At 39.9% G+C, this 57,671-nt stretch carries 51 protein-coding genes, 1 pseudogene and 1 other annotated feature (2 of these 53 running past the window's edge); of the genes and pseudogenes, 44 read left to right on the forward strand and 8 right to left on the reverse strand.

From position 1 onward, the window contains the following. The 3 genes in view from AC1F25_RS03130 to AC1F25_RS03140 are tightly spaced (at most 17 nt apart) and all read left to right on the forward strand, a layout consistent with a single transcriptional unit that may run on beyond the window. Positions 1-720 carry the 3' portion of a DeoR/GlpR family DNA-binding transcription regulator gene (locus AC1F25_RS03130; protein ID WP_119364950.1) on the forward strand. The gene continues 33 nt to the left of window position 1, outside the view, so 720 of the gene's 753 nt are visible here — the last part of the coding sequence; its start codon lies beyond the left edge, outside the window; its stop codon occupies positions 718-720. Then, complete coding sequence (pfkB, locus tag AC1F25_RS03135) at positions 717-1,631, forward strand: 1-phosphofructokinase (protein ID WP_002292062.1); 915 nt, start codon at positions 717-719, stop codon at positions 1,629-1,631. The genes AC1F25_RS03130 and pfkB overlap by 4 nt, the downstream gene beginning before the upstream one ends. Positions 1,632-1,648: 17 nt before the next feature. After that, positions 1,649-3,580, forward strand: a complete 1,932-nt coding sequence (locus tag AC1F25_RS03140) for a PTS fructose transporter subunit IIABC (RefSeq protein WP_002306502.1) — start codon at positions 1,649-1,651, stop codon at positions 3,578-3,580. A 105-nt stretch (positions 3,581-3,685) separates the two neighbouring features. Here AC1F25_RS03140 and AC1F25_RS03145 read toward each other — a convergent pair whose 3' ends face one another. After that, on the reverse strand, positions 3,686-5,245 hold the full coding sequence (locus AC1F25_RS03145; RefSeq protein ID WP_479994243.1) for a ClC family H(+)/Cl(-) exchange transporter: 1,560 nt from the start codon (positions 5,243-5,245) through the stop codon (positions 3,686-3,688). 154 nt (positions 5,246-5,399) lie between these two features. On the opposite strand from AC1F25_RS03145, the gene pcrA reads away from it, so the two are divergent. From pcrA to AC1F25_RS03190, 9 genes are all read left to right on the forward strand, one after another. Continuing rightward, a complete protein-coding gene (pcrA, locus tag AC1F25_RS03150) occupies positions 5,400-7,634 on the forward strand; it encodes a DNA helicase PcrA (protein WP_002334742.1) in 2,235 nt (744 codons plus the stop codon). A gap of 16 nt (positions 7,635-7,650) precedes the next feature. Continuing rightward, complete coding sequence (gene ligA, locus AC1F25_RS03155) at positions 7,651-9,687, forward strand: NAD-dependent DNA ligase LigA (RefSeq protein WP_002309019.1); 2,037 nt, start codon at positions 7,651-7,653, stop codon at positions 9,685-9,687. A gap of 105 nt (positions 9,688-9,792) precedes the next feature. Beyond that, positions 9,793-10,098 carry an Asp-tRNA(Asn)/Glu-tRNA(Gln) amidotransferase subunit GatC gene (gene gatC, locus AC1F25_RS03160; protein ID WP_002288477.1) on the forward strand — a complete coding sequence of 102 codons (306 nt, stop codon included), beginning with the start codon at positions 9,793-9,795 and terminating at the stop codon, positions 10,096-10,098. Further along, complete coding sequence (gene gatA / locus AC1F25_RS03165) at positions 10,098-11,570, forward strand: Asp-tRNA(Asn)/Glu-tRNA(Gln) amidotransferase subunit GatA (RefSeq protein WP_119364953.1); 1,473 nt, start codon at positions 10,098-10,100, stop codon at positions 11,568-11,570. The genes gatC and gatA overlap by 1 nt, the downstream gene beginning before the upstream one ends. Beyond that, on the forward strand, positions 11,567-12,997 hold the full coding sequence (gene gatB, locus AC1F25_RS03170) for an Asp-tRNA(Asn)/Glu-tRNA(Gln) amidotransferase subunit GatB (protein WP_002309021.1): 1,431 nt from the start codon (positions 11,567-11,569) through the stop codon (positions 12,995-12,997). Before gatA ends, gatB begins: the two co-directional genes overlap by 4 nt. Positions 12,998-13,006: 9 nt before the next feature. Then, on the forward strand, positions 13,007-14,062 hold the full coding sequence (locus tag AC1F25_RS03175; protein WP_002292050.1) for a diacylglycerol kinase: 1,056 nt from the start codon (positions 13,007-13,009) through the stop codon (positions 14,060-14,062). Positions 14,063-14,172: 110 nt separating this feature from the next. Beyond that, a complete protein-coding gene (gene rlmD, locus AC1F25_RS03180) occupies positions 14,173-15,546 on the forward strand; it encodes a 23S rRNA (uracil(1939)-C(5))-methyltransferase RlmD (RefSeq protein WP_002309023.1) in 1,374 nt (457 codons plus the stop codon). A gap of 2 nt (positions 15,547-15,548) precedes the next feature. Next, entirely contained in the window at positions 15,549-15,677 is a 129-nt protein-coding gene (locus AC1F25_RS03185) for a hypothetical protein (RefSeq protein ID WP_002292046.1), read from the forward strand. A gap of 216 nt (positions 15,678-15,893) precedes the next feature. Beyond that, positions 15,894-16,055, forward strand: a complete 162-nt coding sequence (locus tag AC1F25_RS03190; RefSeq protein ID WP_002306511.1) for a hypothetical protein — start codon at positions 15,894-15,896, stop codon at positions 16,053-16,055. On the opposite strand, the gene AC1F25_RS03195 is transcribed toward AC1F25_RS03190, so the two are convergent. Continuing rightward, positions 16,043-17,827, reverse strand: a complete 1,785-nt coding sequence (locus tag AC1F25_RS03195; RefSeq protein WP_479994244.1) for an ABC transporter ATP-binding protein — start codon at positions 17,825-17,827, stop codon at positions 16,043-16,045. The genes AC1F25_RS03190 and AC1F25_RS03195 overlap by 13 nt on opposite strands. 14 nt (positions 17,828-17,841) lie before the next feature. Continuing rightward, positions 17,842-19,563: an ABC transporter ATP-binding protein gene (locus AC1F25_RS03200; protein WP_479994245.1), complete on the reverse strand. Its 1,722-nt coding sequence runs from the start codon at positions 19,561-19,563 to the stop codon at positions 17,842-17,844. Between the two features lie 98 nt (positions 19,564-19,661). Here AC1F25_RS03200 and AC1F25_RS03205 point away from each other — a divergent pair, with 98 nt between their 5' ends. Further along, positions 19,662-20,423 carry a MerR family transcriptional regulator gene (locus tag AC1F25_RS03205; protein ID WP_002309028.1) on the forward strand — a complete coding sequence of 254 codons (762 nt, stop codon included), beginning with the start codon at positions 19,662-19,664 and terminating at the stop codon, positions 20,421-20,423. Positions 20,424-20,507: 84 nt separating this feature from the next. Here AC1F25_RS03205 and AC1F25_RS03210 read toward each other — a convergent pair whose 3' ends face one another. Further along, positions 20,508-21,467, reverse strand: coding sequence for an IS30 family transposase (locus AC1F25_RS03210; protein ID WP_002336308.1), 960 nt, complete (start codon positions 21,465-21,467; stop codon positions 20,508-20,510). Between the two features lie 145 nt (positions 21,468-21,612). After that, positions 21,613-21,844: a binding site (T-box leader), on the forward strand. Positions 21,845-21,936: 92 nt separating this feature from the next. Here AC1F25_RS03210 and AC1F25_RS03215 point away from each other — a divergent pair. Beyond that, the gene (locus tag AC1F25_RS03215; RefSeq protein ID WP_119364956.1) at positions 21,937-23,073 is read left to right on the forward strand and encodes a 5-methyltetrahydropteroyltriglutamate--homocysteine S-methyltransferase; all 1,137 of its coding nucleotides are present in this window, start codon (positions 21,937-21,939) and stop codon (positions 23,071-23,073) included. A gap of 77 nt (positions 23,074-23,150) precedes the next feature. Next, the gene (locus AC1F25_RS03220; RefSeq protein ID WP_002334737.1) at positions 23,151-24,161 is read left to right on the forward strand and encodes an alpha/beta hydrolase; all 1,011 of its coding nucleotides are present in this window, start codon (positions 23,151-23,153) and stop codon (positions 24,159-24,161) included. Positions 24,162-24,227: 66 nt separating this feature from the next. Here the strand turns inward: AC1F25_RS03220 and AC1F25_RS03225 are convergent, their stop codons facing one another. Beyond that, positions 24,228-25,262 carry a LacI family DNA-binding transcriptional regulator gene (locus AC1F25_RS03225; RefSeq protein ID WP_002314861.1) on the reverse strand — a complete coding sequence of 345 codons (1,035 nt, stop codon included), beginning with the start codon at positions 25,260-25,262 and terminating at the stop codon, positions 24,228-24,230. 113 nt (positions 25,263-25,375) lie between these two features. On the opposite strand from AC1F25_RS03225, the gene AC1F25_RS03230 reads away from it, so the two are divergent. From AC1F25_RS03230 to pheA, 10 genes are all read left to right on the forward strand, one after another. Then, a complete protein-coding gene (locus AC1F25_RS03230) occupies positions 25,376-27,601 on the forward strand; it encodes an alpha-galactosidase (RefSeq protein WP_002292032.1) in 2,226 nt (741 codons plus the stop codon). A gap of 17 nt (positions 27,602-27,618) precedes the next feature. Next, entirely contained in the window at positions 27,619-29,502 is a 1,884-nt protein-coding gene (locus AC1F25_RS03235) for a glycoside hydrolase family 2 TIM barrel-domain containing protein (RefSeq protein ID WP_479994246.1), read from the forward strand. Continuing rightward, positions 29,483-30,457, forward strand: coding sequence for a beta-galactosidase small subunit (locus AC1F25_RS03240; RefSeq protein WP_002306525.1), 975 nt, complete (start codon positions 29,483-29,485; stop codon positions 30,455-30,457). The genes AC1F25_RS03235 and AC1F25_RS03240 overlap by 20 nt, the downstream gene beginning before the upstream one ends. Before the next feature lie 658 nt (positions 30,458-31,115). Continuing rightward, positions 31,116-32,138 (forward strand): 3-deoxy-7-phosphoheptulonate synthase, encoded by a 1,023-nt coding sequence (gene aroF / locus AC1F25_RS03245; protein ID WP_002292027.1) that lies wholly within the window; start codon positions 31,116-31,118, stop codon positions 32,136-32,138. A 32-nt stretch (positions 32,139-32,170) separates the two neighbouring features. Beyond that, on the forward strand, positions 32,171-33,235 hold the full coding sequence (gene aroB, locus AC1F25_RS03250) for a 3-dehydroquinate synthase (protein WP_025477235.1): 1,065 nt from the start codon (positions 32,171-32,173) through the stop codon (positions 33,233-33,235). Position 33,236: 1 nt separating this feature from the next. Then, a complete protein-coding gene (gene aroC, locus AC1F25_RS03255; RefSeq protein WP_119364962.1) occupies positions 33,237-34,403 on the forward strand; it encodes a chorismate synthase in 1,167 nt (388 codons plus the stop codon). 16 nt (positions 34,404-34,419) lie between these two features. Continuing rightward, positions 34,420-35,511: a prephenate dehydrogenase gene (locus tag AC1F25_RS03260; RefSeq protein WP_002292024.1), complete on the forward strand. Its 1,092-nt coding sequence runs from the start codon at positions 34,420-34,422 to the stop codon at positions 35,509-35,511. 12 nt (positions 35,512-35,523) lie between these two features. Continuing rightward, on the forward strand, positions 35,524-36,819 hold the full coding sequence (gene aroA, locus AC1F25_RS03265; protein ID WP_479994247.1) for a 3-phosphoshikimate 1-carboxyvinyltransferase: 1,296 nt from the start codon (positions 35,524-35,526) through the stop codon (positions 36,817-36,819). Further along, a complete protein-coding gene (locus tag AC1F25_RS03270) occupies positions 36,812-37,321 on the forward strand; it encodes a shikimate kinase (protein WP_002292022.1) in 510 nt (169 codons plus the stop codon). The genes aroA and AC1F25_RS03270 overlap by 8 nt, the downstream gene beginning before the upstream one ends. Next, positions 37,318-38,142 carry a prephenate dehydratase gene (pheA, locus tag AC1F25_RS03275; protein WP_325829868.1) on the forward strand — a complete coding sequence of 275 codons (825 nt, stop codon included), beginning with the start codon at positions 37,318-37,320 and terminating at the stop codon, positions 38,140-38,142. Before AC1F25_RS03270 ends, pheA begins: the two co-directional genes overlap by 4 nt. 69 nt (positions 38,143-38,211) lie before the next feature. On the opposite strand, the gene AC1F25_RS03280 is transcribed toward pheA, so the two are convergent. The 3 genes and pseudogenes from AC1F25_RS03280 to AC1F25_RS03290 all read right to left on the reverse strand — a co-directional run. Next, a complete protein-coding gene (locus tag AC1F25_RS03280) occupies positions 38,212-39,939 on the reverse strand; it encodes a cache domain-containing sensor histidine kinase (protein ID WP_479994248.1) in 1,728 nt (575 codons plus the stop codon). Next, positions 39,936-40,865, reverse strand: a complete 930-nt coding sequence (locus AC1F25_RS03285) for a helix-turn-helix domain-containing protein (protein WP_479994339.1) — start codon at positions 40,863-40,865, stop codon at positions 39,936-39,938. Before AC1F25_RS03285 ends, AC1F25_RS03280 begins: the two co-directional genes overlap by 4 nt. Before the next feature lie 318 nt (positions 40,866-41,183). Continuing rightward, positions 41,184-41,444: pseudogene (locus AC1F25_RS03290) on the reverse strand (response regulator); the annotation flags it as partial. Between the two features lie 76 nt (positions 41,445-41,520). On the opposite strand from AC1F25_RS03290, the gene AC1F25_RS03295 reads away from it, so the two are divergent. The 19 genes from AC1F25_RS03295 to polA form a co-directional block, all read left to right on the forward strand. Next, positions 41,521-42,204: a DUF1538 domain-containing protein gene (locus AC1F25_RS03295; protein ID WP_479994249.1), complete on the forward strand. Its 684-nt coding sequence runs from the start codon at positions 41,521-41,523 to the stop codon at positions 42,202-42,204. Next, positions 42,201-42,974: a DUF1538 domain-containing protein gene (locus AC1F25_RS03300; RefSeq protein WP_002306549.1), complete on the forward strand. Its 774-nt coding sequence runs from the start codon at positions 42,201-42,203 to the stop codon at positions 42,972-42,974. Before AC1F25_RS03295 ends, AC1F25_RS03300 begins: the two co-directional genes overlap by 4 nt. After that, positions 42,971-43,369, forward strand: coding sequence for a P-II family nitrogen regulator (locus AC1F25_RS03305; RefSeq protein WP_479994250.1), 399 nt, complete (start codon positions 42,971-42,973; stop codon positions 43,367-43,369). Before AC1F25_RS03300 ends, AC1F25_RS03305 begins: the two co-directional genes overlap by 4 nt. A gap of 183 nt (positions 43,370-43,552) precedes the next feature. Further along, positions 43,553-44,224: an LCP family protein gene (locus AC1F25_RS03310; protein ID WP_002292003.1), complete on the forward strand. Its 672-nt coding sequence runs from the start codon at positions 43,553-43,555 to the stop codon at positions 44,222-44,224. A gap of 61 nt (positions 44,225-44,285) precedes the next feature. Next, positions 44,286-44,723 carry a hypothetical protein gene (locus AC1F25_RS03315; protein ID WP_002292001.1) on the forward strand — a complete coding sequence of 146 codons (438 nt, stop codon included), beginning with the start codon at positions 44,286-44,288 and terminating at the stop codon, positions 44,721-44,723. An 11-nt stretch (positions 44,724-44,734) separates the two neighbouring features. Continuing rightward, a complete protein-coding gene (locus AC1F25_RS03320; protein ID WP_002309053.1) occupies positions 44,735-45,403 on the forward strand; it encodes a 2,3-bisphosphoglycerate-dependent phosphoglycerate mutase in 669 nt (222 codons plus the stop codon). Positions 45,404-45,463: 60 nt separating this feature from the next. Further along, positions 45,464-46,087 carry an HAD-IA family hydrolase gene (locus tag AC1F25_RS03325; protein WP_479994340.1) on the forward strand — a complete coding sequence of 208 codons (624 nt, stop codon included), beginning with the start codon at positions 45,464-45,466 and terminating at the stop codon, positions 46,085-46,087. Positions 46,088-46,142: 55 nt separating this feature from the next. Beyond that, the gene (locus AC1F25_RS03330) at positions 46,143-46,529 is read left to right on the forward strand and encodes a DUF1149 family protein (protein ID WP_002291995.1); all 387 of its coding nucleotides are present in this window, start codon (positions 46,143-46,145) and stop codon (positions 46,527-46,529) included. 211 nt (positions 46,530-46,740) lie between these two features. Continuing rightward, positions 46,741-48,132, forward strand: coding sequence for an L-cystine transporter (locus tag AC1F25_RS03335; protein WP_002291993.1), 1,392 nt, complete (start codon positions 46,741-46,743; stop codon positions 48,130-48,132). A gap of 270 nt (positions 48,133-48,402) precedes the next feature. Next, the gene (locus AC1F25_RS03340) at positions 48,403-48,771 is read left to right on the forward strand and encodes a VOC family protein (RefSeq protein WP_002291991.1); all 369 of its coding nucleotides are present in this window, start codon (positions 48,403-48,405) and stop codon (positions 48,769-48,771) included. A 177-nt stretch (positions 48,772-48,948) separates the two neighbouring features. Next, the gene (trhO, locus tag AC1F25_RS03345; RefSeq protein WP_002291988.1) at positions 48,949-49,890 is read left to right on the forward strand and encodes an oxygen-dependent tRNA uridine(34) hydroxylase TrhO; all 942 of its coding nucleotides are present in this window, start codon (positions 48,949-48,951) and stop codon (positions 49,888-49,890) included. 68 nt (positions 49,891-49,958) lie between these two features. After that, entirely contained in the window at positions 49,959-50,690 is a 732-nt protein-coding gene (locus tag AC1F25_RS03350; protein WP_002291986.1) for a metallophosphoesterase family protein, read from the forward strand. A gap of 143 nt (positions 50,691-50,833) precedes the next feature. Further along, positions 50,834-53,014, forward strand: coding sequence for a Tex family protein (locus AC1F25_RS03355; RefSeq protein WP_479994251.1), 2,181 nt, complete (start codon positions 50,834-50,836; stop codon positions 53,012-53,014). A gap of 19 nt (positions 53,015-53,033) precedes the next feature. Then, positions 53,034-53,504 (forward strand): SprT family protein, encoded by a 471-nt coding sequence (locus AC1F25_RS03360; RefSeq protein WP_002306555.1) that lies wholly within the window; start codon positions 53,034-53,036, stop codon positions 53,502-53,504. A 27-nt stretch (positions 53,505-53,531) separates the two neighbouring features. After that, a complete protein-coding gene (locus AC1F25_RS03365; RefSeq protein ID WP_479994252.1) occupies positions 53,532-54,293 on the forward strand; it encodes a YdcF family protein in 762 nt (253 codons plus the stop codon). 130 nt (positions 54,294-54,423) lie between these two features. Further along, positions 54,424-55,758, forward strand: coding sequence for a UDP-N-acetylmuramate--L-alanine ligase (murC, locus tag AC1F25_RS03370; protein ID WP_002313703.1), 1,335 nt, complete (start codon positions 54,424-54,426; stop codon positions 55,756-55,758). 428 nt (positions 55,759-56,186) lie between these two features. Then, positions 56,187-56,672 (forward strand): MaoC/PaaZ C-terminal domain-containing protein, encoded by a 486-nt coding sequence (locus AC1F25_RS03375; RefSeq protein ID WP_002291977.1) that lies wholly within the window; start codon positions 56,187-56,189, stop codon positions 56,670-56,672. Then, complete coding sequence (locus AC1F25_RS03380) at positions 56,665-57,348, forward strand: Bax inhibitor-1/YccA family protein (protein ID WP_002306560.1); 684 nt, start codon at positions 56,665-56,667, stop codon at positions 57,346-57,348. Before AC1F25_RS03375 ends, AC1F25_RS03380 begins: the two co-directional genes overlap by 8 nt. A 125-nt stretch (positions 57,349-57,473) precedes the next feature. Continuing rightward, positions 57,474-57,671, forward strand: partial view of a DNA polymerase I gene (gene polA / locus AC1F25_RS03385; RefSeq protein ID WP_479994253.1) — the beginning only. The gene runs 2,448 nt beyond the window's last position; 198 of the gene's 2,646 nt are visible here — the first part of the coding sequence; the start codon lies at positions 57,474-57,476; its stop codon lies off the right edge, out of view.

The raw sequence follows: 57,671 nt of genomic DNA on the forward strand, positions 1-57,671 counted from the left end.
GACTTGCTTGAACAGCAGAAAATCGTGAAATCACAAGATCTTGTAAATCTTTTGAATGCTTCAGAATCAACGATAAGGCGTGATTTGCAAGAGTTGGAGAATGGTGGGTTTCTAGAAAGAGTCCATGGCGGCGCTAAGAAAGAGCAATTATTGAATTTTGAGCAGAATATGAGTGAAAAATCACTCAAAAACGTTCATGAAAAACAGCAGATCGCCAAATTGGCAGCTGAAACCATTAATGACGAAGATGTCATCTATTTAGACGCTGGCTCGACTACTTTAGAAATGATTCCTTTTTTACAAGGAAAACAAATCACAGTGGTGACAAATTCCGTTCAACATGCGGCAAATTTAGTCGATTTGGAGCTTGCTACGATCATTTTAGGTGGAACGATCAAGCTGTCAACCAATGCTGTTTTAGGATCTAATGCGATAGAACAACTAAAACATTTTCATTTCAATAAAGCGTTTATGGGAATGAACGGTGCACACATCGAACAAGGATTCATGACTCCGGATCCAGAAGAAGCAGCAGTTAAACGTTTAGCCATGAAAAATTCAGAAGAGACCTTTGTATTGATTGATCATACTAAATTCAGCCAGTTGTCTTTCACCTCTGTTGCACCTTTGGAAGCAGCCACGATCATAACCGAGCGTTGTCCATTAGAATTCATCAATGAATTCCGTGAAAAGACAACAATTAAGGAGGCAATACAATGATTTACACAGTAACACTTAATCCATCAATTGATTATATTGTACGCGTAGATGGGTTAAAACTAGGTGATTTGAACCGGATGAAAGAAGACTTCAAATTGCCTGGAGGAAAAGGGATCAATGTTTCCCGCATTTTGAAACGGATCGATTCTCAATCTACAGCACTAGGGTTTTTAGGAGGATTCACTGGCGAATTTATTTCGAAGTGGCTTGAAAAAGAACAAATCAAATCTTTGTTCACACACGTGCAAGAAGATACAAGAATCAATATCAAACTAAAATCAGATACTGAAACTGAAATTAACGGTTTAGGTCCAGCTATTTCAGATGAAGAAATCAATGAATTGAAGCAAGCGCTAGGGAAAGTAGAACAAGGAGATATCGTCGTATTGTCAGGAAGCGCGCCAGCCAGCCTACGAAAAGGATTTTATCAAGAACTGATTGATATCATTCGAGAAAAAGGTGCAGATTTCGTAATCGATACAACAGGTGATGATCTAAAGAATGCACTTGTTAAGAAACCGTTGTTGATCAAACCAAACAATCACGAATTAGCTGAGCTTTACAATACAACCTTCCAATCTGTAGAAGAAATCATTCCGTATGGGAAAAAATTACTAGCTGAAGGGGCACAGAATGTGCTGATCTCAATGGCTGGAGATGGCGCTTTGCTCTTTACAGAACAAGGAACTTATAAAACGAATGTATTGGTTCGCCCGTTGAAAAATTCAGTAGGTGCAGGGGATTCAATGATCGCCGGTTTTATTGGTGCTTACAGTCGGACAAAAGATCCGATCGAAGCCTTTAAATGGGGAGTTGCTTGTGGAAGCGCAACGGCTTTTTCTGATGACTTGGCAGATCGCGAACTGATTGATGAGTTATTGCCAGAAGTTGAAATCACAAAAATTGATTAGTTTCAAGGAGGATAATCATGAATATCAAGGATTTAATGGTCAAAGAAGCAATGATCATGGATTTGCAAGCGACTGATAAAAAAGGCGCGATCGATGAAATGGTCCAAAAAATGTTTGATGCCGGCCGGATTTCCGATATCGACACATATAAAGAAGGAATTCTAGCTCGTGAAGCACAAACCTCTACAGGTCTTGGTGACGGAATCGCCATGCCTCACGCGAAAAATAGTGCAGTCAAAGAAGCAACAGTTTTATTTGCAAAAAGCCAAAAAGGAGTAGATTATGAAGCATTAGACGGACAGCCAACTTATCTGTTTTTCATGATCGCAGCTCCAGAGGGCGCGAACGACACACACTTGCAAGCATTAGCAGCACTATCTCGATTGCTGATTGATGCAGATTTTGTAGCGAAATTAAAAGAAGCAAGTACACCAGAAGAAGTCCAAGACTTGTTCCAAACAGCTGAAGAGCAAAAAGAAGCAGAAGAAAAAGCAGAACAAGAAACACAAGCTGCAGAAGCTTCTGCTCATCCAGAAAGAAAATTCGTTGTTGCCGTTACAGCTTGCCCAACAGGAATCGCTCATACTTACATGGCAGAAGATGCTTTGAAGAAAAAAGCGAAAGAAATGGGAGTGGAGATCAAAGTCGAAACGAACGGTTCAGAAGGAATCAAAAACCGATTGACTGCTGAAGACATCGCTCGTGCAGAAGGCGTGATCGTTGCAGCAGACAAAAAAGTAGAGATGAACCGTTTTGACGGAAAAGAATTGATCAATCGTCCAGTCAGTGATGGTATCCGTAAACCAGAAGAGTTGATCAATCTAGCCCTTAGTGGTACTGCACCAGTATTCCATGGTGACGGAAAAGAAAATAGTTCAGAAGAAGGAAACGCGGATGGTACTGTCGGACAAAGAATCTATAAAGATTTGATGAATGGCGTATCACACATGTTACCATTCGTTATTGGTGGAGGAATCGCTATTGCTCTTTCTTTCATGATTGACCAATTTATTGGCGTGCCGCATGACCAGTTATCGAATCTGGGGAACTACAATCAAGCTGCTAGCTGGTTCAACCAAATCGGACAAGCTGCATTTGGGTTCATGTTACCGGTATTAGCTGGATTTATTGCTTCAAGTATCGGCGACCGCCCTGGTTTGATTGTTGGATTTGCTGCTGGTGCATTAGCTAATACAGGTGGCGCAGGATTCTTAGGCGCACTGATTGGTGGATTCTTGGCTGGTTATGTCATCGTATTTTTACGTAAATTATTCAAGAACTTACCAAAATCATTGGATGGAATCAAAACGATCCTCTTTTATCCAGTGTTTGGCTTACTGATTACTGGTTTCCTGATGTTGCTAGTCAATGTCCCTATGAAAGCAATCAATGATGCATTGAACGGTTTCTTGACAAGTATGAGTGGTTCGAATGCTGCTTTACTTGGTGCATTATTAGCTGGAATGATGGCGGCAGATTTAGGCGGTCCAATCAACAAAGCCGCTTATGTATTTGGTACAGCAACTTTAGCTACGACTGTTGCCACTGGCGGAAGTGTTGTGATGGCTTCTGTTATGGCTGGAGGAATGGTCCCTCCATTGGCGATTTTCGTTGCTACACGTTTATTCAAAAATAAATTCAGCAAAACAGATCAAGATGCTGGTTTGACGAACATCGTGATGGGACTTTCGTTTGTCACGGAAGGATCGATTCCATTTGCAGCAGCTGACCCGATTCGTGCCATTCCAAGTTTTATTATTGGTTCTGCTTTAACTGGCGGATTAGTCGGTGCTTTCGGAATCAAATTACTGGCTCCTCATGGCGGAATTTTTGTTGTATTCTTACTGAGTCACCCAATCATGTATTTGGTGTTTATTGCTATCGGAGCAGTCGTCTCTGGTGTGATTTATGGTTTATTGAGAAAAGCTCCTGCAGTAGCAGAAGCATAGAAATAAAAAGAAGAGACTGGGGAAATCCAGCCTCTTCTTTTTTTGTAGAGTCAAAGTAGTATAGATGAATAGTTGTTGTGCCATAAAATAGTTCTTCCCGGTTCGTTAAAATGATTGCTTCAAATTTGTAATCGAAGATTTAGCCTCGATTTCTTGCTTGATTCTTGGTAAGTTTGCTTCATCAGTCAAGATTACCAAAATATCTCCTACATTCATGATCGTATCACCGTGAGTCAAGATTTCCTGATTTCCTCTGCGTATAGAGATTAGCAGCATATTTTTAGGCCAATTGAAGTCCCGTACCATTAATCCGTCTAAAGAACTCTCTGCCGTTACTGGAAAATCAAAAGTTGTCCTTGCGCCTTTAAGAGCGGCGGTCTGATTGTTTCCAAGTAAACGTTCCAACAATGATTCGTAGATCGGATTCCCTCCGAGAAGATCATCGACGATATAAGCAACAAGAGCAGCCAACCCTAAAGGCATCAGATGATTGAGAGAGCCAACCATTTCTGTCACTAAAATAATTGCTGTCAGCGGTGCTTTCCCAATTGCTGTGAAATAACCAGCCATGGCAATCACGACGAAATCCTTGATGTAGATTGGATCCATCCCGAAATCAACCATGATGTTTCCATAAAAGCTACCGATTAAAGCCCCCAATGTCAATATCGGAAGGAAAATCCCTCCTGGAAGACCACCACCATAAGAAATCATGGAAAAAACGAATCGAAGAACAAAAAAACCGATAATCATAATGATTGGCAATGAAGCATGTCCAAAAGCTAAAACGATTTGATTGCCTCCGCCTAGCGTACTAGGCCATAAATAACCAATCGGCAAAATCAGCAAGAAAGGAACGAATCCATGAAAATAAGCTGGTAAAGGCAATCGGTTGTAAAATTTTGGCAATGCTAGCAGGACCTTTTGATAAATAAAACCTAAGACGCCTAGAAGTACGCCTAATACCACCAAAGAACCATAATATTTCAACGGCAAAGAAGGAAGATCCCCTAGATATAAAACTGGTCTTAAGCCAAAAAAATAAAGAGAGACAAAGTTAGCTGTGATGGCCGAAGCAAAAGATGTCAGCCAAACAAGAGGAGAGAAGGAGTGATGGATTTCTTCTAAAACAAAGAGTAATCCTGCGATAGGAGCATTGAATGCTGCTGCAAGTCCGCTACTTGCTCCGCTAGAAATCAAAATCTTTTCTTCTGAAGATGGACTCCGAAACAATTGTCCAGCTCCTTGTCCGATAGCTGCACCAAGCTGTATAGAAGGGCCTTCTCGACCTAGAAAAAGTCCTGCGCCAACTGAAAGTACACCACCAATGAACTTTTTCCATAAAACAGAGAACCAGTTCATTGATAATTCCCCTCGAAGCTGTCCTTCTACTTGTGGAATCCCGCTTCCTTTGATATCCGGTTCATTTTTGACCAGATAACCCACAAAAAATGCTGCAAGGATGCAGCAAGTAGCCATGCCAACTAAATAAATCGGCTGTTCCCGACTTATTTCATAGATGCTTCGAACAAAATCGCCTAACTTTTCGATCGATAAACGAAACAGGCTAACCACGATTCCTGTCAGTAGTCCAACGAATATTCCTTTTAGAATAAAATATATCTGAGTTTTATCTAATTTCTTGATTTTTCCTTTTTTTTCCATTCAAACGCCTCGCTTTCTTTTAATTTAGCGCGAAATCAACGAATTGACAAGAAGAAATCCATAAAAAGAAACAAATGATTTTGAATTAGCTAGTTTAATGAAAGCCAAGAAAATGCTATAATTAACAAGATTGATAAAAGAAAGGATGTTGTTAATGTCATCCAAAGCTGAATTATTAAACGGGATGAACCCCCGTCAGAAAGAAGCTGTTCTTCACACTGACGGACCATTATTGCTGATGGCAGGTGCGGGAAGTGGAAAGACGAGAGTGTTGACGCATCGCATTGCCTATTTGATTGAGGAAAAAGAAGTCAATCCTTGGAACATCCTAGCGATTACTTTTACCAATAAAGCTGCAAAAGAAATGAAAGAACGTGTCAATGCGATTCTCGCATCTGGAGGCGAAGATGTCTGGGTATCGACTTTTCACTCAATGTGTGTGCGTATTTTAAGAAGAGATGTTGATTTTATCGGGTATAACCGGAACTTTACGATCATCGACTCTTCTGAACAGCTGACCTTGATGAAACGGATACTGAAGGAACTAAACATTGACCCGAAAAAATATGATCCTCGCAGCATATTAGGAACAATCTCCCAAGCAAAAAATAGCTTGCAGACCCCTCAAGATTTTGCAAAAATGCAAGGCAGTTATTACGAAGAGATTGTGGCAAAATGTTACGCTGCTTATCAAAAAGAGCTTCAATACAATCAATGTATGGACTTTGACGACCTGATCATGAATACGATCCGGTTATTTGAAGAACATCCTGATTCACTCACATATTATCAAAACAAATTCCATTATATTCATGTAGATGAGTATCAAGATACAAACCACGCACAGTATACGTTGGTCAATTTATTGGCAGGTAGATTTAGAAATCTATGCGTAGTGGGAGATGCAGATCAAAGTATCTACGGCTGGCGCGGTGCAGATATGCAGAACATCTTGGATTTCGAAAAAGATTATCCAGATGCTGCAGTGATTTTGCTGGAACAAAACTATCGCTCCACGAAAAACATTCTTAGCGCGGCAAACCAAGTCATTGAAAACAATAGCAATCGGAAACCAAAAAACTTGTGGACAGAAAACAAAGAAGGAAACAAGATCACTTACTATCGTGCAGATAATGAACGAGACGAAACCCGTTTTATCGTAGACCGGATGCAAGAAGAGATTCGAAGCAATCATCGGAATTACGGCGACTTTGCCATTTTGTACCGGACGAACGCACAATCTCGTGTGATGGAAGAAACCTTGTTGAAAGCAAATATTCCTTATAAAATGGTTGGAGGGCACAAATTCTACGATCGGAAAGAAATCAAAGATATTTTAGCGTATTTAAATGTGCTGGCAAATCCTCAAGACTCAATCAGTTTTGAGCGTATCGTTAATTCGCCCAAACGAGGCATCGGACCAGGATCTATCGAAAAACTACGCAGTTTTGCTTCTCTCCATGAATGGCCACTGCTTGAAGCAGCCCAAAATGTGGAACTGGCAAATATCGGTGGAAAAGCAGGCCAGCAATTAGGTTCATTTGGAGAGATGATTCAAGAAGTCACGCAGATGATCCCATACTTGACAGTGACAGAATTGACGAAAGAGGTTTTGGATCGTAGCGGATACCTGGAAGATTTAAAAATCCAAAATACATTAGAAGCACAAGCGCGTATCGAAAACTTGGAGGAATTTTTAACGGTCACACAAGAATTCGATAAGCAGTTCGAACAGCAAAATGAAGAAGATGCTGATGCACCAGAAGAAAAACTAACGGTCTTCTTGAACGATCTGGCACTTGTTTCTGACATTGACAATTTAGAAGAAGACGCTTCGCAAGTGACATTGATGACGTTGCATGCAGCCAAAGGATTAGAATTCCCAGTTGTATTCCTGATTGGTCTAGAAGAAGGTGTTTTTCCTTTATCTCGAGCATTGATGGAAGAAAGCGAACTGGAAGAAGAACGTCGTCTCGCTTATGTGGGAATCACGCGAGCAGAAGAAGCGTTGTATTTAACCAATGCTTTCTCCAGAACATTATATGGACGGACGCAATATAACCGTCCTTCTCGTTTTGTAGAAGAAATCGATCAAGAATTGCTAGAAATCGAGGGCATGCGTCCTACGCCTAAAAAAACACCTGTATTCGCAAAAAAAACAGCATATAGCTATAAACAGCCAGAGACAGCGGTTGTTTCCTCTAAAAGTGCCACTGGAGGGGAAAAGAACAGCTGGAAACCTGGAGATAAAGTCAAACACAAAAAATGGGGCCTAGGAACAGTCGTCCGAGTAAGTGGGACGTCGAAGGATCTAGAACTAGATGTGGCTTTCCCAAGTCAAGGAGTAAAACGTCTTTTGGCTGCCTTTGCGCCAATTGAAAAAGCTTAGTAGTGGAGGGTAAATGATGGAACATGAAATGACGATTGACGAAGCTGCTAAACGAGCAGAAGAACTTCGTACAAGATTGAACCAATGGTCTCGTGAATACTACGTAGAAGATAAACCAACAGTGGAAGACTATGTTTATGATAAAGAATACGCAGAATTAGTAGCAATCGAAGAACAATATCCTGATTTGATCACGTCTGATTCTCCCACTCAACGAGTAGGCGGAAAAGTATTAGAAGGTTTTGAAAAAGTCACTCATGATATTCCGCTTTACAGTTTGAACGACGTTTTCAGCAAAGAAGAACTGATAGCTTTTGATCAACGTGTACAAAAAGCAGTGGGACGTGTAGTCGACTATTGCTGCGAACTAAAAATAGATGGTCTTTCCGTCTCTTTGCGTTATGAAGATGGGAACTTCGTTAGAGGAGCGACTCGTGGGGATGGGACTGTAGGAGAAAACATCACTGAAAACCTAAAGACTGTCCGATCAGTCCCAATCAAATTAAAAGAACCGATGAACATCGAAGTAAGAGGCGAATGTTTCATGCCAAAACGGTCATTTGTTCAATTGAATCAAGACAGAGAAGCAGAGGGAAAAGATATCTTTGCGAATCCTCGGAATGCCGCAGCCGGTTCCTTGCGTCAGTTAGATTCTAAAATCACAGCGAAAAGAAATCTGGATACTTTTTTATACACAGTAGCTGATTTCGGTCCTATGGAAGCAAAAACACAGTATGATGCACTAGAAGAGCTAGAAAAAATAGGATTCCACACGAATCGGGAAAAACGTCTATGTCATTCGATTGATGAAGTATGGGCATACATTGAGGAATATCATGATAAACGTGTAGATTTGCCCTATGAGATTGATGGGATCGTCATCAAAGTGAATGAGTTCTCGTTGCAAGATCAACTTGGCTTTACTGTCAAAGCACCACGATGGGCAACAGCTTATAAGTTTCCCCCAGAAGAAGTTGAAACACTGATCGAAAACATCGAATGGACAGTCGGACGAACGGGGGTAGTGACACCAACGGCAATCATGACGCCTGTCCGAGTAGCAGGAACGACAGTAAGCCGTGCCAGTCTGCATAATGGGGATTATATCAAGTTGAAGGATATCCGCTTGAAAGATACAGTTCTGATTTATAAAGCGGGAGATATCATTCCAGAAGTTTCGCAAGTCGTGTTGGATAAACGACCTAAAGACAGCGAAGAATACCAATTACCTACACATTGCCCAGTTTGTGGAAGCGAACTTGTCCATTTGGATGAAGAAGTAGCGCTACGGTGCATCAATCCTAAATGCCCTGCTCAAATGAAAGAAGGCTTGAACCACTTTGTCTCAAGAAATGCGATGAATATCGACGGATTGGGCCCACGTGTGCTTGAACAGATGTATGACAAAAAACTAGTCGCAGATGTTGCTGATCTTTATAAATTGACAGAAGAAGAGTTATTGACGTTGGACAAAATAAAAGAAAAATCAGCAAATAATATTTTGACAGCAATTGACAACAGCAAAGATAATTCGGTCGAGCGGTTGATTTTCGGGTTAGGAATCAGACATGTCGGAGCGAAAGCAGCAAAAATTTTAGCAGAACATTTCGGTGATCTAGAGACATTGAGTAGAAGCGACTATGAGTCGATTATTGCGCTTGATACGATCGGTGATATCATTGCCGACAGTGTAGTCACTTATTTTAGTAACGAAGAAGTCCATGAATTGATGAATGAATTAAAACAAGCAGGCGTCAATTTCGAATACAAAGGGCTTCGAAGTACCCAATTGCAAGAAGTCGAGTCGCCTTTTAAAGAAAAAACAGTAGTCCTTACTGGTAAACTAACACGATTGACTCGTGAAGAAGCAAAAGAGACGATCGAAAATCTTGGCGGGAAAGTGACTGGTAGCGTATCGAAAAAAACAGATATCGTGGTAGCAGGAGAAGATGCTGGCAGCAAGCTAACCAAAGCACAAGAATTAGGAATCGAAGTTTGGACAGAAGATCAAATGGCAGAAGCATTGGCTCAAAGCCACTCAGCAAAAGAATAAATATTGAGTTTTTTCAGACAAATTTCAATAAATAATTTCAGACAGAGCACTCTTATGTTAAAATAGAGAGCAAAGTTTTTAACTCGTTTAGAAAGAAGGGGTAGTATGGCGATTAGTGAAGAACAAGTGAAACACGTTGCCAAATTAGCAAAACTTGCGTTCGCAGATGAAGAACTTGCAAGTTTTACCGACCAATTAGGTAAAATCATCGATATGGTGGAAATGCTGGAAGAAGTAGATACGGAAGGTGTTCCATTTACGTCGAATGTTGTCGAAACAGTAAACGTGATGCGACAAGATCGGGCGCAAGCTGGATGGAACCGTGATGAATTATTGAAAAATGTGCCGGAAACAGAAGACGGCTTTATCAAAGTACCCGCAATCATCGATAATGGGGAGGCTGGCGCATAATGACAAAAATATACAATCGTTCTCTAGAAGAACTGCATCGTATGCTTGTATCGAAAGAAATCACTGTACAAGATTTGACAAAAGCAACATTTGAACGAATCAAAGAAACTGAACCTGAGATCGAAGCATTCATCACATTGAATGAAGAAAAAGCATTGGAACAGGCAAAAGCTTTAGATGAAAAAGGTATTGATGAAAGCAACATCCTTGCTGGAATTCCGATTGGGATCAAGGATAATATCGTAACAAAAGATATCTTGACAACCGCTGCATCTAAGATTCTTTACAATTTTGAACCAATTTATGATGCAACGGTCATGGATAAAATCTATCAAGCAGATATGATCCCTGTTGGAAAACTAAACATGGATGAATTTGCTATGGGCGGAAGTACAGAAACTTCTTATTTCAAGAAAACAAAAAATGCTTGGGACCAAACAAAAGTACCTGGTGGCTCTTCCGGTGGTTCTGCAGCAGCAGTAGCAGCTGGACAAATCCCAGTTTCCTTAGGTAGTGATACGGGGGGAAGTATCCGCCAGCCAGCAGCTTTCAACGGCATTGTAGGAATGAAACCTACTTATGGCCGTGTCTCACGTTTTGGCTTGATTGCCTTTGCTTCATCTCTTGACCAAATCGGACCAATGACCCGTACGGTGAAAGATAACGCATTAGCATTGACAGCTATCAGTGGTTATGACGAAAAAGACGGTACTTCTTCAGGCGTTTCAGTTCCTGACTTTGCAGAGGGACTGACCGGTGACATCAAAGGAATGAAGATTGCTTTACCTAAAGAATACTTAGGCGAAGGTGTGGCCTCTGGCGTAAAAGAAGCTGTATTGAAAGCAGCAGAAACATTCCGTTCATTAGGTGCTGTTGTGGAAGAAGTCAGCTTACCTCATTCAAAATACGGTGTGGCTGTTTATTATATCATTGCCTCATCAGAAGCAAGTTCCAACTTGCAGCGTTTCGATGGTATCCGCTATGGTTATCGCTCTGAAAACGTGAAATCATTGGATGATGTATATGTCAACTCACGTTCAGAAGGATTCGGTGAAGAAGTAAAACGCCGTATCATGTTAGGTACATTCTCATTAAGTGCGGGCTATTATGACGCTTACTTCAAAAAAGCAGGACAAGTCCGTACATTGATCAAACGAGATTTTGAAAAAGTCTTTGCAGATTATGACTTGATCATCGGACCATCTTCACCAACAGTGGCATTCGGAATCGGTGAGAACATCAACGATCCAATCACGATGTACATGAGTGACATCTTAACGATCCCTGTCAACTTGGCTGGACTTCCAGGTATGTCTGTACCGGCAGGATTGTCAGAAGGATTACCAGTTGGATTGCAGATCATCGGTAATTATTTTGATGAAAAAACGATGTATCAAGCGGCATATGCGTTTGAACAAGCAACAGAATTCCACACACAACAACCAGCTATTTTAGGAGGGAAAGACGAATGAATTTTGAAACAGTCATTGGACTAGAAGTCCACGTCGAGTTGAAAACCAACTCAAAAATTTTCTCTCCAGCGCCAGCTCATTTTGGTGCAGAACCAAACAGCAATACAAACGTGATCGACTGGGGTTATCCAGGCGTGCTACCAGTAATGAATAAAGCTGCGCTGGAATTCGGGATGAAAGCCGCTTTGGCATTAAACTGCGAAATCTCTAAAGATACTCATTTTGACCGGAAAAATTACTTTTACCCAGATAATCCGAAAGCATATCAAATTTCCCAATTTGATCAACCAATCGGTCATGACGGATGGATCGAAATCGAAGTAGAAGGCAAGAAGAAAAAAATCCGGATCGAACGGGTCCATTTAGAAGAAGATGCTGGGAAAAACATGCACGGTATCGGCGGCTATTCTTACGTTGATTTGAACCGACAAGGCACGCCTTTGATCGAAATCGTTTCTGAAGCTGATATGCGTTCACCAGAAGAAGCATACGCTTATCTAGAAGCATTGCGTTCAATCATCCAATTTACAGAAGTCAGCGATGTGAAAATGGAAGAAGGTTCTATGCGTTGTGATGCGAATATTTCTCTCCGCCCTTATGGACAAGAAGAATTCGGTACGAAAGCAGAATTGAAAAACTTGAACTCTTTATCTTTCGTGAAAAAAGGTTTAGCTTTTGAAGAAAAACGTCAAGCAAAAGTTCTTCTTTCAGGAGGAGAAATCCAACAAGAAACACGCCGTTTTGACGAAACAACGAATAAAACAGTTTTGATGCGTGTGAAAGAGGGTTCTAGTGATTATCGTTATTTCCCAGAGCCTGATATTCCGAAATTCGTGATCGATGACGAATGGATTCAAAAAGTAAAAGCTAGTTTACCTGAGATGCCAGCTTCTCGTCGCGAACGCTATATCCGTGAATTTGGTCTTCCAGAGTATGACGCAATGGTATTGACACTTACAAAAGAAATGTCTGATTTCTTTGAAGCTGTTTTGGAAAATGGTGCAGATGCCAAGCAAGCATCTAACTGGTTGATGGGTGAAGTTTCTGCTTACTTAAACAGTGAGAAACTGGAATTAGCTGAGACAAAATTGACACCTGAGAACTTAGCAGGAATGATTCGTTTGATCGCCGATGGAACGATCAGCTCAAAAATCGCCAAAAAAGTCTTCCGTGAATTGATCACAAATGGCGGAGAAGCGCAAGAAGTTGTTGAGAAAAATGGTTGGGTACAATTATCTGATCCTAGCAAACTTCTTCCAATCATTAATGAAATCTTGGATAACAATCAACAATCTGTCGATGATTACAAAAATGGAAAAGATCGTGCGGTTGGCTTCCTAGTCGGTCAAATCATGAAAGCAACTAAAGGGCAAGCAAATCCTGGTGTCGTGAACAAGCTGCTTAAAGATGAATTAGCGAAACGCTAGAGGCTGAAAATGAAAAAAGCACGCGTAATTTATAACCCTACCTCGGGAAAAGAATTATTGAAAAAAAATTTGGCGGATATCCTGCAGGCATTAGAAGAAGCAGGATTTGAAGCTAGCGCCTATGCCACTACACCAGAACCTGATTCAGCCAAGAATGAAGCACGCAGAGTTGCAGAACTAGGTTTTGATCTAGTAGTGGCAGCTGGGGGCGACGGAACGATCAACGAAGTGGTCAATGGGATCGCTCCGCTTGAACACCGTCCTAAAATGGCCATTATCCCAGCCGGTACGACGAACGACTATGCTCGAGCATTAAAAATTCCTAGAGATAATATTAAAGCAGCAGCAGAAGTAATAAAAAAACACCAAACAGTAAAAATGGACATCGGTCTTTCTGATAGCAGTTACTTCATCAATATCGCTGCAGGCGGCTATTTGACAGAATTGACTTATGAAGTTCCATCAGAACTAAAGAGTATTTTTGGTTATCTTGCCTACCTTGCGAAAGGAGCAGAGATGCTACCTCGAGTAAAGCCAATCAAAATGCGCTTGAAGTATGATGAAGGGGAATATATCGGAAATGCTTCGATGTTTTTCCTAGGGCTGACGAACTCTGTTGGAGGATTCGAACAGATCGCGCCAGATGCCAAATTGGATGATGGCAAGTTTTCTTTGATCATTGTAAAGACAGCAAATATCTTTGAGATCTTGCATATTGCGGCACTCATGCTGAATGGCGGTCGACATGTCGATGATCCAAGAGTAATCTATACCAAAACAAGCAGTTTGTTCGTCGAAACAGAAGATGATATCAATCGACCAGTAATGATCAACTTAGATGGTGAATATGGCGGGGAAGCACCGATGCATTTCCAAAATCTTCATCAGCACATTGAGTTCTTTGCCAATACCGATCAGATTCCTGATGAAGCAATCACAGGCACAGATGAAGAAGAATTAGAGGTTGTCAGCAAAGAATTCGTAAAAGAAGTCGAACGTTTAACGGATGAAGATATCGACGGTGACGGAAAAATAGCAGACGAAACACCTAATCAAAAGAATTAATCAAAAGCCGGTGCTGAACGTAGTAAGGTCAGTGCCGGTTTTAGTTGTGTAATTAACTGATTTATAGTAGAGTTCAGTAGGATTGAAAAATAGGCTTAAAGGAGCAAAATATGACAGAACAGCAAATAGTAAAGAAAAACGAACGATATACAGTCGAAATCGTCGACTTGAGTTATGAAGGAATGGGGGTAGCAAAAATCGATGGTTATCCATTATTTATCGAAAATGCACTTCCTGGAGAAGAAGTAGAAATACTAGTAGTGAAAGCGGGCAATAAGTTTGGATATGGGAAAGTCGAAACATTTATTACACAATCTCCTGATCGCCAGCCTGTAGAAAACAATGCACTACTTCGCACAGGTATCGCACCTTTAGCCCATTTGAAGTATGAACAACAGCTTGTTTTCAAACAAAAACAAGTAGAGCATGTAATGGCGAAGATTGCTAAGATGTCAGAAATTCCTGTACTTCCAACTGTCGGAATGGCAGAACCATTCGGCTACCGTAATAAAGCACAGATCCCTGTTCGCCGTATCGATGGACAGTTAGCCACCGGTTTTTACAAAAAGAATAGCCATGATCTAGTCCCTATCGAAGATTTTTATATCCAAGATCCTGTCATCGATCAAGCAATCAAAGTAGTCAGAGATATCTTGCAACGGTTCCAAGTACGAGGATATAATGAAGAAAAAAATGAAGGACAGCTTCGTCACATCATTATACGTCGTGGTCATTATTCCCATGAAATGATGGTCGTTTTAGTTACTCGTAAAGAAAAATTCTTTAAATCCAAGGAAATTGCTGAAGCCATTCATGAAGAATTGCCAGAAGTGGTTTCGGTCATCCAAAATATCAATGAAGAAAAAACAAATGTGATTTTAGGAGACAAAGAAAAAGTTTTATATGGCAGAGACTATATCGAAGATCAGCTATTAGGAAAAACCTATCGAATCTCAGCAAAGTCATTTTATCAAGTAAATACTCAACAAGCAGAGTATCTGTACCAAACAGCCATCAAGTTTGCTGAGTTAGATAAAAAAGACATTGTGATTGACGCTTATTCAGGAATAGGTACGATTGGCTTGTCTTTAGCAGACAAAGTGGATAAGGTGTATGGGATGGAAGTTATTCCAGAAGCAATTGAAGATGCACAATTCAATGCTTTAAATAATAAAATCGAAAATGTTTATTATGAAGTCGGAAAAGCAGAAAAAGTCATGAAAAAATGGCAAGAAAAAGGAATCAAACCATCTGTGATCGTAGTTGACCCTCCACGAAAAGGATTAGATCATCATTTTATTGAATCAGCAATCGAAATGTCACCAGAACGAATCGTCTATATCTCATGTAATCCGGCAACTTTTGCAAGAGATGCTAAGTTATTTGCAGAAGCAGGTTATGCCGTGAAGAAAGTTCAGCCTGTAGATCTTTTCCCACAAACCCATCATATCGAATTAGTCGCTTCATTCGTTAAAGGAGAATAAAAATGGACCAAAAAGAAAAAATGAAAGAATTGATCAAAAAGAAACAAGGTGGAGGTCGATCCAAACAAATGGAAACACCTAAAAATGATCGTAAAAACATGAGAAAAGGCCCTAAGATCTTTAATAATTAATATGGTTAAAAAAGGATGTGGAACGATAATCTTGATGATCGTTCCACATCCTTTCACTATTTAAATCCTCCTATACTTCGTTTCATGTTCTTGACAATAATATAACCTAAAAAAGACAAAGAAAGAGTGAACAAAATGCCGCTTTACTCCACGTTTTTTGGTAATTCAAACGGCTGTTCATGAAAAAGTCGTTGAAAATGAGGGGTGAAAAAAGTCATGATGACAAAAGAAACAAGAAACGTAGCTGCATTTAGAAAAGCTACGTTAAAAAAACTCATGAAAGCCATCAGAATTGCTTCCGCCTTTTATACGTGTTTAGAGCGTGAGACAAAAGTGTTCTTTACTTTTGTCCCACGCTCTTTTGGCTATGCTACCTGAAATTGACTATTATAAAGGCTAGTATAAAGCGTTGGTGCTTGGAGTAATTCAGAATGCGTTCCTTTTTCGACGATATCGCCGTTTTTCATTACAAGGATCATATCTGCATTTTCAATCGTTGACAAACGGTGGGCAATGACAAAACTTGTCCTGTCTTTTGTCACAGCCTCCATTGCTTGCTGGATCAATGCTTCTGTTCGTGTATCTACACTAGAAGTTGCTTCATCTAAAATAACGACAGGGGGATTTGCCAGAATGACCCGTGCAATTGTTAATAATTGTTGCTGCCCTTGAGATAACGTACCATTTTCGCTAGAGATGATTGTATCATATCCCTCTGGCAGTGTTCGAATAAAGTGATCACATTGCGCGATTTCAGCCGCTTCGATAATTTGTTCTCTCGTGGCATCCATTTTCCCATAGGCAATATTATCGGCCACTGTTCCTTCAAACAGCAAGGTATTTTGTAAGACCATCCCAAAAGAACGGCGTAGTTCTCCACGCGAAAGCTTAGTAATATCGCAGCCGTCAAATTCGATCTTTCCTTTATTCAGTTCATAAAAACGCATCAGCAGATTAACTAAAGTCGTTTTTCCTGCACCAGTTGGGCCAACAATCGCCACAGTTTGTTTTGGTTTTACTGAAAAATCAACTTGATTCATCAATATTTTATCTGATGTGTAACCAAATTGTACATTTTTGAAAGCTATTTTTCCTTTCGGTTCTTCCAAAAGTTTTGCTTCTGGTAGGTCCGGAATTTCATCTGTTTCATCTAATATTTCAAAGATCCTTTCGATTGCAGCCATTGCGGATTGGATCGAGTTGATCACATAAGAAGCAGTGGAAATTGGTTCAGAGATCTGATTGATGTACTGAAGGTAAGCTTGTAAGAAGCCAATCGTCACACCGCCAGAAAGAACGACTATAGCACCGAATACCGCACTTATGATGAAGGCAAGTTGATTGATGAAACGGATTGCCGGATAGATGGCAAAGTTCATAAATTGAGCACGTTTAAAAGCATTGTATTGTTTTTTGTTTACTTCATGTATAGAAGCCTCTGCACGAGCTTGCTGATTGAATGTTTTGACTACTAGATTACCAGCTAAGATTTCTTCCATCCGATTATTCAAGACACCTAGTTCATATTGGTTTTGTTCAGAAATCTGTTTGTTTTTATTCGCAATTTTAGTTGTAACAATTGAACTTCCGACGATCAGCAATAAGACGAGCAAAGTAAGCTTGCTTTCGATATAAAACAGCATTAGACCAGCAGCAACTATTGTTACCACAGAAGTGAAAAATTGATTGATACCTGTCAATAACACTTGAGAAAGCTGATTGAGTCCGGTAGTCGTCCGACTGATGATGTCGCCGACTTGATGATTATCAAAAAACGACATCGGCAATGTTTTGAATTTTTTTGTGATTTCTTTTCGTACCCTCAATGTGATCTTTTCGCTTAATGCTGCCATTGTACGTTCTTGGATAAATGAAGCAACACTGCTTAGGACTGAACAGCCGATCAGCAATAAGACAGGGAACAGCAATGCCTGTTTGATATCACTGAAAGTAAGCTGTCCAATACCTGTTTTTCTTATTTGCGACAACAAATCATCAATCCCAATTCCCATGATCAGGGGCATGGCTACAACTAATAGGTTGCCCAATAAACTGCATAGAAACAATCCGTAAAAATATTTATGTTCAGGTTTGATCATTTTCCAAAAACGTATCAAAGCGTGTGTGTTCAACGTTTTTTTCTTTTCCATCGAATCCCTTCTTTCTATATTCCTTGTGATTTGGCAAACTCTTGATATGTTTGACAATTAGACAATAGTTCTTCATGAGTACCTTGTCCTACGATTTTTCCTTCATCTAAAACAATGATGTTATCTGCTTGTTGGATCGTACTGAGCCGTTGAGCAACAATCACGAGAGTTTTCTCCGACATGTGTTTATGGAGTGCTGCCCTTAATGCTGCGTCTGTCTTATAATCTAAAGCGGAAAAACTATCATCGAATACATAGATTTCTGCTGGTTTGATCAATGCTCGAGCAATGCATATCCGCTGTTTCTGTCCGCCAGAGTAATTAGAACCACCTTGAGCAACAAAGCTATCTAATTCATTAGGAAGAGTGTCCACTAGTTCTTCTAATTGGGCGACCTCGATCGCTTTAGCCAATTCTTCTGGTGAAGCATGTTCATTTCCCATCTGCAAGTTGCTTAAGATCGTACCGCTGAATAAGAAGGCTTTTTGAGGGACATAACTGATGTGGGAGCGGATCTGTTCCTGCGTCATTTGAGTAAGAGGAATACCACCAAGGGTCACTTTTCCTACCGTAGGATCACTTAGTCTCAAGAGAAATTTTGCTAAACTACTTTTTCCAGATCCGGTCCCACCAACGATCGCCGTTGTTTTTCCTTTAGGTATTGTAAAATCAATATCTTCTAGAACTGGATCAGAAGTTTCAGTATATTTGAATGTGACATGTTCAAAAGTAGCTGCATTTGTCTGATCAAAGGATGGTTTAGCAACTGTTTGGATCGTCTCTTCTTTAATTTCGATCTCTGCTTCGAGTATTTCTTCTATCCGTCGTAAAGAGGCGAATGATTTAGGGATAATGACCAGTACCATGGCTGCAATCATCAAATAAGCAAGTGTCAGCATAGAGTATTCCACTACCGCGGTCACGACCCCGATCTGTAACGTCCCGTCTGCCACAAGATTTCCGCCAAACCACAAAATAGAAGCATAAACGATTCCCATGAGTAAAAAAGCAATTGGAGTGACCCAAGCAAAGATTCGGTTCACTTTGATCATTTGACTAGCATAATCTGCAAAGGTCTGATTCGTTCGCTTTTCTTCATACGATTGATTATCAAAGGCACGGATCATATTGATCCCCGTAAAGAATTCTCTCAATGTGATGGTGATCCGATCCATTTTTGGTTGGATACTCAAAGATAAAGGCGTTCCTCGTTTCATCAGTCGGTAAACGATCCATACGTAAAAAACAACAGAGAATAATGTAACCCATGTAAGCAATAGAGAATAACGAAACATCATGAGGATGGTGAAAAAGCAAATAACTGGTGCTGGTAAAATCATTTGGCAAAATAAAACAATCATTTGCTGGACATTATCGACATCATTCGTCATTCTTGTCAAAAGAGATCCAGAACTGAAACGGCTGATATCCTTCATTGACAGTTGTTGGAATTTACGGAAATATTTCTCCCGTGTCTGGAAACCAAACCGAGCGGATGCCAATGCTGAAAAGTAACTAGAGGCAACTGCAGCAATCGTTCCTAGAAATGCTACAAGTAGCATTTCAACGCCGATTTTCTTGATAACAGAGGCTTCGCCACTTGCTATACCTGTGTCGATTAGTTTGGCTACTAATCTTGGTACACCTAATGTACCGGCGATTTGTAAACAGATCATCACAAAGGTAAGGAGAGCGAGTCCTTTGTTTTGCTGTAAGAATTTTTTTAAGATAGTCATATTATTCCTCCTTTTTCCTGATACTTTTCGATTCTATACCTTCAAGTAGCTTGAAGGTCAATAGAAAAAAGAATAAACTGGAAAAGAGGTGAGAAAAAATGAAAAAAATGTACACGATCGGCCAAGTATCGGAACTGTTTGATTTGCCAAAATCAACGATTCGCTATTGGGATGAACAGGGACTGATCCGGTCAAGCAGACAGGAAGAGAATGATTACCGCTTGTTTGATATCGATGATATTTTTATGCTTTATGATATCGTTTTTTATAGAAAATTAGATATACCGATCAAGCAGATGAAGAATTTATATGGTAAAACGTTGACGGAGTTATATGAGACACTTGATGAAACAGAAAAAAGAATCCATAAAGAACTATTGATAATGAAACAAAAACAGAAAGAGATAAGGGCGCGAAAAAAACAGTTAAAATTGATGATCGATACAAACGAGGAAGAATTTCCTATAGAAGAGATCCCTTTTGACTGTATGATCTCAACGGAATTTGAAGATATTGTGGAAATAAAACAATTTCTACCAAACTATTCGAGTTTTGGAATGATGAGTATGCCAGCTTCCAGTTCGCAAACGATGTACGGCTTTTTTATCGACCCCAGTGACATACATTTATTTTCCCAAGATGTGATTTGGAAGAAAAAAGATACGACTATTTATCGCCGGTTTTTATTGAAATCTGAGATGAACCATGCGGAACGTAATAATATCTTAGAAGTCAGAGAAACAATGCATGAAAAAGGGTGGGAAACAGGAGAAGTGATCGGACAATATCTATTGACCAATACGGACGAAAACAATATCAGAATTGAATATTATCATGCATGGATGGAAATGAAAAAATAGGAAAGAAATATTTAGGATAAGTGGATTGAATGGATGAAAATGAAATGAGAGAGAAATCGCTCGATTTTTTTTATTTCTTAATTGTCAAATTAAGTTAGACAGATCATCAATACTTACGTAACTCAAAAATACTTCCAAAGGTGTTCGATAATCCAGTGATTTTCTAGGAATATTATTTCGCTTAGATGCGACAGATTGAATAAAAAATTCATCTACTGAATTGAAATCCATAGATTTCAATAAACCATCTCTACGTAACAATCCGTTAGAATTCTCGTTTAGGCCTCTTTGAGACGGCGTTCCTGGATCAGCGAAATAAATGGCAATATCATTGACATTACTGATCTGTTTCCAATTTGAAAATTCCTTTCCACAATCAAAAGTGATGGATTTGAATAGGTTTTTCGGTACAGATTCAAACCATTGATTTAATTTTTTTTCAATATCAATCGCTTGTCTACCACACGGTTTCAATGTGATGATAACTTTTGATAATCGTTCAACTAAGGTAATTACAGCACTTTTATGTTTCAGACCTACGATAGTGTCACCTTCAAGGTGACCAAACTCATTTGAGAATTGGCTATAATCCTTTTCACGTTCATGAATAGAGCGGCGGAAAGTTTGTTTTCCACGTCTTTCTTGATGTCCATTCGGTTTACGCTTGCCTTTCATCGGTAAGTCAGAAGAATCAAATAGCCCCTTTTTGAACATACGATAAATGGTACGAGCAGAACAACTAATAGGAAACGCTGCACGACCAACAATCACATCGGGTGTCCATCCTTGAACAACCTTTCTTTGAATATATTCTGATTGTTCCTCGGGTAAAACAAGCGGACGTCTACCACAGTTTGATTTGTTTTTCTTATACTGTTGATAATATTCTAAGGCTGATTTTCCTTGCTTGAAGAACAGATATACTTTATGGATCGTTTGTCTTGAACGATTCAAGCAATGGGCAGTTTTAGCAACAGATTGATTAATTTTGAAATAAGACTCTATTATTACAAGTTCATCCGTTGTAAGATGGGTATAGGTCATTTGTACTCACTCCTTATAATTCTTTGGTCGGAACTATTTTGAGTGTAGCACAAATGACTTTTTTAGTTGTCTAGCTTAATTTTACAATCGGCGATTGAAAAAAGATTGACAAAATGAAACGAAAGTGGGATATTAATTAGCAAATAATGAAGCGTTGAAGAGAAGAGTAGCTGATCGGAAATAAGTACAGAGACCTTGGTAGGTGAGAGCAAGGATTGTTTGGTCAGTGAAGATGAGCTCTGAGTTTTTTGGATTGTTCACGCAATCTAAACGGTAAAGCGACCGATAACACGCCGGGTATACAATCTGTACCGATGAGGCATTATTTGTGAGAATAATGCAAATAAGGGTGGTAACACGAAGTATTCGTCCCTTTTGTCGTTCAACGGCAAAAGAGGCGGGTACTTTTTTCTTTTTTTGAAAAGCTTCTTACGCTTTGTTAAAACATGATTATTGGAGGAGATTTTTTATGACAATTCGAACAACATCACCATTTCGCTATGACATCGTTGGGAGCTTTTTACGTCCTGAAAAATTGAAAGAGGCAAGGACTCGTTTTACTGATGGGGAAATCACACAAGAAGAACTTCGAAAAGTAGAAGATGAAACAATCATCGAATTGATAAAAAAACAAGAAGGAGCTGGTTTGAAAGCTGTTACTGATGGAGAGTTCCGTCGCAGCTGGTGGCACTTGGACTTCTTTTATGGGTTGAATGGCGTGGAATTTTATGTGCCTGAACATGGCTATTTCTTTCATGGAGAAGAGACACGTCCTGGTACAGTGATTGTGACGGGGAAAATTTCTGGTACGAACCACCCTTTCGTCGAACATTTTAAATTCACTCAGGCACATACAAGTCAAGGCATCGAAGTGAAACAGACAATTCCTGCTCCAGCTCAAATTTTAGTGGAACTACTTCGTCCGGATATATTACCCCATGTTCGAAAAGTCTATGAAGACAATCAAACATTGATCAAAGATATCATCGCAGCTTATCGTCAAGTGATCGACGACTTATATGAAGCAGGTGCGCGGACGATCCAGCTAGATGATTGTACATGGGGAGTATTAGTTGCACCACTTCCTAAAGGGTTTGCGATGGATGAGGGAAAAGATGAAAAAGAAGTTCGTCGGGAACTAGCAAATCTTTATTTAACGATCAACAATGCAGTCTTAGCTGACCAGCCGGATGATTTAACACTCAATACACATGTCTGTCGCGGGAATTATCATTCTACTTGGGCAGCATCGGGGGGCTATGACGACGTAGCAGATCCATTATTTACTCAAGAAAATGTCCGTGCCCATTATTTAGAATACGATAGTGAACGTGCTGGGAGTTTTGCACCTTTAGCGAAAGTTTCCGAAGATAAATTAGTTGTACTAGGCTTGATCACAACGAAAAGTGGTGAACTGGAAGAGCGCCAGCAAGTGATTGACCGGATCTACGAAGCGACACGATATCTGCCTTTGGATCGTTTGTGCTTAAGTCCTCAATGCGGATTTGCTTCAACAGAAGAAGGAAATATTTTGTCTGAAGAAGAACAATGGGAAAAGATTGCTTTTGTCAAAAGCATTGCAGAAGAAGTTTGGGGGAACAATTAAATCATGCAGGAGAGCTTGCTAGGAAAGAACACTATGGTATAATCAGAATGCTTAATATTAATTTCTGAGGGAGACTTATGAAAAAGAAAATTCTTAAATTTATCGGATGGTTCTTCGGAATCATTCTTGGGATCGCGTTTGCAATCTTTCTTGCCTTCCAGCTTTCCCCCAGACCCGGAGCATTCTTGATCAACCATATGTTTTCAAATACTGTTCAAATCACCGATCAGAAAACGTTCAATCAAGCAGAAAAAAACGTGGCGAAAAAAACAGATATGACGTACGAGTCCAACTATAAAGAGAATACGTATGATATCTACTATCCAAAAAACAGCAAGGGACCTGTTCCTGTTCTGTTTTGGGTACATGGTGGAGGGTTCGTCGGCGGAGATAAATCAGGTGTCAAGGAATTTGCGACAAAATTAGTATCAGATGCCAACATCGCAGTGGTTGCGATGAATTATGAATTAGCGCCTGATTCAGAATACCCTAATCAAGTTCTTCAAGTGAATGAGCTGGTCAAAGATTTATTAGCTGAAGGCGACGACAAACTGCTAGACATGGAACAACTATTTTTTGGCGGCGATAGTGCAGGTGCACAAATCGCTTTGCAATATGCAGCTCTACAAACAAATGAAGCGTATGCCAAACAGATGAAAATCAAACAGGTACTTCCAAAAGATAGTTTGAAAGGAACCATTTCTTATTGTGGACCCGTTGATTTAAAGCTAACAGCACAGCAACATTCGGATGATCGATTTATGAAGTTCTTCGTCAAAACCGTTGCATGGTCGTTGATTGGAACAAAAGATTGGAAAACGAGCGAGCAACTGAAAGAAGCTAGTGTGGCTGACCATGTTTCTAAGGAATTTCCGCCAACGTATATAACTGACGGAAATGCTTACTCCTTCCAAGAGCAAGGTCAAGCATTAGAAAATCGGTTGACAGAATTAAAGGTACCCGTGCAATCCTTGTTTTATACAGATACAAAAAAAGAGATTACCCATGAATACCAATTTGATTACACGCTAAAAGAATCGCAAAATTGTTACCAGCAGACATTGGATTTTGTGAATAAGTATAAGTAAGAGGTTGTGAAAAAGCCGTTTAGTTTTGAGTATGAAGAAACGAAGCGGCTTTTTACAACCTCTCTTTTAATACCTTTTTGTTCTTGGGATAAAACTTTCCCGAACAATCAATCGTGCAGGATAAGTCAAAATGATTGGTTCGTCCCGTATTCCGTCAATTCGCTCCAATGCCATTCGAACAGCTGCTTGCCCAATTGATTTCGCATTGATTTGGACACTGGTCAAGCCAGGGGAGAGGTTTGCGATTGTCTCGATATTATCAAAGCTTGCTACAACAATCTCTTCTCCAATTTGGATATTTTTTTGTTTCAATGCCCGATAGACACCGATTGCCATTGGATCGCTCCCGACAAGAATGGCAGTAGGAAGAGGGGATTCATTTTCTAATAGATCAGTCGCAAGTCCCTCACCTTGTTTTTCTGTCCAGCCACCTAGACGATAAGACATATATTTTTCTAAGTGATGATCGATCATAAAATGCTGATAGGCACGCATTCTCTTTTCGTTTATAGAAATCTGCTTCCCACCCAGTTCATCCATATCGACTTTATACCCCCCGATATAGGCTATTCTTTTATGGCCATTTTCTAAGAACAATTCCAGTACGGTTTTAGTCATCCGTTCAAGATCTGCATAAACCATATCGACCTCTTGCTGGATGTCAGGGTTATCCACGACGACTATTTGCATGTTTTGTTTTAATAAGGCGGTAATCGATTCTTTCGTAACGGTCCCAACAACGATCACCGCACCTAACTGATCTAGATCTTCCCATTGTTTAGGATTATCAGATAGATTATAGATTCGATTCATCCCTAAATGCAGACGTCGAGCTTCTTCTTCCATCCCTACTCGCAAATGTTTGTAATAGATATCATGTTCTTCGCTCGCTTTGCCGATCGTAGAGATCACACCAATCGAAGGCATTCTCTTTTTGATATATTTTCGAGTACTGATATCATAATCCAACGCAGCTGCTGCCTCTACTATTCGTTGCCGAGTAGCCTGAGCCACATGGATCGTCTGATCGTTATTCAACACGCGGGAAACTGTAGCAGGAGAGACATTTGCCTTTCGTGCGACATCTCTAATTCCAACCATTTTTACACACTCCTCAAAAAAACAAAAAATTTCTATTGACAAAATTGTTTAGTAAACAGTATACAGGAATTATAAAAAAAGTAAACGGTTTCCGTTTTAGTGGGAGTGAAATGATGGATATTACGCATAAAAAAACAGAAAAAAATTTCATCTTATTTGATGAAAAGAGCCGAGTATTCCATTTACGAAATACATTTCTTTCTTATCTGATAAAGATAGAAGAGAGCAATGTATTGGCGCATATTTATTTTGGCAAACCAGTCAAGCAGTACAAAGACAATAAAAATTATCCCCGAAGAGATCGTGGATTTTCAGGAAATATTCCCTTAAATCCTGACCGGTCTCTGTCGAAAGATACACTACCACAAGAATACTCTTCTCATGGCAGCATGGACTTTCGAACGCCCGCATCGATCATTCAGCGCAAGAATGGGTCAGACTTACTGGATCTGAGATATGATAGTCATTATATTACAGATGGGAAGCCAGACATCGAAGGCTTGCCTCAAACTTATGTGCTAGACAAGTCAGAGGCACAAACGTTGGTGATTTCACTTAAGGATAGAGAAACAGCGATTTATTTCGATTTGTTCTATACCATATTTAGTGATAGAGCAGTGATCACACGATCTGTAAAGATAAGAAATGAAACTAGAGAAACAATCAAACTAGAAAAAGCAGCTAGTTTCCAGTTAGATTTTGCCCATACTAGGCGATTTGATGAAGTCATTGCTTTGCCAGGAGCACATGTCAATGAAAGACAGATCTCACGGCAATCTCTTTTATCTGGAACAAAAGTATTTGAAAGCCGTCGAGGAACGAGCAGTCACCATATGAATAACTTTATTGCTTTAGTTCATCATCATACGACAGAAAATACTGGAGAAGCGATTGGACTTCAATTTGTTTATTCCGGCAACCATTCTTTCGAACTTGAAAAAGATCAGATCAATCAATTGAGAGTCGTCGGTGGGATCAACAGCCATTGTTTTTCGTGGGAATTGAATGCAAATCAGTCTTTTCAAACACCTGAAATGATCCTTTCTTACTCAAGTCAGGGATTGAACAAAATGAGTCAGATCCACCATGAGTTGCTACGTGAAAGAATCGCAAGAGGTCGTCATCAATTTGCTGAACGGCCGATTCTTGTCAATAACTGGGAAGCCACTTACTTTGACTTCAATAGTGAAAAAATCAAGGCGATCATTGATGAAGCAAAGGAGCTAGGCATCGAAATGTTCGTATTAGATGATGGCTGGTTTGGAAAAAGAGATGCGGACAATTCTTCATTAGGAGACTGGTTCGAGTATAAAGGCAAGTTGACAAATGGATTACGTGAAATAGCAGATTATGCTCATAGCAAAGGATTGAAATTTGGTTTATGGTTTGAACCAGAAATGATCTCCATTGATTCTGAACTGTATCGAACACATCCTGATTTTCTTATGCAGGTGCCAGGTAGAATGCCTTCTGCTTCCAGATCACAACATGTACTGGATTTTACAAGGTTAGATGTTCGGCAGACGATTGAGAAACAAATGAGAAAGATTTTAGACACGATTCCTCTTGACTACATCAAATGGGATATGAATCGTTCGCTTTCAGATATCTATTCGATTACCCTTGACCCACTTAGACAAGGAGAAGTAGCGCATCGTTATATGCTTGGGCTTTATGAACTACTCGAACATTTGACAGCTGATTATCCGGAAATCTTATGGGAAGGCTGTTCTGGTGGAGGTGGGCGGTTTGATGCTGGTTTTATTTATTATATGCCGCAGTCATGGACAAGTGATAACACGGATGCAGTGGAGCGTATGAAAATCCAATATGGAACAAGTCTTGCTTATCCGATTTCGTCCATCACGGCTCATGTATCAGCTGTACCAAATCATCAGACTGGCAGATCTACTTCGTTGAAAACAAGAGGAGAAACAGCTATGAGCGCTGTTTTTGGTTATGAACTGGATTTGACAAAGCTGTCTCCTGAAGAAAAAAAGCAAGTCAAAGAACAAATTATATCCTATCAAACGATTCGTCCCGTGATCCAGTACGGCCATTATTATCGTTTGGCGAGTCCTTTTGAAGAAAATATTGTCGCATGGATGTTTGTGTCTCCTAAACAAGATGAAGCTATTGTGTTTTTAGGGAGGATACTAGCTTCAGCTCAACCAGCGTTCCATGAAGTATATCTGTTGGGGTTAGATGATGAGGCACTTTATCAGGAACAGACCTCGAAGCGGCTATTTTCGGGGGCCGAATTGATGACAGTCGGACTTTACTTCCCTGATTTTCAAGGTGATTTCCAAACAGAGCTGCTTCATTTCAAAAAGTTATGAGAGAGAAGGAAAAAAGTATGAAAGCAAATATAAAATGGTTAGATGATCCACAAGTTTTTAGAGTGAACCAATCAAATGCGCATAGTGATCATGTTTGCTATGCAACAAGGGAAGAAGTAGAAACCACATCATCCCTTAAACAGTCTTTAAATGGAACATGGCGTTTTTGTTATTCGCCAAATCCTTCGGTACGTCCAAAAACATTTTATAAAAAAGATTTTGATGCCTGTTCTTTTGATGAAATCACTGTTCCTAGTCATATTGAATTAGCAAATTATGACAAGATCCATTACATCAATACGATGTATCCGTGGGAGGGACATGTATTTCGCCGTCCCCCTTTCACGACAAGCCCTGAGAAAGAGGCGGAAGGGATATTTTCAGCTGCTAAAGACAATCCGGTGGGGTCCTATTTGACGACTTTTCGATTAGAAGAAGGTCTAAAGGGAAAACAAATCTCGATACATTTTACTGGTGTAGAACAAGCAATGTTCCTTTGGTTGAATGGTCATTTTATCGGCTATGCCGAAGATTCGTTCACTCCGTCTGAATTTGATTTAACACCTTATTTGGAAGAAGAAAATATTCTAGCTGTGGAGGTTTACAAAAGAAGTACAGCTGCATTCTTGGAAGATCAGGACTTTTTCCGATTTTTTGGGATCTTCAGAGAGGTCTTCTTAGTTGCTCGAGGACAAAACCATTTAGAAGATCTTTGGATCAAACCTCGCTTAGATGACAAATGTCAAAATGGTAAACTTGAAGTAGATTTGTCTTTTGAGCAAGTAGCCAAAAACAGTCAGCTGAATGTAGCGATACTAGATCCTGAGGGGAAGGAAATCTATCAACAGCAATATCCGTTAAAAGAACAAATGACGATTCGGATCGATGGATTTGAAAACGTGGCATTGTGGGGGCATTTTCAGCCCAATTTATATAAGCTTGAATTGGAGACGATAGACGAAGAAAAAAGAGTAACGGAATATATTGACTATTCCTTCGGTTTTCGTAAAATCGAAATCAAAGATAAAATCATATACTTCAATGGAAAACGAATGATCATCAACGGGGTAAATCGACATGAGTGGCATCCAAGAAAAGGACGCGCCATCACTATAGAAGATATGGAAAAAGATTTGGCTATCATAAAAAATGCAAAGATCAACGGCGTACGGACATCTCATTACCCCAACCAGATCACTTGGTATTATTTATGCGACCAAGCAGGTATCCACGTGATGGCGGAAACGAACCTCGAATCCCATGGCTCATGGCAAAAAATGGGTGCATTTGAGCCTTCTTACAATGTGCCAGGTGCAGTACCTCAGTGGCAATCTGCTGTTCTTGATCGGGCAAAAACGAATTTCGAAACATTAAAGAACCATCCAAGCATTCTTTTTTGGTCTCTTGGAAATGAATCCTATGCGGAAGAAAACATTCGACAAATGAACGATTACTTCAAAAAAGTAGACCCGGATCGACTTGTTCATTATGAAGGGAATTTTCCAAATCCAGCATTCGAAGATTCGATTTCAGATGTAAAAAGCTGCATGTATGCGCCACCAGAAGAGATCGTTGACTACCTTGAAAATAAAGCGGAAAAACCGTTCATCTTATGTGAATACATGCATGACATGGGGAATTCGTTAGGTGGAATGGATTCTTACATGACGTTGCTTGATCGTTATGAAATGTACCAAGGAGGCTATATATGGGATTTTAAAGATCAGGCGATCCAAGTGACTGATCCAATCACTGGTAGAGAAGTGATGCGCTATGGCGGTGACTTTGACGATAAACCAAGTGACTATGAATTCTCAGGGAATGGAATCGTTTTTGCAGATGGACAAGAAAAACCCGCCATGCAGGAGGTAAGATATTATTATGAAAAATACAGTAAATAAAAGTCATATGGAGACAGAAAAAGTTGCAATCGTCTTCGGCGACTGTACATTAGGTGTCAAATCGGGGAATACGCATTATATTTTTTCTTATACAAGAGGCGGACTAGAATCGCTCAATAAAAACGGAAAAGAATGGCTATACCGGGAAACACTTCCAGTTTTTTGGCGGGCAACGACCGATAATGACAGAGGTAGCGGATTTGGATTTAAATCTGGTATGTGGTTAGGAGCCGGATTGTATCCAAAAGTCAAAGAAATAGAAGTACTGGTGGACAATAAAAAGATCGATTTGCCGATTGCCCCAGTAAATAATCAATATTCAAGTAATGAATACGCTGGAACAGTTGAAATCATTTTTACACTGGAAATCAACACAGTACCAAAAACACAAGTGACAATTTCCTACCAAATCGCTGGAGAGGGTAAAATGCTTGTTAAAATGCATTATGTTGGACAAAAAGGGTTGCCGGAATTACCAGCATTGGGTATAAGGTTCATTATGCCAACAAAAGCAAAATTCTTTGAGTATGAGGGTTTATCAGGGGAAACATATCCGGATCGGCTGGCTGGTGGTATCGAAGGTATTTATAAAGTGGAAGGACTCCCTATCCCTCCATATCTTGTTCCCCAAGAATGCGGTATGCATATGGAAACGAAATGGCTAGAACTGACAAGAAATCAAACATTGGATAATACGGACAAAGATCAAGAAGACTTTTCGTTGCGATTTGAACAGCAGGATACGCCATTTGCTTTTTCCGCTTTACCATTCAAAGCAGAAGAACTGGAACAGGCGACACATATAGAAGAACTACCGCCAGAAAGACGAACGGTTCTTACGATTTTTGCAAAAGTAAGAGGAGTCGGGGGTATCAATAGCTGGGGAGCGGATGTTGAGTCACCTTATCGCATCAGCGGCGAAGAGGACCATGAAATCAGCTTTATTATCCAGTAGCGATCTTTAGATTATTATTTGAAAAACAGAGTTTACAAGACAAAGCTGCTTTATTCTATACGTCATGAACAAGCGAGCAAAAAAGTTCTCAGAATCTTTTGTTCATGACTATTTTCTTCAATGAAACCAATTGTTGTTTTTCTGAAAAATAAAGTTAACTATCAGAAAATTAAAAAAAGTTTCACAAAAATGATTGACAGTCGATTTTTTTATGTCTATACTAGGTACAATTCTTACATCAGTTTGGAGCGATTTTTTATGAAATCTAGAAAACTTACAAAACTGAATACGTATTACTTTAGCTATTTTAGATAGGTTTGTATTCATGACTTCGTGGGTACAAACAAACCAAGTTTGTATCTATGATGGCTAAAGATTTTTAAACACGACTTACAGCCACGTAGAGAAATTCATCTATAGTGGCTATTTTATATTTTTGCAGCGCTTTTTAAGGCTCGTTGAAGATGTTCACTGTAGAGGCAATTTCCTACAGGGACATCTTTTTTTGTTGATTATCCGGTTCATAAGTAGGAAAGAAGGAGCGAAAATGAGAACAATAGGACACGGTCGTTTAGTAGGAATTTATGTAAAACCAACTTGAAAAAGTAGAGAAAATCAGCCAAGATAGATAAGTAAACAAAAGAAAGCGGGAAAAACAATGATAGTAATTATGAAAAAAGAAGCAACGGAAGAACAAGTAAAAAAAGTCGTCGATCATATCGAAAAAGAAGGATTCAAAGTCTCAATCGATCAAGGAACAGAACGAGTAGTGATTGGACTAAAAGGTGATACGCGAAGTTTACAAGAAGGAGCATTTACACGCTACGAAGGAGTAGAAAATGCTGTGCGTATTTTGAACACATACAAATTGACTTCTCGAGAATTCCATCCTGGCAATACAGTCGTGGATGTAGACGGAGTAAAAATCGGTGACGGCAGTTTTGTGACGATGGCTGGTCCTTGTTCTATCGAAGGATTAGACCAAATCAGAGAATGTGCGCGGATGGCTAAAGCCGGGGGCGCAAAAATTCTGCGAGGTGGTGCCTTCAAACCACGTACTTCTCCATATGCTTTCCAAGGTTTAGAAGAAGAAGGATTGAAATACATCCGTCAAGCGGCTGATGAATTTGGAATGAAAGTGATTACTGAAGTGATGGATGAAGGACATATCGACATGGTGGCTGAGTACAGCGATATCCTACAGATTGGCGCACGTAATATGCAAAATTTCAAACTGCTATCTGCTGTCGGCAAAACAGGTAAACCTGTTGGATTGAAACGTGGGATTTCTGGTACGATCAATGAATGGCTTAATGCTGCAGAATACATTGCAGTCGAAGACAAATCTCCTGTCATTTTTATCGAACGTGGGATTCGGACTTACGAGACAGCTACACGTAATACGTTTGATTTAAGTGCTGTCCCATTGATGAAAAAATTAACTCATTTCCCTGTGATCGTTGATCCAAGTCATGGTACAGGTATTTGGGATCTTGTACCACCAATGGCCCGTGCGGGTGTGGCAAGCGGAGCAGATGGCATGATCGTAGAGATTCATCCTGATCCTGCAAATGCTTGGTCAGACGGTCCCCAATCGTTGAATGAAAAGACTTACTCACGCATGATGAAAGAAGTGGCGATCATGAAAGAAGCAATGGAAAAGATCCAAACACTCGATTAATGCCAGCTTTTTAAAAGAAAGAAGTGAAGCGAATGCTTACTATACATGTTGATAACCAGAAATACGATATTCATATTGAAGAAGGTGCACTAGAACAGGCTGGATCATGGCTTCAAACGATTTGGAAGCCTCAAAAAGTAGCTGTAATCACTGATACCAACGTTGCTCCACTGTATGCGGAAAAAATCATGTTCCAATTGAGACAAGCTGATTTTGAACCAGTCCTTTCAATCGTACCGGCGGGTGAGACCAGTAAATCTTTGGAACAAGCAGCTGAGTTATACGATTTTTTGGCAGATAATGATTTTACCCGCAGCGATGGAATACTTGCACTTGGTGGAGGAATGGTGGGTGATCTAGCCGCATTCGTGGCCTCAACGTTCATGCGTGGGATCCATTTTGTTCAACTTCCGACTACGCTACTTGCACAAGTAGATTCTAGTATCGGTGGGAAGACAGCAGTCAATACAAACAAAGCGAAGAACCTTGTCGGAACATTTAGCCAGCCAGCTGGCGTATTGATTGATCCTGAGGTTCTAAAGACTTTGCCGGTACGTCGTTTACGAGAAGGGATCGCTGAAATCATCAAATCAGCAGCTATAGCAGATGCAATGCTTTGGCAACAGCTGAATGAGCTGAAAGACGAAAAAGATCTTTTAGAGCATGCTGTTCCAATCATCACTGCTACGTTGAAAATCAAGCGAAAAGTAGTGGAAGAAGATGTCTTTGACCAAGGAAATCGACTTATTTTAAATTTTGGTCACACAATTGGCCATGCAATTGAAAATACAGCAGGATATGGGGTAGTCAGTCATGGAGAAGGAGTAGCTATTGGAATGGTAGCCATCACTTCTCATGCAGAAAAAATCGGCTTGTCTCCAACTGGATCGACAGCTGCATTAGAAAGGATACTCCAAAAATTCCACCTGCCGATTACTTACGATCTAAGTCATTCAGAGGAATTATTCCACGCGATAACCCATGATAAGAAAGCAAGAGGAAGCCAATTGAATATCATCTTGCTAGAAAAGATTGGGCAAGCAAAAATCGTACCTGTTCCTACAGAGACATTCAAAGATTACTTAGGAGGACTGTAAGATGCGTTATATGACTGCGGGAGAATCCCATGGACCAGAATTAACAGCGATTATTGAAGGACTACCAGCAGGGTTACCTCTATCAGAAGAAGAAATCAATTACGAACTCGCTCGCAGACAAACTGGTTACGGCAGAGGAGGAAGGATGAAGATCGAAAAAGACCGTGTTCGGATCACGTCTGGCATCCGTCACGGCAAAACAATTGGTTCACCTGTCACTTTAGTGGTAGAAAATAAAGATTGGAAAAATTGGACAACTGTCATGTCTGTAGCAGAAGTACCTGAAAAAGACCGATCACTGCGGCGAGTTGCACGTCCGCGTCCAGGACACGCGGATTTGGTAGGCGGTATGAAATACCATCATCGAGATCTTCGGAATGTGCTTGAACGGTCCTCTGCAAGAGAGACGACCATGCGTGTAGCAATCGGCGCAATTGCCAAGAAAATTCTGGAAGAACTTGACATCATCGTAGCCGGACACGTGATTTGTCTTGGTGGAATCCAAGCAGAAATACCTGGAAATATCTCCATTCAAGAAATCAAAGAAATTTCTGAAGCATCTGAAGTACGGGTTGTTGATTCAGCAGTCGAGCAAAGAATAAAAGAACTGATCGATCAGACAAAGAAAAATGGAGACACGATCGGAGGAATTGTAGAAGTGCTCGTTGGAGGCGTTCCAGCTGGATTAGGAAGCTATGTACAATGGGACACGAAGCTAGATGCCAAAATCGCGCAAGCTGTGGTTAGTATCAATGCCTTTAAAGGAGTAGAATTTGGGGTCGGATTCACTGCTGGATCATTACCAGGATCAGAAGTGATGGATGAGATCTTATGGGAAGAAGAACGAGGCTACTTCCGACGTAGCAATAATCTAGGCGGCTTCGAAGGCGGAATGACCAATGGCGAACCACTTATTATCCGCGGGGTCATGAAACCCATCCCTACATTGTACAAGCCACTTCAAAGTGTTGATATCGATACAAAAGAACCTTACAAAGCAAGTGTAGAACGTTCGGATAGTACAGCAGTTCCTGCAGCTAGTGTCGTTGCGGAAAATGTTATAGCCACTGTGGTAGCGACAGAGCTATTGTCAAAATTCCCAAGTGATTCGCTTGTTGAGTTGAAAGCTGCAGTGAAGGAGTACCGTGACTACTTGAAACATTACTAAAAAGGGGGCAAATAAGATGGCACAACATGTTTTTATCGTGGGGCTTGGACTGATTGGTGCTTCTATGGCACTTTGTATTCGTCAGACCAATCCAGAACTGATAGTAGTTGGTTGGGATAGTCAGTCAAAAACCCGTGAGCAAGCAGTAGAACAGCAGATCGTTGATTACGTTGCAAATGATTTTGAAACAGGTGCAGAACAAGCAGACGTTATCTTATTAGCCGTTCCCGTCCGTACAACCTTAGCTTATCTTGATGTCCTTGAAAGAATCAACTTGTCTGATCACGTCATCATTACGGATGTCAGCAGTACGAAGCAGCAAGTCGTGACATCCGCTGAGCAGAAAAATCTTCGGTTTGTCGGTGGACATCCAATGGCTGGTTCTCACAAATCAGGTATACAGGCAGCAGATGCTAAACTATTTGAAAATGCCTATTACATCTTTACACCTTTGGAAAAGACGAAAAAAGATGTTGAAAAACTGCAAGAACTATTTTGCGGAACCAAAGCAAAATATGTGACTCTTACAGCAGGAGAACATGACCGTATAACAGGAATGCTAAGTCATTTTCCACATATTCTGGCAGCTGGTTTAGTCAATCAGGCAGAACAATTCAATCAAGAATATCCGCGAGCCAAACAACTAGCAGCAGGAGGCTTTCGAGATATCACTAGGATCGCTTCCTCGGATCCTGTCATGTGGACAGATATTTTGTTGAGCAATAAGCAGATATTATTGGAACGATTGGCAGATTGGCAGCAAGAAATGACACAAATAGCAGAATGGATCATGACTGAGAACCAATCGGAAATCTTTTCTTTTTTCAATCGGGCAAAAGAAAGTCGAGACCAGTTGCCTATCCATAAGCAAGGCGCGATCCCTGCCTTTTTTGATTTATTTATCGATGTGCCAGATGAGCCTGGCGTTATTGCAGAAGTAACTGGACTGATCGGAAAAGCGGGAGTTTCTTTGATTAATTTGAAGATCCAAGAGACGCGAGAAGATATTTTAGGGATACTGCAAATCAGTTTCAAAAATCAACAGGATTTGTTACAAGCAAAAAGAACCATTATGTCTAATACCAGTTATCATTGCTGGATCAAATAGGAGGCTGGATAAATGCGATTATTACAACAAATACATGGATTAAGAGGGACTGTTAGGATACCAGCAGATAAATCGATTTCTCATCGCAGCATCATGTTTGGAGCAATTGCTGAGGGAACGACGACTATACAAAATTTTTTGCGCGCAGAAGATTGTCTGAGTACTTTACATGCCTTCCAACAATTAGGCGTCGAAATCGAAGAAGAGGAAGAGGTGATCAAGATTCATGGTCGCGGTAGCCACTCCTTTGTCCCACCAACTGAACCCATCGACATGGGAAACTCCGGTACGACGAGTCGTTTATTGATGGGTATTTTGGCTGGTCAGCCTTTTACAACGACTCTGTTCGGTGACGCTTCATTGTCTAAACGTCCAATGGGGCGAGTAATGGAGCCTTTACGCGAGATGGGTGCTGACTTGCAAGGAAATGAAAATGACCAGTGTTTACCAATCACTGTGACAGGAACCCACTCTTTATCACCTATCCGATACAATATGCCTGTAGCTAGTGCACAGGTCAAATCTGCTTTGCTGTTTGCGGCACTACAAGCAGAAGGTACATCCGTAATCGTTGAGAAAGAACGTTCCCGTAACCATACGGAAGAAATGATTCGTCAATTTGGTGGAAGGATCACAGTGGAAGATAAAACAATCATGGTGACAGGACCGCAAAAATTAACCGGTCAGCAGATCACTGTTCCAAGTGATATTTCATCAGCTGCTTTCTTTCTAGCAGCAGGACTTCTTGTTCCGGAAAGCCAGCTGTTGTTAAAAAATGTCGGGGTCAATCCAACAAGGACAGGTATCTTAGATGTGTTGGAGGAGATGGGCGCAGCGATTACCCAGACGAATCACAATAAACAGAACCAATCGGCTGATTTAAGTGTCAAGACGAGTCATTTGAAGAAAGCGACGATTGGTGGAGAAATCATTCCGCGTCTGATTGATGAACTGCCAATTCTAGCTTTAGTGGCTACTCAAGCAGAAGGAATCACGATCATTAAAGACGCAGAAGAATTAAAAGTAAAAGAAACCAACAGAATTGATGCGGTGGCAGAAGAATTGCAAAAAATGGGAGCAAAGATAAAAGCAACAGCAGATGGTTTGATCATCCATGGACCAACACCTCTGCATGGCGCAAAAGTTTCTAGCAGAGGCGATCATCGAATCGGGATGATGCTGCAAGTTGCTGCTTTGATAGCTGATGGACCTTGCGAACTAGAAGGAGCCGAAGCCGTTTCAATCTCTTATCCGGCATTTTTCGATGATTTAGCAGAACTTGTGTCAGGAGGAGAAGCTCATGGCTAGCATTTTGCTGATTGGTTTCATGGGCGCTGGAAAAACAACGATCGGTAAAGGGTTAGCTCAACGTTTACAAAAAGAGTATGTAGATTTAGATACAAAGATTGAGGAACATATCCAATTGTCGATTGCCGAATATTTTCACTATTACGGTGAAAACAGCTTTCGAAAAGTGGAGTCAAAGGTTTTAAGAAAGCTGTCAAATGAAGATAAAATTATCGCGACTGGTGGAGGAATCGTCCAATGTGCTGCCAATCGGCAATTTTTACAAACACAGCCAATTGTTCTTTACTTAGAGGCAGAAGCAGATTGTCTAATCGATCGTATCCAACAAGATAAAACGTCTATTCGACCGTTAGCTCTTGGAAAAACAAGAGAAGAAATAAAAGCCTTATTGGCACAACGACTTTCCTGGTATGAAGAGAGCGCGACACTTCGAATCAACACGACCAATGAAACACCAGAAAAGATCATCGATACCATTATAGAGAGGATCAAAAGCATATGAATGTCAGCTATCTAGGGCCAGAAAGTTCGTTCACTTATCAGGCGGCTTGCCAGCTATTTCCTACAGAACAATTGACTGCGTATGCTTCGATTCCTGCTTGTTTGCGCGCTTTGTTTCGCAAACAGGTGGATCTGGCTGTCGTTCCTGTAGAGAATTCATTGGAAGGATCTGTTCATCACACAATCGATCTTCTTTCCAAACATCCAGAAGTCGAAGTTAAAAGTGAAATCGTTCTTCCTATCAAGCAGCAGCTTTTAGGCAATGCAGCAACAAAGATTACAAAAATCCTTTCTCATCCCCAAGCACTAGCACAATCACAACAGTTTTTAGAAACGCATTATCCTAATGTTCCTTTAGTAGCAACAGAATCAACAACTGCTGCAGCAATGTATGTAGCAGAACATCCGAAAGAAGACGCAGCAGCGATTGCTTCATTAGAAACAGCACAGCATGTTGGATTGGAGATCTTAGCTATGAATATCCAAGATAATGAGTTGAACCAGACACGTTTTTGGATCGTCGGTGACCGAAAGATGACCAGCCAGCAGCCAGTTCCAGTAAAGATGAGTGTCATCTTGACACTGCCTGCTAATCGGCCAGGGATGCTTCATAAAATGCTGGCAGCTTTTGGCTGGCGGGAGATCAACTTAAGTAAGATTGAATCCCGACCATTGAAAACTAGCTTGGGAGAATATTTTTTCGTAATCGATTTGTTATTGGACCGCCCAATGGCATTAGTAGAGAATGCGCTCCAAGAAATCAAGATGCTCGGAGGAAAAAGTCAAATATTGGGCTGTTATCCAGTATTGACAGTAGAATAGACGCGTAGATGAAAGTCAAGAATACTGATTTATTTAACTTAAAATAAATCAATCAGCGCTTGGCTATTCTTATTCTGATTGATTTTTAGGAAGAAGCGGGAGACAAATCGTTACAGTCGTTCCTGTCCCAATCACTGATTGGATCGTTATGCCATATGCATCTCCATACATTAGGCGTATCCGCTCATCTACATGACTGATGCCGATTCCTGAGAAATGATCATTTTTTTGTTTGGTATTTTCAGTATCGAAGCCATCGCCGTTATCAATCACTTCGAATAAAAGAAGCTGATTTTTTGTTTTGCCGTACACCGTGATGAATCCTTGCGTTTTATTGTGAAAAGCATGAAGATAGGCGTTTTCGATAATTGGTTGAAGGATCATATTCGGCATAGATAATGTCTGCAGTTCATCAGGAATCATTATTTTAGCCGAGATTCTTTCGCCATATCGCATACTCAAAAGATCAATGTAACTTTGTACGCTTTTGATTTCTTCCTTGACTGGAATCACTTCTTCTTTTTTTCCAATCGTACTTCTTAGTAAAGTAATGAAACTGTCGATTCCCTGAACTGCTTCATCTGTTTTTTTCTGCCAAATCAAAAATTTCAAGCTAGTCAGCGTATTATAAATGAAATGGGGCTGTATCTGTGCTTGCATAGTTTGGATTTCAAGCGAACGTTTCTTCTTTTCGTCTTGGATGGTCTGTTCATAATGATGCTGCGCATTACTTAGCAATTGATTGATCGTATTCCCTAGCAATTGGACTTCATGGCTTCCTTGTACAGGAACAGTAGCTTTTAAGCCATCTTCCTCTAGCCAGTTTAGCGAATCAATCAAGCGGTAGATCGATTTTGTGTGTCGATCCAAATACATAAATGCCAATGAGCCAGCAAAAGCAAGTGTCACGATATTATACAAAATAATGGGGAAAATCACGCCCATTTGGTTAGACAAAGAATGAAGATCGACTTGACTGAGTAATGTACAATCCTGGCGGTACAGGGGAAGACGGGTCAACTGCTGTCCATTTGAAATCGTTGTTTCGCCTACTGTTAGTTTTTTGAAAATCATTGATCGGCTCCCAATTCTATTTTCTTCATTTGATGCGATGATCGTCTGTTCTTCGTTCATGAAGGAGATCTTCGATATCTCAGGATTCACTACAGATTGAAAAAGATTCGCTAGTTGCTGAGATGAGATCGATAAAACAGCATATCCGTAAATGTGATTCAATGTGTTTTTCAGTTTTTTGACAAAGAAGACGCTGGGTGCTTTCTTATCGCGAAGAGTCAATCCGTATTGTACAAAAAGCATTTGTGTATCAGCAGCACGTTCATTCACTCTCTGGGCAATCGCAGATTGAAAAAAAGAATCGGCAGATACGGCAGTGAGCATGTCGTTTCCGACAAAAGTTCTTCCGTTTTCTCCAAAGATCAACACATCGTAATCGATCATTGGATGGATTTTTGAAAGAGAGTCATTCATTTTTTGGATCGTTCTTAGCTGCTGAAGCTGTTCCATATGTTGGACTGGACCATTGGAAAAATAGCTTTCGACAGCTGGGTTGGAATCAAAAGCGGCTAATGTATTCTCGATTGCATCATTCAAGCCTTCAAATTCATATTGGATCTTTTTTAGTACCACATCATTCGATTGATTGAACAGCTGGATATAGGCATCCCTTGATCGATGATAAATAAACAAAGAGATGACGATGGCCTGCAGAAAAAGACCGATGAACAAAATGAACAGAAGTTTGGTAAAGAGTTCATGCTCTTTGATTTTTTTTCTCATTTTACAAAAGTTCCTTTACGGTATTGAGAAGGTGTCATTCCTGTCTCTTCTTTAAAAACTCTGGAGAAATAACCCAGTTCGGTATAGCCGACTTTCTCACAGATTTCCGTCAAAGTAAGCCGTGTTTCCGTTAAAAAGAGCTTGGCTTTACTAATACGGACTTTTTTTAGATATTTTGAAAAGTTGATGCCAAATTTTTCAGTAAAGATAGCTGAAAGATAGCTATATGAAAAATGATATTTTTCGGATAGAAGTTGTAAATTGATTTCTTTCTCATAATTTTCCTGGACGAACTCGTAGATCAAAGTCAAGATATCGAAATTGTCTTTTATTGCATTTGCAGAAAAGTGGATGAGTTTCTCAAGTGTTTCTTTGACAAGAATAGAAAAATCTTCCAAGTACTCAGCATCGGCTAATAAAGAAGGAAGGGCGATCTTGAGCAAAGAAAGTTCTTCATTCCCAACATATTCGTCAGCCAAAGCATTGAGTAATGCATAGAAACGATTGATTGCCTCATGTTTCAAATAAGCTGGATCAATAGGCTGTTCCAATATTTTCGTGAAGAAACCCTCAAGTTCTTTGACAGCTAAAGCGTAGTCTTTATGAACGATTTTTGTTAAATAGCTACTTGCTTGCTGCTCGTGGTTGGTTGATAACGGAAGAAGTTCATGCTGATAAGCAAGGTTCTTTCCCTTATGATATAAACGTTGTCCTTTGGTACAATTTCTGATTTCTTGGAATATTTCATTGATATCTTGGATTGCAAAAGAGTCAGAAACAACAAAAAAATCACCTGGAAAAATTTCTTGACGAAACTTTTGAACAAACTTCCTAAGCGTATCTTTGGAATCAGTATTGATCACATAGCCGGATTCTTCCGAAAAGGTAGAAAAGGGATAAATAGTAAATGAATCGTCGCTATCCATCAACGAATGGATGATCGACTGTTTTTGTTTAGAGCCTTGTTTTGAACTGAATGGCCGTTTTTCGGTATATACCAGAAAAAACAAGGTGTGTTCAAAAAGAAGAGGGTCAAGCAATGGACGAGTTTGTCCAGCAATCTGCTGTGAAAGATTCTCGCAGATCTGCTCATAACGATCGGTGATTGGGCTTTTGTTGGGCTTTTTTTTGATTTTTTGTGAAACGGCAATTAAGGAATTTAGAAAAAAATCAGGACTCAATCGAGGCTTTAAAAGATAATCAGCGACGCCATATTTGAAAGAATCTTTAACCATATCAAATTCATCATAGCTAGAGAGGATAAGAATCTGTGTTTCAGGTTGTTGCTGTTTTAATAGCCGCGATAATTCGATCCCATTTAGTTCAGGCATCATTACATCTGTGACCACGATATCGATTGCATGTGCCAAAGAAAAGTCAAGCGCTTTCAACGGGCTGGAAAAAGTTCCTATTAATTGAAACCCGTGCTCAGACCAATTGATCAACTGTTTCATTCCGTCTAAAATCGTCTGTTCATCATCGATAAGAATTACGCGTATTGGCATTTTTTTACCCGCTTAAGTTTATACTCGAAAACTCTTTCATTTTAAGGTAAACTTAAAGAGTAAAGGAGGAGGATACATGCTAAAAAATTTTAAAGAAGTGATTGCTGCCATATTGCCGATGACCGTCCTGATTGTCATTTTAACGTTTGCTTTTGCGCCGTTAGAAGGAGAAGACCTCGCTTCATTCTTGGTAGGTGCGGCTATCATGATGATCGGAATGACGCTCTTTTTGTTTGGGGCAGACTATTCCATGATGGAAGTCGGAGATCTAGTAGGGAAATATATGATCAAAAAGAAAAGTTTGGCTGTTTTGGTCAGTTTGGGGTTTGCTATCGGGATCGTGATCACGATTGCCGAACCTTCCGTCCAAGTTTTGGGACAACAAGTATATGATATATCTGACGGAGAGATTGGCAGAGTGTTGCTGATTGGGATCGTCAGCGTCGGCACTGGAGTATTTCTAGCCTTTGCGCTGCTTCGGGTCGTATTCAAGCTATCCTATTATCAATTGATGGCTATAGGCTACATAGGCGTTTTGATCGCCTCGTTCTTCACCAGTTCCGAATTCATGCCGATTGCTTTTGATTCGGGGGGAGTGACTACTGGTCCAGTAACTGTTCCATTTATCTTGGCCCTTGCCGGAGGGATGACTAGTATGATCAAACAAAAGAAAAATGAAAATGACAGCTTTGGAATGGTTGGTATTGCTTCATTAGGACCAATTCTTGCCGTAATGATTTTGGGGGTGATCTTCCAATGAATTTCTGGCAGCAAGTGATAGATGGTATCGAGATCGTTACTATGGAAGTTATTTTAGCAGTGGCACCTATCGTGATTCTATTTGTTTTGATGAATATCATTAGTTTTCGTATGCGCAAGAAGCGTTTCTTTGACATTATGAAAGGCTTCTTGATAACGACTATTGGGTTGATCCTTTTCCTGCACGGAGTCAATATGGCTTACGTTCCGGTAGGACAGCATTTAGGTAGTACGATCGCTGGATTGCCCTATAATTATATATTGGTTCCACTTGGCTTTTTGATGGGGTTCCTAGTAGGGTTTGCTGAGCCGGCGATTCATGTAATGGTCAAACAGGTTGAAGAATTGAGTGAAGGGAGGATCCGGTCGAAAGTCATGCTGATGGTAATTTCGATTGGGATTGGCGCAGCAGTAGGATTGTCTATGTGGCGTTTGCTCGTCGGATTCTCTCTTTATTATTTCTTGATTCCAGGATATGGGCTAGCATTTATTTTAGGACGAAAAGTGGACAAGATCTTTTTAGCAATGGCTTTTGACAACGGTGGAGTAGCAACGGGTCCGATGTGTTCGACATTTATTTTATCAATGAGCGTGGCGATCGCTGCACAAATTGAGGGAAGAGATCCGATCATTGATGGGTTTGGTGTGGTTGCAATGATTGCATTGACACCAATATTATCCACTTTAGTACTAGGATATATTTATAAACGAAAAGATGAAAAAGACAGAATCGAAAAAGAAAGATTGCAAAAATTGGGGGGAAGCAAATGAAAGATCTTGTAGCATTGAATCTTCACATGATTGTGACGATCGTGGACGGAGGAACAGGTGAAGATGTCATCGACTTTTCAAAAGAAGCAGGTGCAGCTGGCGGTACAATCTTGCATGGTCGTGGTTCTGGTGTACATGATTCAGGGAAATTTTTAGGTTTGGGCATCTCGCCAGAAAAAGATGTTGTTTTGACATTAGTACCAGATAGTTTGACGAATCAAGTGATGGATGCGATTGGTCAAGGCATCAACATCGATGTTCCAGGTAACGGGATTTGTTTTAGTATTGATGTAGATAAAGTAATTGGTATCACTAAGATTCATCAGTATCGGGAAATTATCGGGATGCAGGAACTTTTGGATGAAACTAACGATAGAGAAAGTCCTGAATCATAGACAAGCATTTGAAGAAAAAATATACCTAAATAAGAAGGCGGATGAACGTTATTTCCGCTTTTTTGTTTAGGTTTTTTCGTGAATACTTATGAAATAGTAAATTTTTATGAAATTCTTCTCTAAGCATCAGACATTCTTTTCAAAATATGCTATTTTAAAAATGATGAAAAAAGGGGGAGAAAAATGAATTTTTTAGTTGTTTTAAAAGATACTCTGATTGAGCGGTCTACATTTCTATATGTTCAATTGCAGGAAAATAAAACATTGCTGCATTTTTCACCAGAGTTCCATCTAGAGGGACTAACATTAGGAGAAATTTATCAAGCAGAAGGACTATCGGCTGTTTTGCACTTTTTTGAGGCAGAATTGGAATTACCGGTAAAAGATTATATCGAGCTTTCTCTCGAATCTTGGGATCGAGCAGTCGTTGAGCTATTCCCAGAAGGTTTGATGATCGATACGAATGATGGGAAGATTCATTTGACTGCAGCAGAACTACAGAAACAAATGCGTTATCAAATAGATGATGAAAATTCTTTTTCTATTTTTAGACGTCAGCAAAAGATTCTAAAAAGCTTTTTAAAAGTAATCAGTAAAAAACGGAATTTGATCAAAACGACTCAACTGTTGAAAAAATATCCAAATCTGCTTCATACGTCCATTCAATTCCCTCAATTGATTACGATGATCCATCGATTTATACGTATGCAACAGCTACCATCTAAGAAGCTGTTTTTGCCATTGACGGACACATTCCGTGTAGTCAACAGAGAAGATAAAAAGAAAGTGATTGTGATCGACTTTACCAGAAATCGGAATGTCCTTCATCAAGTCGCAATGGAAAAGGCCAATTAAGGCTTTTTCTTTTTTGTTTTTTTTGTCATAATGAATGATAGATGATGGAGGAGATAATAGGATGCAAACATGGTTAGAAAGACTGATACGGTTTCAGCAGAACTATCAAAAACTTATGCAGGGAAGATATGCAAAATTTGATCAATTGAATCGGGTTCTATTGATTATCGCACTTTTTTTTAGTTTACTAAGTCGGTGGTTGCCATTTAGAATCGGGCAATTGTTGTTCATCGTCTTTTTCGGATGGATGCTATTTCGTTTTCTATCAAAAAAAATCTATCCTAGACTAAATGAAAATCAACGTTATTTGGAATATTTTGATAAAGTCAAAGAAAAATATCATCAGATGAGAAACAAAAAGCAAGCTAAAACGGAACGAAAAAGCTATACTTTTTTTGAGTGCCCGAATTGTCATCAAAAGCAGCGTGCGCCTAGAGGAAAAGGACGAATACGCGTGACATGCAAAACATGTGGCATAAAATTCGAAACGAATGTTTAAGGGAGAAAAAAATGAAATTAGTATTATTGCGTCATGGCGAAAGCGAAGCAAATTTTGAAAATTACTGGACAGGGTGGCTAGATGTCGCCTTAACAGAAAAAGGAAAAGAACAAGCAGCAGTAGCCGGTCAAAAAATGTATGAAGCCGGTCTTCAATTCGATGCGGTTTACACCTCTGTTTTAAAACGCGCGATTCTTACCGGTCAAGTCGCACTAGAAGAAATGGGGCAGTTGTGGCTTCCTATAGTAAAAACATGGCGTCTGAATGAACGGCACTATGGGGATCTTGTTGGTAAAAACAAGGATCAGATGAAAGAAATATACGGAAAAGATCAAGTAAAGAAATGGCGCAGAGGATATACAGAAGTTCCGCCGCTAACCGCAGAAAACCGATTTGACCGCAGATATGATCATTTGGATCCACATTTGATTCCGTACGGAGAAAGTCTAGAAATGACAGTGAATCGGATCATTCCTTTGTGGCAAGATCAACTAGCACCAAAACTGAAAGATCGGAAAGATTTACTAGTTGTGGGTCATGGGAATAGCATCCGAGCACTGACAAAATATTTAGAAAATGTTCCTGAGGATCAAATGGATACAATTGATATCCCGAACGCACAACCAATCCAATATACATTAACAGACGATTTGACGATTCTAGAGAAAACAATACTTTAATCAACGTATTTATCTATAATGAAAGATAGAAAAAAGAAGCAAAGGAATGGAACAAAAAACGTGAGAAATTATATATGGGACTTTGATGGGACATTGTTTGATACGTATCCCGCAATGGTAGATGGTGCTCAGCAAGCTCTAAAAGATTTTGGTATCAATATGGACAAAAAAGAGATCTACTTCAAAATGAAAAAATATTCCACCAGTTATTTGATCAATGAATCAAATTTGGACGCCAATGAGTTTAATGAATGGTTTCATCGGTATGAGAAAAAAAGCAAGGAAGCTTCCCGTCCATTTCCAGAAACGAAACAAGTACTTGAAAGGCTAAAAATCAATGGAGGACGTCACTTCATCTTGACCCACCGTTTGACAGAATCGACAAGGGAACTGCTGAAAGAGTATCAATTAGCCCATCTGATTGAGGAAGTAGTAGGGATTGATCAGGATTTTCCTCGTAAACCGGATCCAGCATCTTTAAAGTATTTGATTGAGACTTTTCATTTAGAAAGAACAGACACGATGATGATCGGCGATCGCCGTTTAGATATTGAAGCAGGGAAAAACGCAGGAGTCGTTACTTGTCTTTACGATATCGATCATTTTCTGGGAGAGATTCCTGCAGATTATGTGGTAGGAAATTTGAATGAAATCCTATCCTTGCAGAGTAACGTAAAAAAATAGTATCCCCTTACAAAGGAGATATGTTATAATTTTTATAAAGGAGTGATAAAATTATATGGAAATCAGAAGACAAAAAGAAGTAGTAGAAGCATTTCATTATGATATGAGATTACCGAACCAAGAAGTAGAAACAGATTTGAAAGTGGGCTTCTCGCCTTTGAAAGAAACGATCGAAAACTATCCGAAAGAACATAGCATCGTAGGAGCACGCTTAGAGTTCCGTTTAGTGTTTGATACATATGTTTTATCTGGAAGTGTGAGTCAGATCAATCATATCCTCAATCGGAAAATTGAAGGTCAAAATGATGTCACACAAGAAGAAGTGGACGAACTAGTAGCACCTTTATTCGATATCGTACGCCGGATGTCTTATGAGGTGACAGAGATCGCCTTGGATCAGCCTGGGGTAAAATTGAATTTTCAATCAGAAAAACAAGAATAGACAGTAAAAACATGCCTGCGATAGTTTTAATCTATCACAGGCATGTTTTTTTATTACTAATTGTAAGCAAAAAGAATGTCATTTCGATAAAAATCGTCTAAAATATAAAAGTCACTGAAAAAAATTTTTCAGGAGGATGGTTGAAGAATCATTCTCGGGAACCTTTACTTCCTTCGATGGACTTGTCATTAATAATATGAGGAGGAGAAAAATGACAACACTCATCACAGTTTTAGTGGTTCTAGTTTTTGCGGCATTATTATATGTGTTCTATCGTATGCAAAAGCGCCATACAAAATTTTCAACACGCGTCTTTACAGCATTAGGAGTTGGTATCGTCTTTGGCGGTCTGCTTCAATTGATCTTTGGGGTAGAAGACAAAGTCGTTACTCAATCAATAGAATGGATCGGGATCGTAGGACAAGGGTATGTATCATTCTTGCAAATGTTAGTTATGCCTCTAGTGTTCATTTCGATCATTGGTGCATTCACAAAAATGAAAGTTTCTGAAAAGCTGGGGAAAATCAGTGCAACTGTACTGACTTCTTTACTTGGTACAACAGCTATTGCAGCATTGATCGGAATCGGTTCAACGATGCTGTTCGGTCTTCAAGGAGCTAAATTCACACAAGGAGCAGCAGAAACAGCACGGATCTCTGAATTGGCGACACGTCAGGAAACGGTTGAAAACTTATCGATTCCGCAGCAGATTTTATCCTTTATCCCTAAAAACGTATTTGCTGATTTAGCAGGTAGCCGTGCAACTAGTACGATTGGAGTCGTTATTTTTGCAGCCTTTGTCGGTATCGCTTATCTAGGGGTGAAAAGAAAAGCGCCAAAAGAAGCAGCATTCTTTTCAGATCTAGTCGACAGTCTGTATAAAATCATTATGCGGATTGTGACGCTTGTTCTGCGTTTGACACCATATGGGGTATTTGCTTTGATGACAAACGTTTTGGCAACAAGTGATTTTGCAGCTATCGTCAATTTAGGTAAATTTGTCGTTGCATCTTACGTAGCATTGCTGGCTGTTTTAATTGTCCACTCACTGATTTTGATTGGTGCCAAAGTCAATCCAATCAACTATTTCAAAAAAGCTTTTCCAGTATTGAGCTTTGCGTTTACTTCACGTTCAAGTGCCGGAGCCTTGCCATTGAACATCGAGACTCAGACAAAAGCTTTAGGAGTAGACGATGCAACAGCTAACTTCTCAGCAAGTTTTGGTTTATCTATTGGACAAAACGGCTGTGCTGGTGTTTATCCAGCTATGTTGGCAACGATCGTCGCACCAGCGGCTGGAGTGAATGTCTTTAGTTTGGAATTTATTTTGATGCTTGTGGCGATTGTAACAATCAGCTCTTTTGGTGTAGCCGGAGTCGGCGGTGGTGCAACATTTGCTTCACTGATCGTTTTAGGGGCAATGAACTTGCCAGTAGCAATCGTTGGGTTAGTTATCTCTGTTGAACCATTAATCGATATGGCACGCACAGCAGTAAACGTCAGCGGTAGCATGGTAGCTGGTATTGTGACAAGTGCACGCATCAAAGATTTAGATCGCGATGTCATCAATGATGATTCAAAAGTGATCGATGTGAATGCATAGTTAAAAACATACTAAGATTAGAGGGGAACATCATTGATAAATGAGGTTCTCCTCTCTTAGTATGTTTTTTTATTCATTCCATATAAGTACAAAATATTTATTCCGAAAAGTGAAAGTCGGAATAACAAAAACAACCAACTTAATTTATTATTAAAGAGAAGCGTATTTAAGTAGGATGAATCTGTTGAGAGCTTTCGTAGATTTTCCCATTTTCCTATGGTAAACTGACAAAGTTGGGGATGTTAGAACAGATCGTTTAGGAGGAAACAGATGTTTACAAATGAAATAAAAATCATGCTGTATGTGGACGATGTAGAAAAAAATGCAGCGTTTTGGAGAGCAATTGGCTTTGCGGAAAAAGATCGTCAAGAAATGGATGGGACGCTTGTAATTGAAGTAGGGATTGAGGACAGTCAAACCTCATTCGTGTTATATGATCGAGCGTTTGTTGAGTCCCATTCACCTGGTACAGCTACTAGTGCCCCATCTTTGATGTTTTACAGCAAAGATATCTTTGGATTATATAAAAAAATGCAGACGCAATCAGTCACATTAGGTGATATGGTACAGCTTGGAGAAGAATATGTCTTCAACTTTGCTGATCCTGATGGCAATTACTTTGCGGTTACAGGTAAATAATAGAAACAAAGACTTTGTTTTTCTGTGCAAAACAGGAAAGCGAAGTTTTTTAATTCAAATAATAATATTATGTAAACAAAAAAATCACATGCGTAATTATACACAAGCAAATAAATCGTCAAATGCGAACGCCTTCTTTATACTGTTTAGGAACGAAAAGAAGGAAGGAAGAAATACATGGATTATCAAGTACTGCTTTATTACAATTATACAAAAATAGAAGAACCAGAGGAATTTGCCAAAAATCATTTAGCCTTTTGCAAATCTTTGGATCTTAAAGGTCGTATTCTAGTAGCTGAAGAAGGAATAAATGGTACTGTGTCTGGAACCGTTGAAAACACGACTGCCTATATGGAAGCAATGAAAGCTGATCCTCGATTTGCTGATACGATGTTCAAGATTGATCCAAGCGAAGGACATGCCTTTAAGAAGATGTTTGTAAGATACCGTCCAGAGCTTGTAAGTTTAAAGCTAGAAGAGGACATTGATCCAAACCAAGTGACAGGTGCTTATCTTTCACCGCAAGAATTTAAAGAAGCTATTTTAGACGAACAGACAGTGGTGATTGATGCACGGAATGATTATGAATATGACTTGGGGCATTTTCGAGGGGCCGTACGCCCAGATATACGCAGTTTTCGAGAGCTTCCAGACTGGATTCGCGAGCACAAAGAAGAATTTATGGAAAAACGGGTAGTGACCTACTGTACTGGTGGTATTCGTTGCGAGAAGTTTTCTGGTTGGCTTGTCCGTGAAGGATTCAAAGATGTCGGACAGCTGCATGGCGGTATTGCTACTTATGGTAAGGATCCTGAAGTCCAAGGAGAATTATGGGACGGCAAGATGTATGTGTTTGATGAACGAATCGCTGTCGATATCAACCAAGTAGATAAACAAATCGTCGGTCGCGACTGGTTTGACGGAACACCATGTGAACGATATATCAATTGTAGCAATCCTGAGTGCAATCGCCAGATTCTTGCTTCCATTGAAAATGAAGAAAAACATTTAGGAGCATGTAGCGTAGAGTGTGCGAAACATCCACGCAACCGCTATGTTCAAGACCATGGAATCTCTCCAGAAGAAGCAGAACTGCGGTTTGCAGCTTTAAATAAATAGAAAACAATAGTTTTGATTGTCGACCATTTCCAATATGCGCTATACTATCGTTGAGGATGGTGATCCACATGAAATCATTGATTTATGCTATTGGCGATGTCCATGGTAAATATGATCTTTTTGAAAAACTTATTCACTATTATGATCCGACGATCCATCAGCTTGTTTTATTAGGAGATCTCAATGATCGAGGACCTCGTACAAAGGAATGTTTTCTATTAGGAAAACAATTAGTCGAAGAAACAGGAGCCATTTATCTCCGGGGCAACCACGAAGAATATTTTTTGCAATTTCTGCAAGCACCGGAGGACTGGTATGCGCCTTATATCAGAAATGGTGGAAAAGAAACATTTGAAAGCCTACTTCACCCAGGTGCGTCGGAGGAATACTCCCCGACTGAAATCTCAATGATGATCCGATCGAGATACCCAGAACTGATTGAATTTTTAGTCCAGCGCCCCTTGTATTATGAATGGGAAAATTATCTGTTTGTCCATGCTGGAGTGGATTTGACAAAGAAAGACTGGCGTAAGACAAGTCCAAGCGATTTTATTTGGATACGGGAACCATTTCATGAAGGGAAAAACAATACAGGTAAGACAATTGTATTTGGACATACGATTACACCAATGCTCCATGGAGATATGCAGACAACAGATCTCTGGATTCAGGATCATAAAATCGGAATGGACGGTGGGGCTGTATTCGGAGGGTCATTGCATGGGGTTGTTTTTGACAAGGAAGGCATCCTTCAAGACATTGAATATCAGAACAACGAAGGATCTTGGCAAGGAATCTGACAAATGGAAAGAATGAAGGAGCTGCGACTTTGTTGCGGCTCTTTTTATTTGTATAGAGAATATTGTTTCTTTCAGCAGTTTAACCCATGATAAAAAGTATGATAGAATAAAGAAGCAATTTTTAGCAGAAAAGAGGCATTTTAATGACGGAAAATTTGAACCAGACAATCATTCAGCTTGTACAAAAAGAGCTTTCAGACTATCGTCCCAAGCAGTTGACGACTGTACTTAATTTGTTAAATGAAGGAAACACCGTTCCTTTTATCGCGCGTTATCGAAAAGAAATGACGGGAAGTCTTGATGAAGTCCAGATTCGTGAAATCGAAGAGCGGTATGCATATCTTGAAAACTTAGAAAAACGAAAAAACGAAGTGATTCGGCTGATCGATGAACAAGGGAAACTGACCCCTGAGTTAGAAACAGAAATCACGCAATCCGTAAAAATGCAACAAGTGGAAGATTTATATCGGCCATACAAACAGAAACGACGGACAAAAGCAACGATTGCTAAAGAAAAAGGACTTGAGCCACTCGCGCTGTGGCTGATGCAGCTTACAGATGGAGAGGTGCAATCGGAAGCAGAAAAATATATCGATAAAGAAAAAGAAGTCTCTTCTGCTGAAGAAGCGTTGCAAGGTGCGCATGAGATCATTGCTGAACAAGTCAGCGATAATGCAAAATTTCGGACTTGGATTCGGTCTTATACGTATAACAAAGGCATGTATGTCAGCCAAGTCAAGGATGAGAAAATAGATGAAAAAGGCGTATATGAAATGTATTATGACTTTGCAGAACCTGTCCATAAAATGGTTTCTCATCGGATATTGGCCACTAATCGAGGAGAAAAAGAAGAGGTTCTCAAAGTATTCCTTCAAGTAGACGAAGCAGCAGTTTTAGCTTACTTGGATCGCCAATTAGTGAAAAATCCTGCCTCACCTTCTTCTTCCTTTGTAAGAGAAGCCTATCAAGATAGTTATAAACGCTTTATACAGCCGGCAATCGAGCGAGAACTGCGTAATGAATTGACTGAAAAGGCGGATGAGCAAGCCATCGCTATTTTTGGAGAAAATCTTCGCAATCTTTTGTTGCAACCGCCGCTAAAAGGTAAAGTCGTACTGGGATTTGATCCGGCCTATCGTACTGGATGTAAACTAGCAGTCGTAGATGCGACAGGAAAAGTTTTGGCAATCGAAGTCATTTATCCGCATAAACCTGCAGCACAAGCGAAAAGGGAAGCTGCTGGTCCAGCTTTTATCCAATTGATCAATCAATATCAAGTAGATATGGTAGCTATCGGGAATGGAACAGCCAGTCGGGAATCAGAACTTTTTGTGGCTGAACAATTGAAATCAGCCGACCATAAAGCCTATTATGCCATTGTCAATGAAGCTGGCGCTTCTGTTTACTCTGCTAGCGAAATTGCACGAAAAGAATTCCCGCATCTACAAGTAGAAGAAAGAAGTGCTGTTTCTATTGCCCGTCGTCTGCAAGATCCTTTAGCTGAATTAGTCAAGATCGATCCTAAAGCTGTCGGTGTAGGACAGTACCAACATGATGTTTCTCAAAAACGTTTGGCTGAACAATTGGATTTTGTCGTGGAAACAGCGGTCAACCAAGTAGGCGTGGATGTGAACACGGCTAGTCCACGGCTCTTGCAGCATATATCAGGATTGAATAAAACGACTGCCCAAAACATTGTCAGTTATCGTGAAGAAAATGGAGAATTTACTGCACGAACTCAGCTGAAAAAAGTGCCACGTTTAGGACCAAAAGCATATGAACAAGCAATCGGCTTCTTGCGAGTTCCTGGCGGGAAAAACATTTTGGACAACACCGGTATCCATCCCGAAAGTTATTCTATTGCGAAAGACATATTAATGACCGTCCATCTTTCAGAAAAAGAGCTTGGGACAGAAGAAGCAGTAGAAAAATTGACACGGTTATCCGCGGAGAAACTGGCTGAAAGCTTATCAGTCGGAGAAGAAACGTTAGCCGATATTTTAGCTGGGCTGACAAAACCTGGACGAGATATGCGTGATGAGATGCCAGCGCCCCTATTGCGTACAGATGTGTTGAGTATGGAAGATTTGAAACCAGGTATGGAATTGACTGGAACGGTCCGTAACGTCATCGACTTCGGCGCATTTGTCGATATCGGTGTGAAACAAGACGGACTTGTCCATATCTCAAAACTTAGCAAAAAATTTGTCAAGCATCCAACAGACGTCGTGTCAGTCGGAGATATCGTGACGGTTTGGATAGAACAAGTTGATACGAAAAAAGGCAGAATCAGTTTGACGATGCTTTTCCCTTATGAAGAGTAACAATGAGGAGTAACAAAAATTGACACAAGAAGAACTGCAGCAGTTAGTAGAAGAGATATCATTAAAAAGCTTCCAGCGTCCTTTCAAGCACCAAGCAATGTTCAATCCACGCTTGCGTACAACTGGCGGGCGCTATCATTTAAACGATCATCATTTAGATTTTAATGTAAAGCTGTTTGAAGAGTCAGACAAAGAAACAATTGCAGGAATCATCAAACATGAACTTTGCCATTATCATCTGCATCTAACTGGAAGAGGATATCGTCATAAAGATATGGATTTCAAGTATCTTTTGAAAAAAACAGGAGGATTGCGCTATGCGCCAGCCTTGACGAAGAAACAGATAAAGATCGAATATTATCAATGCCAAGATTGTTCTGCCACGATCTGCCGCAAAAGAAGAATCGATGTACACAAATATCGTTGTGGAAGATGTCATGGGGAAATCAAATGGATTGAGACAAAGAGAGAAAGCCTCAATGAAGTATAAAAAATCAAATGAAAGGATGAAGAGTTTTTGGAAAAAAACGAGCAGAGAAATCTAAAAGACTGGAATCAGTTATTAGCCTTTTTAGCCGCACCTGATGAGAAAGATTTTGAGAAATTGTCGGCACCTACACTTATTTTAGCTGGAAACGGTCTTTTTATCTTAGCTGATAAAGCAGCACAAATGTATGTAAATGGTCAAGTAGAACGTTTGTTTTTGGTCGGCGGGGTGGGTCATGCGACTAGGATCCTTTATGAGAATTTTGAAAAGCAAGGATTTCATTTTGAAGAAGGCATGAGTGAAAGTGAAATCTGTCGTCAGTATCTAAAAGAAGTCTATGATTTGCCCGATAAGGCTTTCCTGATAGAATCGAAGTCTACAAATTCTGGAGAGAACGCCACTTTTTCACTGGAGATTCTTCATTCCTTAGATGCTGTACCAGAAAAAGTCCTATTGATGAATGATCCGACACTGCAACGCAGGACTCGAGCAACTTTTGAGAAAGTATGGCAAAATGAACAAACTGTTTTCGCAAATGCTGTGCCATTTGTGCCGGAAATCCTTCACTTTTCTGAGGAGATCGTCTTTACAGTAAAAGAACTGAACCATCAATGGCCGAAGGAATATTTCTATGCACTGGTGTTAGGAGAAATGGAGCGACTCCACGACGATGAGAATGGCTATGGTCCGAAAGGAAAAGATTTTATTCCTCATATTGATATATCAGAAGAAGTTTGGTCTTCTTATACAAGAATCAAACAGTCAATAAAAACGGATTTTTCCCGTACATGACCTTTTTAGCAGGCGAATCCTCCTTTCTAAATAAATTTGGTTGAAATTTTCAATCGTTTATAAGATAATGAGGAGCGTGTTGAATGTAATAGCTAAAAGAATGGACGCTAGATAAGAGAAGAGGATTCAAATGGAAAATCAAAATAAATTGTATCATTTTGTTGGTATCAAAGGTTCAGGAATGAGCTCCTTGGCTCTTGTTTTACATGAACAAGGTTTAAATGTCCAAGGATCAGACATTGAAAAATATTTCTTTACACAAAGAGATTTAGAAAAAGCAAATATCACGATTCTGCCATTTAACGCAGACAATGTAAAACCAGGTATGACGATTATTGCAGGAAATGCATTTCCTGATTCACATGAAGAAATCCAGCGAGCAAAAGAATTAGGTTTGGAAGTGATTCGCTATCACGACTTTATTGGTCATTTTATCCAAAACTATACGAGTATCGCTGTAACCGGTTCTCACGGAAAAACAAGTACGACTGGTCTGCTCTCTCATGTATTGAGTGGTGTTCGTCCAACAAGTTATCTAATTGGAGACGGAACAGGGCATGGTGATCCGCAAGCGGAATTCTTTTCATTTGAAGCCTGTGAATATCGCCGTCATTTCCTTGCCTATTCACCAGACTATGCGATCATGACAAACATCGATTTTGATCATCCGGATTATTATACAAGTATCGACGATGTATTTACAGCTTTCCAAACAATGGCTGGACAAGTGAAAAAAGCTATTTTTGCGTACGGTGACGACGCTTATTTACGCAAATTAGAAGCAGATGTGCCGATTTATTATTATGGTGTCACAGAAAATGATGATATCCAAGCACGAAACATCGAACGTACAACATCCGGTTCTGCTTTTGATGTCTATCATGGGGATGAATTTGTTGGACATTTCACTGTACCGGCATTCGGCAAACACAATATTTTAAATGCTTTAGGTGTTATTGCAGTCGCGTATTTCGAAAATCTGGATCTGAAAGAAGTTGCGGAAGAAATGCTGACTTTCCCAGGAGTAAAACGTCGATTCAGTGAAAAAATCGTAGCAGACATGACCGTAGTCGATGATTATGCGCATCACCCTGCAGAAATCAAAGCAACCATTGATGGCGCACGCCAAAAATATCCAGATAAAGAAATAATTGCAGTTTTCCAACCTCATACGTTTACGCGTACGATTGCATTGATGGATGAATTTGCAGAAGCACTTGATTTAGCTGATAAAGTTTACTTATGCGATATTTTTGGTTCGGCTCGGGAAGAACAAGGAAACGTTAAGATCGAAGACCTTGGAGCGAAAATCAAAAAAGGTGGAGAAGTCATCAAAGAAAATAATGTATCTCCATTATTAGATTATCATGATGCAGTAGTAATCTTCATGGGTGCTGGAGATGTTCAAAAATTTGAACAAGCGTATGAAAAACTTTTAAGCAGCACGACGAAAAATGTACTGTAATACAATTACTGCAGTGTCCTTATAAAAATAGAAAGAGGGAGAGTGGCAAAATTCTTGTCATGCTCCCTTTTTTACAACTTTTGATAAACGGCGTTCAAAAGCTTGCATCTGCGGCAATAAGCCCAACCAAATCAAAAACATGAGAAGCTGTTTTTTCTTGGCTGTTCTTATTACTTGATGCAGGACAGCTTTTTCACGACCTCAGATAAACGGCGTTCAAAAGCTTGCATCTGCGGTAATAAGCCCAGCCAAATCAAAAACATGAGAAGCTGTTTTTTCTTGACTATTCTTATTACTTGATGCAGGACAGCTTTTTCACGACCTCTTTAAACTATAGGAATCTGTTAAATCAAAGGAGCAAAACTTGCCTTTTGCGCTGCTTTTGGTACAATAATGTATGATTAAAAATAAACTGGAGGGTTTCTATCTTGAACATAGGTAAGCCGAGAAAACTAGGAAAAACAATAAATGAAATCGAGGAAGGCGACTCGTTATCTTTAACAGAATCTATTGAAGATAACCAGCTTTTGCTGTATTTGGGATTGACGAATGATGCAAATCCTTTGTATATCCAACATGACTTTGCACAAAAAACAGAATATCATCAGCCAATCGTTCCATCAGTGATGCTGATGGGGATCATCACAAGTGCAATTTCAAAGCATCTTCCTGGACCAGGATCACATGTTGTCAATTTTTCTGTCAATTTTATTGAACCGGTTTTCCATTATGAAACACTGACTTTTCAGTTTGAGGTCATAAAAGTAGATAAGATGAAGGACGTGGTGACGATTTCTGTAGAAGCGGAAAACACGAACGAAGATCGTGTGTTGGATGCTGTTGTTATGGTCCAACCGCCACAAGTTCCTGAATTGGAAATAGCAATCGAAAGTGAAGGTGAATTAAATGAATAATCCAAGTACATCAATGTCAGGCATCAATCGTTTTTATGCAAAAGTTTATGGTTTTTTAGGTATGGGGCTTGCCCTTAGTGCAGTCACTTCTTACTTGGCTCTTTGGGTATTTCCTTTACAACTAGCAACTTTTATCAATAACTTTCCATTAGGCTTTATGGGTCTGTGGATCGTTGAACTGATTTTGGTAATGGTTCTAGGCGTAAAAGCACAAAAGAATCCGAGCTTAGCGATCGGTGGATTCATTGCCTACTCTCTTTTGAATGGCGTAACATTAGCAGTTACTCTTGCATTCTACGATATTGGAACAGTAACACAAGCTTTCTTGACAGCTACCTTGATGTTCATGGGGATGTCTGTTGTCGGAGTGACAACAAAACGAGATCTTAGCGGGGTCGGAAGAGCAGGACAGGCTGCTTTGATCGGAGTGATCATTGCACTAGTCTTGAACATCTTCATTTTGAGAAGTAGCGCAGTTGAGCTGTTCATCTCACTGCTTTTAGTCGTCATCTTTGCAGGGATCACAGCTTATGATAACCAAAGCATTCGTAATATCTATGTCCAGACAAATGGAACAGCACATAGTGGCATTGCTGTATTTATGGCATTGAAGCTGTATTTAGACTTTATCAACTTGTTCTTGGCGTTTTTAAGAATCTTTGGACGGAACAACTAAAAAAGGAAAAAATTGATCAGTTGGGGCTATACCAAAATATTTGGTATGGTCCCGCTTTTTCTTTTCGCATTCCGCATGATTCTTTGTTAGAATGAATAAGAACTTTACAGTAAGGAGTTAAGAAGATGACAAAAAATAAATTATTACTCGTTGATGGGAACAGTGTGGCTTTTCGCGCATTCTTTGCGCTGCACAATTCCCTTGAACGTTTCAAAAACAGAAACGGTCTTCATACAAATGCAATCTATGCATTCAATACGATGTTTGAAAATGTTATGCAAAAAGAGCAACCGACGCATGTTCTGGTTGCGTTCGATGCAGGA

The organism is Enterococcus sp. M-BR2 (assembly GCF_056612775.1).

Bases quoted from the DNA above. Each gene is read 5' to 3' on its own strand.
- aroC (WP_119364962.1), top strand. From the start codon at position 33,237: ATGCGTTATATGACTGCGGGAGAATCCCATGGACCAGAATTAACAGCG.
- AC1F25_RS03300 (WP_002306549.1), top strand. From the start codon at position 42,201: ATGAATTTCTGGCAGCAAGTGATAGATGGTATCGAGATCGTTACTATG.
- AC1F25_RS03305 (WP_479994250.1), top strand. From the start codon at position 42,971: ATGAAAGATCTTGTAGCATTGAATCTTCACATGATTGTGACGATCGTG.
- AC1F25_RS03140 (WP_002306502.1), top strand. From the start codon at position 1,649: ATGAATATCAAGGATTTAATGGTCAAAGAAGCAATGATCATGGATTTG.
- ligA (WP_002309019.1), top strand. From the start codon at position 7,651: ATGGAACATGAAATGACGATTGACGAAGCTGCTAAACGAGCAGAAGAA.
- AC1F25_RS03315 (WP_002292001.1), top strand. From the start codon at position 44,286: ATGCAAACATGGTTAGAAAGACTGATACGGTTTCAGCAGAACTATCAA.
- AC1F25_RS03195 (WP_479994244.1), bottom strand. From the start codon at position 17,827: ATGGAAAAGAAAAAAACGTTGAACACACACGCTTTGATACGTTTTTGG.
- AC1F25_RS03190 (WP_002306511.1), top strand. From the start codon at position 15,894: ATGATGACAAAAGAAACAAGAAACGTAGCTGCATTTAGAAAAGCTACG.
- AC1F25_RS03225 (WP_002314861.1), bottom strand. From the start codon at position 25,262: ATGGTTGGAATTAGAGATGTCGCACGAAAGGCAAATGTCTCTCCTGCT.
- pheA (WP_325829868.1), top strand. From the start codon at position 37,318: ATGAATGTCAGCTATCTAGGGCCAGAAAGTTCGTTCACTTATCAGGCG.
- pfkB (WP_002292062.1), top strand. From the start codon at position 717: ATGATTTACACAGTAACACTTAATCCATCAATTGATTATATTGTACGC.
- aroF (WP_002292027.1), top strand. From the start codon at position 31,116: ATGATAGTAATTATGAAAAAAGAAGCAACGGAAGAACAAGTAAAAAAA.
- AC1F25_RS03380 (WP_002306560.1), top strand. From the start codon at position 56,665: ATGAATAATCCAAGTACATCAATGTCAGGCATCAATCGTTTTTATGCA.
- rlmD (WP_002309023.1), top strand. From the start codon at position 14,173: ATGACAGAACAGCAAATAGTAAAGAAAAACGAACGATATACAGTCGAA.
- AC1F25_RS03215 (WP_119364956.1), top strand. From the start codon at position 21,937: ATGACAATTCGAACAACATCACCATTTCGCTATGACATCGTTGGGAGC.
- AC1F25_RS03235 (WP_479994246.1), top strand. From the start codon at position 27,619: ATGAAAGCAAATATAAAATGGTTAGATGATCCACAAGTTTTTAGAGTG.
- AC1F25_RS03185 (WP_002292046.1), top strand. From the start codon at position 15,549: ATGGACCAAAAAGAAAAAATGAAAGAATTGATCAAAAAGAAACAAGGT.
- AC1F25_RS03330 (WP_002291995.1), top strand. From the start codon at position 46,143: ATGGAAATCAGAAGACAAAAAGAAGTAGTAGAAGCATTTCATTATGAT.
- AC1F25_RS03280 (WP_479994248.1), bottom strand. From the start codon at position 39,939: ATGAGAAAAAAAATCAAAGAGCATGAACTCTTTACCAAACTTCTGTTC.
- AC1F25_RS03220 (WP_002334737.1), top strand. From the start codon at position 23,151: ATGAAAAAGAAAATTCTTAAATTTATCGGATGGTTCTTCGGAATCATT.
- aroA (WP_479994247.1), top strand. From the start codon at position 35,524: ATGCGATTATTACAACAAATACATGGATTAAGAGGGACTGTTAGGATA.
- AC1F25_RS03320 (WP_002309053.1), top strand. From the start codon at position 44,735: ATGAAATTAGTATTATTGCGTCATGGCGAAAGCGAAGCAAATTTTGAA.
- AC1F25_RS03175 (WP_002292050.1), top strand. From the start codon at position 13,007: ATGAAAAAAGCACGCGTAATTTATAACCCTACCTCGGGAAAAGAATTA.
- pcrA (WP_002334742.1), top strand. From the start codon at position 5,400: ATGTCATCCAAAGCTGAATTATTAAACGGGATGAACCCCCGTCAGAAA.
- gatA (WP_119364953.1), top strand. From the start codon at position 10,098: ATGACAAAAATATACAATCGTTCTCTAGAAGAACTGCATCGTATGCTT.
- AC1F25_RS03335 (WP_002291993.1), top strand. From the start codon at position 46,741: ATGACAACACTCATCACAGTTTTAGTGGTTCTAGTTTTTGCGGCATTA.
- murC (WP_002313703.1), top strand. From the start codon at position 54,424: ATGGAAAATCAAAATAAATTGTATCATTTTGTTGGTATCAAAGGTTCA.
- AC1F25_RS03310 (WP_002292003.1), top strand. From the start codon at position 43,553: ATGAATTTTTTAGTTGTTTTAAAAGATACTCTGATTGAGCGGTCTACA.
- AC1F25_RS03200 (WP_479994245.1), bottom strand. From the start codon at position 19,563: ATGACTATCTTAAAAAAATTCTTACAGCAAAACAAAGGACTCGCTCTC.
- AC1F25_RS03270 (WP_002292022.1), top strand. From the start codon at position 36,812: ATGGCTAGCATTTTGCTGATTGGTTTCATGGGCGCTGGAAAAACAACG.
- AC1F25_RS03230 (WP_002292032.1), top strand. From the start codon at position 25,376: ATGGATATTACGCATAAAAAAACAGAAAAAAATTTCATCTTATTTGAT.
- AC1F25_RS03210 (WP_002336308.1), bottom strand. From the start codon at position 21,467: ATGACCTATACCCATCTTACAACGGATGAACTTGTAATAATAGAGTCT.
- AC1F25_RS03205 (WP_002309028.1), top strand. From the start codon at position 19,662: ATGAAAAAAATGTACACGATCGGCCAAGTATCGGAACTGTTTGATTTG.
- AC1F25_RS03350 (WP_002291986.1), top strand. From the start codon at position 49,959: ATGAAATCATTGATTTATGCTATTGGCGATGTCCATGGTAAATATGAT.
- AC1F25_RS03260 (WP_002292024.1), top strand. From the start codon at position 34,420: ATGGCACAACATGTTTTTATCGTGGGGCTTGGACTGATTGGTGCTTCT.
- trhO (WP_002291988.1), top strand. From the start codon at position 48,949: ATGGATTATCAAGTACTGCTTTATTACAATTATACAAAAATAGAAGAA.
- AC1F25_RS03285 (WP_479994339.1), bottom strand. From the start codon at position 40,865: ATGGATAGCGACGATTCATTTACTATTTATCCCTTTTCTACCTTTTCG.
- AC1F25_RS03355 (WP_479994251.1), top strand. From the start codon at position 50,834: ATGACGGAAAATTTGAACCAGACAATCATTCAGCTTGTACAAAAAGAG.
- AC1F25_RS03340 (WP_002291991.1), top strand. From the start codon at position 48,403: ATGTTTACAAATGAAATAAAAATCATGCTGTATGTGGACGATGTAGAA.
- aroB (WP_025477235.1), top strand. From the start codon at position 32,171: ATGCTTACTATACATGTTGATAACCAGAAATACGATATTCATATTGAA.
- AC1F25_RS03240 (WP_002306525.1), top strand. From the start codon at position 29,483: ATGAAAAATACAGTAAATAAAAGTCATATGGAGACAGAAAAAGTTGCA.
- gatC (WP_002288477.1), top strand. From the start codon at position 9,793: ATGGCGATTAGTGAAGAACAAGTGAAACACGTTGCCAAATTAGCAAAA.
- gatB (WP_002309021.1), top strand. From the start codon at position 11,567: ATGAATTTTGAAACAGTCATTGGACTAGAAGTCCACGTCGAGTTGAAA.
- AC1F25_RS03295 (WP_479994249.1), top strand. From the start codon at position 41,521: ATGCTAAAAAATTTTAAAGAAGTGATTGCTGCCATATTGCCGATGACC.
- AC1F25_RS03145 (WP_479994243.1), bottom strand. From the start codon at position 5,245: ATGGAAAAAAAAGGAAAAATCAAGAAATTAGATAAAACTCAGATATAT.